The organism is Crossiella sp. S99.2 (assembly GCF_023094165.1).
In the GTDB taxonomy this organism is placed as follows: Bacteria; Actinomycetota; Actinomycetes; order Mycobacteriales; family Pseudonocardiaceae; genus Crossiella.
In genome coordinates, this window is sequence record NZ_JALMDK010000005.1 from 744,597 (window position 1) to 802,267 (window position 57,671).

General features: G+C 69.9%; 50 protein-coding genes (2 of these 50 cut by a window edge). 30 read left to right on the top strand and 20 right to left on the bottom strand.

Annotated features, from left to right (window positions below):
* The 6 genes in view from MZC64_RS22770 to MZC64_RS22795 are tightly spaced (at most 57 nt apart) and all read left to right on the top strand, a layout consistent with a single transcriptional unit that may run on beyond the window.
* Positions 1 to 534 carry the 3' portion of a hypothetical protein gene (locus MZC64_RS22770; protein WP_247758350.1) on the top strand. Its footprint begins 36 nt before the window's first position, so only the last 534 of its 570 coding nucleotides appear in the window; the start codon falls outside the window, past its left edge; its stop codon occupies positions 532 to 534.
* Positions 531 to 1,349 (top strand): hypothetical protein, encoded by an 819-nt coding sequence (locus MZC64_RS22775; RefSeq protein WP_247758349.1) that lies wholly within the window; start codon positions 531 to 533, stop codon positions 1,347 to 1,349. The genes MZC64_RS22770 and MZC64_RS22775 overlap by 4 nt, the downstream gene beginning before the upstream one ends.
* Positions 1,301 to 1,864, top strand: a complete 564-nt coding sequence (locus tag MZC64_RS22780; protein WP_247758348.1) for a hypothetical protein — start codon at positions 1,301 to 1,303, stop codon at positions 1,862 to 1,864. Before MZC64_RS22775 ends, MZC64_RS22780 begins: the two co-directional genes overlap by 49 nt.
* 57 nt (positions 1,865 to 1,921) lie before the next feature.
* On the top strand, positions 1,922 to 2,098 hold the full coding sequence (locus MZC64_RS22785) for a hypothetical protein (RefSeq protein WP_247758347.1): 177 nt from the start codon (positions 1,922 to 1,924) through the stop codon (positions 2,096 to 2,098).
* Positions 2,095 to 2,655, top strand: coding sequence for a hypothetical protein (locus MZC64_RS22790; RefSeq protein WP_247758346.1), 561 nt, complete (start codon positions 2,095 to 2,097; stop codon positions 2,653 to 2,655). The genes MZC64_RS22785 and MZC64_RS22790 overlap by 4 nt, the downstream gene beginning before the upstream one ends.
* A 15-nt stretch (positions 2,656 to 2,670) precedes the next feature.
* Positions 2,671 to 6,441: a serine-rich protein gene (locus tag MZC64_RS22795; RefSeq protein WP_247758345.1), complete on the top strand. Its 3,771-nt coding sequence runs from the start codon at positions 2,671 to 2,673 to the stop codon at positions 6,439 to 6,441.
* A 379-nt stretch (positions 6,442 to 6,820) separates the two neighbouring features.
* On the opposite strand, the gene MZC64_RS22800 is transcribed toward MZC64_RS22795, so the two are convergent.
* From MZC64_RS22800 to MZC64_RS22810, 3 genes are all read right to left on the bottom strand, one after another.
* Positions 6,821 to 7,153 (bottom strand): hypothetical protein, encoded by a 333-nt coding sequence (locus MZC64_RS22800; RefSeq protein ID WP_247758344.1) that lies wholly within the window; start codon positions 7,151 to 7,153, stop codon positions 6,821 to 6,823.
* A 111-nt stretch (positions 7,154 to 7,264) separates the two neighbouring features.
* A complete protein-coding gene (locus MZC64_RS22805; protein ID WP_247797735.1) occupies positions 7,265 to 10,912 on the bottom strand; it encodes a hypothetical protein in 3,648 nt (1,215 codons plus the stop codon).
* 47 nt (positions 10,913 to 10,959) lie between these two features.
* Complete coding sequence (locus tag MZC64_RS22810) at positions 10,960 to 11,994, bottom strand: hypothetical protein (RefSeq protein WP_247758342.1); 1,035 nt, start codon at positions 11,992 to 11,994, stop codon at positions 10,960 to 10,962.
* Between the two features lie 399 nt (positions 11,995 to 12,393).
* Between MZC64_RS22810 and MZC64_RS48775 the strand changes: the two genes are divergently transcribed.
* Positions 12,394 to 13,923: an AbfB domain-containing protein gene (locus MZC64_RS48775; protein ID WP_247758341.1), complete on the top strand. Its 1,530-nt coding sequence runs from the start codon at positions 12,394 to 12,396 to the stop codon at positions 13,921 to 13,923.
* A 418-nt stretch (positions 13,924 to 14,341) separates the two neighbouring features.
* Here MZC64_RS48775 and MZC64_RS22820 read toward each other — a convergent pair whose 3' ends face one another.
* Together MZC64_RS22820 and MZC64_RS22825 are read right to left on the bottom strand one after the other, a co-directional pair.
* Positions 14,342 to 14,902: a hypothetical protein gene (locus tag MZC64_RS22820; RefSeq protein ID WP_247758340.1), complete on the bottom strand. Its 561-nt coding sequence runs from the start codon at positions 14,900 to 14,902 to the stop codon at positions 14,342 to 14,344.
* Positions 14,903 to 14,917: 15 nt separating this feature from the next.
* Entirely contained in the window at positions 14,918 to 15,841 is a 924-nt protein-coding gene (locus MZC64_RS22825; protein WP_247758339.1) for a hypothetical protein, read from the bottom strand.
* Between the two features lie 709 nt (positions 15,842 to 16,550).
* On the opposite strand from MZC64_RS22825, the gene MZC64_RS22830 reads away from it, so the two are divergent.
* Together MZC64_RS22830 and uvrA are read left to right on the top strand one after the other, a co-directional pair.
* Positions 16,551 to 17,045, top strand: coding sequence for a hypothetical protein (locus MZC64_RS22830; RefSeq protein ID WP_247758338.1), 495 nt, complete (start codon positions 16,551 to 16,553; stop codon positions 17,043 to 17,045).
* A gap of 362 nt (positions 17,046 to 17,407) precedes the next feature.
* On the top strand, positions 17,408 to 20,512 hold the full coding sequence (gene uvrA / locus MZC64_RS22835) for an excinuclease ABC subunit UvrA (protein ID WP_247758337.1): 3,105 nt from the start codon (positions 17,408 to 17,410) through the stop codon (positions 20,510 to 20,512).
* Between the two features lie 120 nt (positions 20,513 to 20,632).
* On the opposite strand, the gene MZC64_RS22840 is transcribed toward uvrA, so the two are convergent.
* The 3 genes from MZC64_RS22840 to MZC64_RS22850 are packed head-to-tail and all read right to left on the bottom strand — an operon-like array spanning position 20,633 to position 23,264.
* Positions 20,633 to 21,292, bottom strand: coding sequence for a response regulator transcription factor (locus tag MZC64_RS22840; RefSeq protein WP_247758336.1), 660 nt, complete (start codon positions 21,290 to 21,292; stop codon positions 20,633 to 20,635).
* Entirely contained in the window at positions 21,289 to 22,431 is a 1,143-nt protein-coding gene (locus MZC64_RS22845; RefSeq protein WP_247758335.1) for a sensor histidine kinase, read from the bottom strand. The genes MZC64_RS22840 and MZC64_RS22845 overlap by 4 nt, the downstream gene beginning before the upstream one ends.
* The gene (locus tag MZC64_RS22850) at positions 22,428 to 23,264 is read right to left on the bottom strand and encodes a hypothetical protein (protein WP_247758334.1); all 837 of its coding nucleotides are present in this window, start codon (positions 23,262 to 23,264) and stop codon (positions 22,428 to 22,430) included. The genes MZC64_RS22845 and MZC64_RS22850 overlap by 4 nt, the downstream gene beginning before the upstream one ends.
* Before the next feature lie 199 nt (positions 23,265 to 23,463).
* On the opposite strand from MZC64_RS22850, the gene mdoH reads away from it, so the two are divergent.
* Positions 23,464 to 25,215 (top strand): glucans biosynthesis glucosyltransferase MdoH, encoded by a 1,752-nt coding sequence (gene mdoH / locus MZC64_RS22855; protein ID WP_247797736.1) that lies wholly within the window; start codon positions 23,464 to 23,466, stop codon positions 25,213 to 25,215.
* On the opposite strand, the gene MZC64_RS22860 is transcribed toward mdoH, so the two are convergent.
* From MZC64_RS22860 to MZC64_RS22885, 6 genes are all read right to left on the bottom strand, one after another.
* Positions 25,148 to 26,161 carry an alpha/beta hydrolase gene (locus tag MZC64_RS22860; RefSeq protein WP_247758332.1) on the bottom strand — a complete coding sequence of 338 codons (1,014 nt, stop codon included), beginning with the start codon at positions 26,159 to 26,161 and terminating at the stop codon, positions 25,148 to 25,150. The genes mdoH and MZC64_RS22860 overlap by 68 nt on opposite strands.
* A 133-nt stretch (positions 26,162 to 26,294) precedes the next feature.
* Entirely contained in the window at positions 26,295 to 27,692 is a 1,398-nt protein-coding gene (locus MZC64_RS22865) for a hypothetical protein (RefSeq protein WP_247758331.1), read from the bottom strand.
* Between the two features lie 104 nt (positions 27,693 to 27,796).
* The gene (locus MZC64_RS22870; protein ID WP_247758330.1) at positions 27,797 to 28,468 is read right to left on the bottom strand and encodes a lipoprotein; all 672 of its coding nucleotides are present in this window, start codon (positions 28,466 to 28,468) and stop codon (positions 27,797 to 27,799) included.
* Between the two features lie 53 nt (positions 28,469 to 28,521).
* Positions 28,522 to 29,922, bottom strand: a complete 1,401-nt coding sequence (locus MZC64_RS22875; protein ID WP_247758329.1) for a GntP family permease — start codon at positions 29,920 to 29,922, stop codon at positions 28,522 to 28,524.
* Between the two features lie 29 nt (positions 29,923 to 29,951).
* On the bottom strand, positions 29,952 to 31,556 hold the full coding sequence (locus tag MZC64_RS22880) for an amidohydrolase family protein (RefSeq protein WP_247758328.1): 1,605 nt from the start codon (positions 31,554 to 31,556) through the stop codon (positions 29,952 to 29,954).
* A 20-nt stretch (positions 31,557 to 31,576) separates the two neighbouring features.
* Complete coding sequence (locus MZC64_RS22885; RefSeq protein ID WP_247758327.1) at positions 31,577 to 32,884, bottom strand: alanine racemase; 1,308 nt, start codon at positions 32,882 to 32,884, stop codon at positions 31,577 to 31,579.
* A gap of 123 nt (positions 32,885 to 33,007) precedes the next feature.
* Here MZC64_RS22885 and MZC64_RS22890 point away from each other — a divergent pair, with 123 nt between their 5' ends.
* The 7 genes from MZC64_RS22890 (at position 33,008) to MZC64_RS22920 (ending at position 37,488) form a co-directional block, all read left to right on the top strand.
* Positions 33,008 to 33,994: a sugar kinase gene (locus tag MZC64_RS22890; RefSeq protein ID WP_282105783.1), complete on the top strand. Its 987-nt coding sequence runs from the start codon at positions 33,008 to 33,010 to the stop codon at positions 33,992 to 33,994.
* Entirely contained in the window at positions 33,991 to 34,743 is a 753-nt protein-coding gene (locus MZC64_RS22895) for an IclR family transcriptional regulator (protein ID WP_247758326.1), read from the top strand. The genes MZC64_RS22890 and MZC64_RS22895 overlap by 4 nt, the downstream gene beginning before the upstream one ends.
* A 47-nt stretch (positions 34,744 to 34,790) precedes the next feature.
* Positions 34,791 to 35,177, top strand: coding sequence for a RidA family protein (locus tag MZC64_RS22900; RefSeq protein WP_185003232.1), 387 nt, complete (start codon positions 34,791 to 34,793; stop codon positions 35,175 to 35,177).
* Between the two features lie 163 nt (positions 35,178 to 35,340).
* A complete protein-coding gene (locus MZC64_RS22905) occupies positions 35,341 to 35,607 on the top strand; it encodes a hypothetical protein (protein ID WP_247758325.1) in 267 nt (88 codons plus the stop codon).
* Positions 35,608 to 35,647: 40 nt separating this feature from the next.
* Positions 35,648 to 36,271: a hypothetical protein gene (locus tag MZC64_RS22910; protein ID WP_247758324.1), complete on the top strand. Its 624-nt coding sequence runs from the start codon at positions 35,648 to 35,650 to the stop codon at positions 36,269 to 36,271.
* The gene (locus tag MZC64_RS22915) at positions 36,261 to 36,845 is read left to right on the top strand and encodes a Uma2 family endonuclease (protein WP_247758323.1); all 585 of its coding nucleotides are present in this window, start codon (positions 36,261 to 36,263) and stop codon (positions 36,843 to 36,845) included. Before MZC64_RS22910 ends, MZC64_RS22915 begins: the two co-directional genes overlap by 11 nt.
* A 58-nt stretch (positions 36,846 to 36,903) precedes the next feature.
* Positions 36,904 to 37,488, top strand: a complete 585-nt coding sequence (locus MZC64_RS22920; protein ID WP_247758322.1) for a Uma2 family endonuclease — start codon at positions 36,904 to 36,906, stop codon at positions 37,486 to 37,488.
* Here the strand turns inward: MZC64_RS22920 and MZC64_RS22925 are convergent.
* Complete coding sequence (locus MZC64_RS22925; protein WP_247758321.1) at positions 37,482 to 37,835, bottom strand: DUF1844 domain-containing protein; 354 nt, start codon at positions 37,833 to 37,835, stop codon at positions 37,482 to 37,484. The two genes, MZC64_RS22920 and MZC64_RS22925, sit on opposite strands and share 7 nt — an antisense overlap.
* A gap of 278 nt (positions 37,836 to 38,113) precedes the next feature.
* Here MZC64_RS22925 and infC point away from each other — a divergent pair, with 278 nt between their 5' ends.
* The 5 genes from infC to MZC64_RS22950 all read left to right on the top strand — a co-directional run bounded on the left by infC (position 38,114) and on the right by MZC64_RS22950 (position 40,957).
* Positions 38,114 to 38,683, top strand: coding sequence for a translation initiation factor IF-3 (infC, locus tag MZC64_RS22930; protein WP_308301058.1), 570 nt, complete (start codon positions 38,114 to 38,116; stop codon positions 38,681 to 38,683).
* 123 nt (positions 38,684 to 38,806) lie between these two features.
* Positions 38,807 to 39,001, top strand: coding sequence for a 50S ribosomal protein L35 (gene rpmI / locus MZC64_RS22935; protein ID WP_247758319.1), 195 nt, complete (start codon positions 38,807 to 38,809; stop codon positions 38,999 to 39,001).
* 74 nt (positions 39,002 to 39,075) lie between these two features.
* Positions 39,076 to 39,456: a 50S ribosomal protein L20 gene (rplT, locus tag MZC64_RS22940; RefSeq protein ID WP_247758318.1), complete on the top strand. Its 381-nt coding sequence runs from the start codon at positions 39,076 to 39,078 to the stop codon at positions 39,454 to 39,456.
* Positions 39,453 to 40,319, top strand: coding sequence for an RNA methyltransferase (locus MZC64_RS22945; RefSeq protein WP_247758884.1), 867 nt, complete (start codon positions 39,453 to 39,455; stop codon positions 40,317 to 40,319). Before rplT ends, MZC64_RS22945 begins: the two co-directional genes overlap by 4 nt.
* A 134-nt stretch (positions 40,320 to 40,453) precedes the next feature.
* Positions 40,454 to 40,957, top strand: a complete 504-nt coding sequence (locus tag MZC64_RS22950) for a hypothetical protein (protein ID WP_247758317.1) — start codon at positions 40,454 to 40,456, stop codon at positions 40,955 to 40,957.
* On the opposite strand, the gene MZC64_RS22955 is transcribed toward MZC64_RS22950, so the two are convergent.
* From MZC64_RS22955 to MZC64_RS22965, 3 genes are all read right to left on the bottom strand, one after another.
* A complete protein-coding gene (locus MZC64_RS22955; RefSeq protein ID WP_247758316.1) occupies positions 40,950 to 41,501 on the bottom strand; it encodes a hypothetical protein in 552 nt (183 codons plus the stop codon). The two genes, MZC64_RS22950 and MZC64_RS22955, sit on opposite strands and share 8 nt — an antisense overlap.
* 87 nt (positions 41,502 to 41,588) lie before the next feature.
* The gene (locus MZC64_RS22960) at positions 41,589 to 44,324 is read right to left on the bottom strand and encodes a hypothetical protein (RefSeq protein ID WP_247758315.1); all 2,736 of its coding nucleotides are present in this window, start codon (positions 44,322 to 44,324) and stop codon (positions 41,589 to 41,591) included.
* A 16-nt stretch (positions 44,325 to 44,340) separates the two neighbouring features.
* Positions 44,341 to 46,146: an HSP90 family protein gene (locus MZC64_RS22965; RefSeq protein ID WP_247758314.1), complete on the bottom strand. Its 1,806-nt coding sequence runs from the start codon at positions 46,144 to 46,146 to the stop codon at positions 44,341 to 44,343.
* A gap of 161 nt (positions 46,147 to 46,307) precedes the next feature.
* Between MZC64_RS22965 and pheS the strand changes: the two genes are divergently transcribed.
* From pheS to MZC64_RS22990, 5 genes are all read left to right on the top strand, one after another.
* Positions 46,308 to 47,375, top strand: coding sequence for a phenylalanine--tRNA ligase subunit alpha (pheS, locus tag MZC64_RS22970; protein WP_247758313.1), 1,068 nt, complete (start codon positions 46,308 to 46,310; stop codon positions 47,373 to 47,375).
* 4 nt (positions 47,376 to 47,379) lie between these two features.
* Positions 47,380 to 49,956: a phenylalanine--tRNA ligase subunit beta gene (gene pheT, locus MZC64_RS22975; protein ID WP_247758312.1), complete on the top strand. Its 2,577-nt coding sequence runs from the start codon at positions 47,380 to 47,382 to the stop codon at positions 49,954 to 49,956.
* Between the two features lie 53 nt (positions 49,957 to 50,009).
* A complete protein-coding gene (locus MZC64_RS22980) occupies positions 50,010 to 50,999 on the top strand; it encodes a hypothetical protein (protein ID WP_247758311.1) in 990 nt (329 codons plus the stop codon).
* Entirely contained in the window at positions 50,996 to 51,658 is a 663-nt protein-coding gene (locus MZC64_RS22985; RefSeq protein WP_247758310.1) for a DUF3558 family protein, read from the top strand. Before MZC64_RS22980 ends, MZC64_RS22985 begins: the two co-directional genes overlap by 4 nt.
* 272 nt (positions 51,659 to 51,930) lie before the next feature.
* Positions 51,931 to 53,187 (top strand): histidinol-phosphate transaminase, encoded by a 1,257-nt coding sequence (locus MZC64_RS22990; protein WP_247758309.1) that lies wholly within the window; start codon positions 51,931 to 51,933, stop codon positions 53,185 to 53,187.
* On the opposite strand, the gene MZC64_RS22995 is transcribed toward MZC64_RS22990, so the two are convergent.
* Both MZC64_RS22995 and MZC64_RS23000 read right to left on the bottom strand, forming a co-directional pair.
* Positions 53,188 to 53,712 carry a DUF4240 domain-containing protein gene (locus tag MZC64_RS22995; protein WP_247758308.1) on the bottom strand — a complete coding sequence of 175 codons (525 nt, stop codon included), beginning with the start codon at positions 53,710 to 53,712 and terminating at the stop codon, positions 53,188 to 53,190.
* Between the two features lie 105 nt (positions 53,713 to 53,817).
* Positions 53,818 to 54,843 carry a phosphotransferase gene (locus MZC64_RS23000; RefSeq protein WP_247758307.1) on the bottom strand — a complete coding sequence of 342 codons (1,026 nt, stop codon included), beginning with the start codon at positions 54,841 to 54,843 and terminating at the stop codon, positions 53,818 to 53,820.
* Positions 54,844 to 54,910: 67 nt separating this feature from the next.
* Between MZC64_RS23000 and argC the strand changes: the two genes are divergently transcribed.
* The 3 genes in view from argC to argB are tightly spaced (each overlapping or abutting the next) and all read left to right on the top strand, a layout consistent with a single transcriptional unit that may run on beyond the window.
* Entirely contained in the window at positions 54,911 to 55,942 is a 1,032-nt protein-coding gene (gene argC / locus MZC64_RS23005; protein WP_247758306.1) for an N-acetyl-gamma-glutamyl-phosphate reductase, read from the top strand.
* Entirely contained in the window at positions 55,939 to 57,135 is a 1,197-nt protein-coding gene (gene argJ / locus MZC64_RS23010) for a bifunctional glutamate N-acetyltransferase/amino-acid acetyltransferase ArgJ (RefSeq protein WP_247758305.1), read from the top strand. The genes argC and argJ overlap by 4 nt, the downstream gene beginning before the upstream one ends.
* Positions 57,132 to 57,671 carry the 5' portion of an acetylglutamate kinase gene (gene argB, locus MZC64_RS23015; protein ID WP_247758304.1) on the top strand. It continues 378 nt past the right edge of the window, so only the first 540 of its 918 coding nucleotides appear in the window; its start codon is at positions 57,132 to 57,134; its stop codon lies beyond the right edge, outside the window. The genes argJ and argB overlap by 4 nt, the downstream gene beginning before the upstream one ends.

Below are 57,671 nucleotides of genomic sequence, written 5' to 3' on the forward strand. Positions count from 1 at the left end.
CGCGCCGCCGCCTTCGTCATGGCCATCGCCGCCGCCACCGGCGCGGTGGTCACCCGCGATCTCGACGGCCAGGCACTCGTGCTGATCTCCCCGCAGTCCGGCAGCGCCGACTACGTCAAGCGAATCGACGCCGTCGCCGAGGAGTTGCTGGGCAATGACACCGCGATGCGCGCCGTGCTCGGCCAGAACACCCGCAACCTCACCGCGGACCCGGTTCGCCGGTCGCTGGCTACGATGCGGCAACTGCTCGGCGCGACCAGCTCCGAACTGACCAGGATGCGCGAGGAGAAGCGCGTCCCCGAGCCGTTCGGCGCCAGTCACGGCAAGCTCGCCACCGTCGTGGGCACGCTCAGCCAGCACTACGAGGCGATGCAACGCGCCATCGCCGCCACCAACGCCGCCGACCAGCAACAGGCCCTGCTGGCCGCCCGCACCCTGGACACCCGCTACGCCGAGCTGCTCATGGACTACCTCCGCGACTACCAGCAACGCCTCCACGCCGCCGGGTTCCGCCTGGACAAGGCACCGCGGTGAGTACTGCCTCCGAGCCCGCGCACACCCTCCGCCACAACCCCGAATGCTCCGGGTGCCACGACTACGCCGTGCTGCTGGCCCGCGAGATCGGTGCCCGCCGCGCCTTCTACCAGGCCGGCGTCTCCCACGCTGACGCGCTGGCCGCCTTCCGCCGCGGCGTCATCGGCTACCTCAAGGGCCGTCACCCACTGCGCACCGAACGCCTCAAGAAGGACGGGTTTCCGTTGGGGCCCAACACCACCGAGTCAACACTGCTCGCGGCGATGGCGCAGTGGGACCAGATGCGCGACGGCGAACTCCGGCACAGCGCGGAGAACGCGGTCCGGGACGAACTGCACGCCCTGCGTGCCCGCAACGCCGAACTGGAGGGCGCGCTGGCCAAACACACCGAGCACCGCAACGCCGACCAGGCCGTCTACCTGGAGCGCCTGCACCACTACGAGGAACAGGCGCAGAGGTTGACCAGCCAGCTCAGTGAATGTGCCAACGATCGCCGCGAGCTGTCCCGCGGCGCGGTCCGCCTGGCTGACCACATCGCCGCGGGCGGCGGCACGTTGCCCACGCTGTTCCGGCGCCCGGACTGGTACCGCCGCTGGGCCGAAACCGGCCCGGCCAAGCCGATCAAGAGGCCGACGACCACCCCGCCGGACAAGCCGAAACCAACGTCCGCACCGGGGCCGACCCTTGGCAAGGCATCAGTCGCACCTATCAGAAACGTTGGGGTGAAACGATTCTCCAGGATCTTTGGACTGGCACGCTGTGGACGTTGGGGCAGATCGGCCAGGACGGGACGGCCGCCGAGCGCAGGACGCTGATTGACCAGCTCGCCGACCAGCGACTCCTCGTCCGGCACGACCGCGGGCAGGCCGACGTCCTGATTCCCCAGGACAAGCTGGCCGAGTTCGCCGCCACGGTCAGCGCCCGGCTCGGCGTCCGCCGGCCGTCGGTGGCGAAGAAAGTCCTGGACTGCATGACCACCTTGGATGCCACGACGCAGCGCTCGATCCTCCGCGCTCTGGCCGGTGTGGCCAGGGACAACCACCTGCGGGTCCTCGCCGGCAAACCTGGTCAGGCCCCGCTGATCAGTGTGCGGCCGCTCAGCGGCCCCAAGCTTCCGCCCCGCTGGTTGCTGCCCTGGTTGGTCAACCAGCCCGAGCTGATGCGGAACCTGCTCGAACGCGCCCGAGCCAAGGACGCGACCACCGGCTTGATCGTCGCGGTGCACCGGCAGGACGACGGCGCCGACGATTCGGTGTGGGGACCACTTGTCCAAGCCGCCGGGTACGACCCCGCCGAGGTCAAACGGCTCTGGCTGTCGTCGAGTAGCTGACCCGCCGCGTTACCTGCCTGGTGAACCCAATGGCTCGAACCACGAGGTGAGGCAACGATGCAGGCCGTTCACACCCTCGGTGTGCTCATCGTCAACGGGCTGCTCGCCGCCCTGCTGATGGCGCTCAACCACCTCACCGTGGTGGTGCTGGCCGCCTGCTGCGTGCTGCTGGCCAGACTGGATATTCTGGCCGCGCGCCGGGCGGCAGCCAAGGTCACGGCGAGGCGGACGTGAGCAGCCCGCGCCGCCGCACCGAGCTGCTACTGCGCCTGCTCGGCCGGATGATGCGATCCACCCAGCGCCAACCTGATCGAGTCCGGCCCACCGTCAACGTCATGGCCACGTGGTGCAAGCACATCGTGCTCGGCGCGGCGGTGTGGACGGTCTCCGCGGTCACCCGCTCGCCTGCCGTGCTGCACGTCGCGCTGTACCTGCTGATCACCGGCATCGCCGCCTCCTGCCTGCTGGTCAACGCCGCGGCAGAGGTCAGGCACGAAACCCGTTGCTGGGTAGCCGTGCTGTGCGCCGGAACCACGGCGGTCAAGCTGACCTTGGCCGTGATCGCCGGATCCGGCGCACAGGGCGTGAGCGAGGCGTTCGGCGCGGAGTTCTCCAGCACCGCGCGCAATCTGCTCGGCGGGCACCTGCCGTCGTTGTTCGTCTACGCGGTCATCGCGGTGCCGTTCGGCTGGAGCCTGTGGCTGGTGCAGAAGTGGCGCCTGTACGGGCGCACCCACCGGTACGAGTCGCTCGTCCGGCACGCCCGACGACAAGACCACTTCCAACCCTGACGAACGGAAACCCCTGTGACACAAGCACTCCACGGCGACGGCGCATTGGCCGAGTTCGCCGACATGCGCCTGCACTCCGCGGACGTCGTCCCGGACCCGGGCAACGCGCAGGCAGTGCACAGCCTCGACTACCGGCTCAGCGTTCGCGACCACGGCGACCCCGACTGGCGCCCGCTGGTCAAGTCCGTGCGGTTCCTGCGCATCGTGCGCATGCCGGTCCTCAACCCGATGCTGCGCAAACGCGCCAACGAGTACGACGACCAGCGTGACCTGGTAAGAGCCCTGTGGGCACAAGGAATCCACTACGTGTGCGTGCTCGGCGACACCGGCGCCGAGGGCCTCGGCGTGCTCAACCTCATGGGCGTCCAGGGCCTCGGGAACACCCTCGCCGAAGCCCGTGACCAGGCCGACCGGCACTACGCCATGCTCACCGCCCAACTCACCGGCACCTATCCGCAGATCCGATTCCGCCCCCTGGCGCCACCAGAGGCGGAATGGTTGCTGCACAAGCAACAGCAGTGGTCGCACGTCCTGCCCATCCGCGGCATCCCCATGCCGCGCCGCGATGTGGGCGAGGATCTGCGGATGCCGCTGGCCGGCACCCACGAGTCCGGTGGCGAGTTCGAGGAGGGCATCGAGGAACTGATCCGCGGCCTGCTCGGCGGCCCCGGCTACCTCCTGGTCCTCATGGCCAGCCCCGTTTCCCTCGACCAGGTCACCTCCCGCCTCTCCGCCGCCGCCGAACAGCTCTCCACGGTGGCCTCCCAGGTGCACGGACAGCGCAGCATCTCCGCGGGGGTCGGGTTGCCGATGATGTTCTCCACCGCCACCGGGGACGCCTACGGCAACGCGCACAGCTTCGGCGTCAACTCCGGCAGCACTGACAGCCTCTCCGCCACCCAGGGCACCACCGCCTCCACCACCCAGGGCGTGTCCGAGGCAGTGACCAACACCCGCGGCACCACCCACACCGAGGGCACCGGGCTCACCGACACCCGCGGCACCAGCGAGGGCCTCACTCACAACAAAGGGCTCTCCGGCGGCCAGTCCGACACCCAGGGCGTGTCCACCCAGCAGTCCCAGGGCAGCACCCGCGGCGTCTCCACCGGCACCAGCGACCAGCTCTCCCACAGCCAGAGCAACACCATCGGCCAGTCCCAACAACACAGCGCGGGCAACACCGGAAGCCTGACCGGCACCCGCAGCGACTCCATCGCCATGGGCACCAACGACTCCTACGGCGAATCCACCGGCCACACCACCGGCACCGCCGAATCCCGCGGGAAAACCTGGGGTGAAGGAACCAGCCAACAGGTCAGTTCGGGAATGAGCGCCTCGCACGGCGAGAGTTCGTCCCGAGGACTGGGTGGTTCCTTGATCGTCAGCGTGGACACCAACTCCGGCACGAGCGACCAGATTGGCTACACCGCCGCGCAGAGCCATGGAACCTCGACCAACGTCGGTGGCAGTCAGGGAGTGACCGCGTCGGAATCACAGAACCGCGGCACCAGCACATCCCACGGAACCAACACCTCCTACACCGGCGGAAACTCCCTGGCCGCCAGCCAAGGCTGGAGCACCGGCGTCTCCGAGGGAACCAGCCAGCAGATCGGCAACACCATCGGCCGCGCCCAAGGCACCACCACCGGCCACAGCCTGTCCACCTCCGACACCACCTCGACCGGGCAGAACGCCACCACCGGCACCAACCGAGGCTGGACCGAAGGCCTCGGCCAGAACACCGGCAGCCAGCAGTCCACCGCGGCCTCCCGCACCCACAGCGTGGCCAACCAAGAAGCCACCTCCCACCAGAACGGCCGCAACCACAGCATCGCCAACGGCACCACCGACAGCCTGGGCCGCAGCCTCGGCGACACCTACGGCCGCTCCGACGCCCTCTCCAACTCCGCCGCCCGCAACTCCCAGGTCGCCGGAAGCCTCTCCTTCGTACCCACCCTCGGCATGGGCGCCTCCCGCCAAACCCTCGACGCCATGGCCGATCAGGTCAGCAAGATCTACACCGCCCAACTCCACCGCCTCGCCCTCGGCCTGGAAGAAGGAATGTGGCTCTCCCAGGGCTACATGCTCGTCCCCGACGCGGCCACCGCAGCCGCCGCGGCCGGTCTGCTCACCTCCAGCTTCTGGGGAACAGGCAAGAAAAGCCCCGTCCCCCAACCCTTCTGCGTCTCCACCACGCTCACCCCGGACCAAACAGGCCACCTCATCGAACACGCCCGCGCCTTCTCCCCCTGCGCCCACGCCGACAGCCGCCCCCAAGTCATCGAACCCCACTACTACGGCACCGCCCTGCTCTCCAACGAAGTCGCCGTGCTCACCACCCCACCCCGCATCGACGTGCCCGGCATCGTGGCCGCCTCCGCCACCCGCCTGCCCACCCTGGTCTACCCCCAAGCCCGCAACGGCCCCATCCACCTCGGCCACGTCGTGGACACCCAACGCGCCGTGGTCTCCCGCGAAAAGTTCTCCCTGCTCGTCGACGACGTGCACAACGACCTGCTCCACCCGCTGATCACCGGCTCCACCGGCCGCGGCAAAACCGAAACCGGCCTACGCCTGGCCCACGAATGGCTCCACACCACCCAAAGCATCCGCGACATCGACCACACCACCGGCCTACCCACCCACCACCAAGTCCACCGTGGTGTCCTCGCCCTGGACCGCAAAAGCGACTGGCGCCGCCTCGCCCACAGCCTCCCGCCCGAACAGGCCGGCCGATTCCGCTTCTACGACCTCAGCAGCGAACCCCCACCCGGCCACCGCCCAACCGTCACCGGCGCCGGCCCCTACCTGCGCTACAACCTGCTCCGCATCCCACCCGGCGTGCGCCCCAACGTCTACCGCGACGCCATCTGCGACACCATGGCCAAAGTCGGCTCGCTGGGCCCTCGCGGCCGCGGCATCCTCTGGCAAGCCCTGCACACCCTCTGGTCCGCACCTCGCCCAGACCCCGACCACGGCGACACCGCCACCGTCTACGAACGCCCCGCCCTGTCCCGCTTCGTCGGCATGGCCGACCTCGCCGAATGGGTCGACAACCATTTGGAAGCCATCTCCCGCCGATCCACCACCAGCAAAGAACTGGTCACCGGCTACAACGTCATCCAGAACCGGCTGCAGTTCTTCCACCGCGACGTCTACGGCTCCGGCATCTACCTACCCGACCCGCCCGGCTCCGCCACCAGCGCCACCATCGAGGTCAGCGACCTGATGGGCCGCGGCGACTGCGTCGTCCTGGAAGCCGCCCACCTCGACGCCCAATCCGGCGCCCTGGTGCTGGCCGCGGTGTTCACCGCCGCCTTCGCCTACGCCCGCGACAACATCGGCACACTCTCCGAAACCATGGTGGTGCTGGAGGAAGCCAACGATTACCTGCCGGATGCCCGCGACCAGCAGGACGTCTCCGGCGTCCCCCAGACCGTCTTCGACCAGACCCTGTCCATGGGCCGGTCGTTGCGGCTGGCGCTGATGCTGGTGGTGCAGAGCCCGGAGAAGCTGTCCCAGCAGGCCATCAACTGCGCCGGCCTGGTCGCCGTGCACTCCGCCGACAGCTACGAATCCAAACAACGGATGATGGCCAAACTGGGCAAGGACGGCCGCTACGACCACCGCGACCTGTCCCAGTTTCTGTCTGAGATCCCTACCGGCTGGGCGATCATCAAACCCCGCCCGACCCGGGACTGGATCGACGGCGCACCCGTGCTCATCGCGATCGACCCGGTGGACTTTCCGAGACCCAGCGATGCTGAACTTGGCCTGAGTTACTGAAATTCTGGTATAGGTGTCGTCCAGAGTTGTGGCCAGTGATCGATTTCCAGCATCGGAATCCAAGGAATGCATAATAGTCCTACATCGGGATAAATCCGAGACATGCGGCAGAATATGTTCTTGGTGCATTATCAGTCGAGCACTTGTCTCCATAACGCTGATGAAGGCTACTGCTACGGCTAGACGACTGGCACGCTAATCTCCCACGGAGATGGAAGTGCGGGCCACGCGTCGCGTGGCCCGCACTTCCATCTCACCACTACTGGCACAGTGCAACTTGATTGCGGCTGACAAGTGCCCTCTGTTGCTGCAAGGTCAAATTGCACAAGGTTCTAATGGGCTATCATTAAGGAGTCTGGCAGCCTCCGGGGAAGTGGCGTCACTGATATTCGACCACAATGTCTCCGGCGTGAGATCGGATGATAATCGGGCTCTGTCCGATCGTCATTTCGATCCTGACTAGAGTGTTCCCTTCGTTGGAGAGCATCTCGCCTAGGCGAAGCTCGTCTCCTTCTTGTGCAGAGAGGGCCGAGTCAAGCTCGCTGAAGTGGAATGACTCCGGAGGATAGAAGTAGTCCGGCATCAAGGTATCGCCACGCAACTCAAGCACCAGAGACCAGTCGGCCCATGAGGAACCCACCAGGGAAGACCCGTCTGCAAAGGTCACCTGCAGGCCGACTAGGCTGCCATCGAGGTACTTGATCTCCCGCACACGGTCAACCTTGCGACCAATGAGAGTCTGTGGTTGAATAAATTCAGGTCTACTCATCACAAGGTTCCAATTCGACAGTCATGTCGACACCCGTTGGCGTCGCTCGCAAACTCAGCACCCACAAGCAATTTTGTATGCCTTGTTCCACCAGTTGTTTCCGGATGTTCCCAGCGGGAACATGGTAACAAACGAACCGTCGCCCTTGGTAATCAGAAGGTCGTCGCCCTTGCGGTAGAACCAGTAGTCATCCGAACCGCCCTGACCCGGGTTGTAGGCGCCCGTCCTGGCCTCGTCGTGCGAATTGCGAACTTCGTGAACGCGATCCTTGAACCACTTTCGTGCACCCGGGTCACCCGGGTTTAGGTTGTAGTCCTTGGAGTGCTTTCCCCATTTGCTGCCAAACTGTGCGTCATCCATACTGAAGTCCGGGCCACATTTCGCATTTTGTGCTCGAACTTCCTTGGGCATCTGCCGGGGCCCATCGGCCGCCAGTGCCGGAGCGCTCTTTGGAACGCCGCTCCGTTTTACGCATGGAAGCAGCTTGTGGTAAATTTGGATCGCCTTCTGGCCGAGTTCAATGGACTTCTTCGCCGCCATTGACTCTTCGACAAACTTCCAGACGATCGACCCCAGCTTCAGGAGCCCCTTGCCGACGTCAAAGCCCAGCTCAACCCACTTCAGCGGAGTGAGCGAGAGGACCACGTCGAAGGCAGCCCACAGGCAGCTCTCGATATTCGGGTCCTTGAAACAGCCAACGATGTTGTCGGCTCCCAGGGCCTTGATTAGGATTTCGAGCCCGTTCTCCTTGAGAAACTGGAGCATGTCCTTGGTCAGGAGAGCGCGGGCCTTCTCGTAGTCCTCGACGGACGCCCCGACCGCCTGTAGGGCAAGCTTCTCCGCTGGGGTCAGCTCAGCACCAGCAGCACCGGAGTCGAACGCTGCCTTCTGGCGTGCCTCCTTCTCCTGCCGTTCGGCCTCCTCCACACGGCGCACAGCCTCCTCGGCTGCCTTCGCATGCTCCTTCGCGTTCGTAGCTGCTGCTTCGGCCGACTTCGCCGCGGTCTCGGCCTCGTTCGCGGCATTCCGGGCCGACTTCGCGCTTTCCTCCGCCCGCGACGCCGCACCGCGGGCGGCAGCCGCCTCCTGCTCCGCCGCAGCCGCCGAACGACCAGCAATCGCCGCGTCATTACGTGCGGCCGCGGCAGCGCCCCGGGCTGCCTTCGCGTCGGCTCGCGCCTGAGCATCAGCCTGATCCGCCCGCGCTGCAGCCGCGCGGGCAGCCCCGCCGTCCACGGCGGCTCGGGCCGCCGCGTCCTGGGCTTCGGCGGCCGAGTGCGCCGCATCGGCCGCGGACTTCGCTGCCCTTGCCGCCGCCTGGAACGCCAGCGCGACCTCGGGGCCGGCGCGGTCGGCGGCCTCCTTGGCCTTGGCCGCGGCGTTCTCGGCTTCGGTGGCGGCGCGTTGTGCGGTCTGCACGTGTTCAGCGCCGACGGTCTTGGCGTGGTTGGCGACCAGGATGGCGAAGTCGGCGTCGATATCCGAACCGGCGAACGGGCTCGCGGTGTTGATCGCGGTGTTGGCCGGATCGGCGATGCCCGCTGCCGAGATGCGCGCGGCCTGGGCCGCACGCACGGCCAAGCCGGCCTGGACGGCAGCGGTGGCGGCCTCGGTGGCCGCGGCGGTGGCCTCTTCCTGGGTGTAGTGCGCGGCCTGGAGGGCTGCCAGCGCCTCATCGGCGGCCTGCTGGGCCAGGTTCACCGCCGTGTCGGCGGCGTCGGCGGCCTTGACCTGCTCGGCGGTCGCGGTCGCCGCGGCGGCATCGGCCACCAGTGCCTGATGGTGGGTGACGGCGGCTTCCTGCTGAGCCGTGGCAGCCGCGGCGGTGGCGCGTGCGGCCGCTCCATTGGCCCGGGTGGCAGCGGCCCGGGAACGGGTCGCGGCGTCGGTGGCCTGGTTGGCCGCCGCGCGAGAGGCGCCTGCGTGGTTCTCGGCCCGGCCCGCTTCGGACTTGGCCAGATCCAAAGCTGCTTGTGCCTCACCGGCTTTCGCCCCGGACTTGGCCGCCGCTGCCATGGTCTCCATGGCCTTGGCCTTGGTCAGCGCGGCGTTCTTGGCTCGCTCAGCCGCCTCGAACTCCCGGCGCGCCGCAGCGGCCTTGCCCTCGTGATCCCAGGCTGCGGCATCAGCCTCCTTGGCCTTGGCGCTGAGGTTCTTGGCGTTGGTGTCGGCGCCGGCCGCCGCGCTGGCCTGCTGGTCGGCGCGAACACGGGCGTCACGGGCACTGCGGCGTTCCTGTTCCGCACGGGTTTTGGCCGCCGCGGCGTTGCGCTGCTCGCGTTCGGCGACCAGGCGGGCGTCCCGGGTGCGCTTGGCCGCGGCCGAGGCCTTCTGCTCGGCGCGTTCGGCGTCGGTCCGGGACTTCTTGGTGCGCTCGGCGGCGTCGGTGGCCACCTTGGCCTGGTCCTTGGCGGCCACGGCCAGCGCGGCCGCGGAGTTCGCGCTCTGTTCGGCGTACTCCCGCCACTTCTTGGCCTGCTCGGCGTGCGCCTCGGCCTTGGCCTGGGCGTCCTTGGCCTCCTGGGTGGCGACGATCGCGGTCACCGCGTGCTGGGCGGTGAGCGCGGCGCGGTGGGCGGCATCGGCGGAGTTGGTCAGCGCGGTGGCGACCTGCGCCCACTGGGTGCCGTGCGGGTGACCGGCCTCCACGAGCCGGGTGGCCTCCAGATTCGCCCGGATCGAACCCGCCTTGGCGTACTCGGAGTTCTTGCGGGCCCACTCGGTCTGGCGCACGACCTCGTTGCGCACCGAGTTGTAGGCATCCGGCGCCAGCGTGCCGTGTTTGCCGGTCTGCAGGATCTTCTCGGCCTCCCGCGCGGCGTTGGAGGCCATGATCATCGCGTTGGCGGCCTCTTCCAGGCCCTTGACCGTCTCGCCGTGTGCGACAACCAGGTTGCGGCGTGCTTCGGCGGCCTTGGCCGCGCGCTTGGCCTCCTCGGTCAGCCTGGCCAGTTCCTTGTTGCGTTCCTCCTGCTCGCGGAGTTTGGCCTCGTGCGCGTCGGAGTCCCGCTGTGCGGCAGCCTGGTAGCCGGTCTTGAAGAACTCCTCGACCGCGGTGTCCGAGCCCGCGTCCAGCGCGGCCTGGGCAGCCTTGGCCACCTCCAGGCCCCCGCCCGCGGCGAGGAGGGCGACCTGGTCGCGGCGGCGCTTGGCCAGTTCCTTGGCGTCCTCGGTGTCCTTGGTGTCCCAGCCGATGGCGATGTCCTTGCCCCAGGCCAGGAAGTTCGCCCTGTCATAAGGGGTTCCGGCCAGCGCGCGATCGACGCCTTCCCGCAGCCAGCGGCCGCCGGTGCCGGCCAGCTTCTGGATCTCGGAGCGGTTGCGGTCGTCCTCGGCCTTCTTGCGCTTGGCCGCCTTGGCTTTGACGCCCTCGATCTCGCGGTCGAGGAAGTTGATGACCGCATTGGGGTCTGGGTTGGCCAGGGCCGCCCGCGCGGCTTCGCGGACCTCGACGTCCTCGTGCATCTCGGCGATGTCGGCGACCAGGTTGCGGTCGGGGTCCTCGCTGAGATCCGGATCGGTCGGCGGCTCCGGCACCGCGGCCTTGCGGGCCGCCGCGATCCGGGCGGCCAGTTCGGTCTGTGCCACCGCGGTCTTGGCCGCCGCCTGGGTGGCGGTACTGGCCTGAGCCAGCCCGGCGCCGCCAGCGAACACTCCACAGAGGACGGTCGCGATGACGGCCGCCCTTATTGTGCGCATCACAAGTAGATCCCCCTGTTGCGAACTACACGGAAAAGATCGAAATCAGGTCAGCGGTTCTGTTTGGCCGTCGCCTCGGCGGCCTGCCCGGCCCAGTAGCGGGACTGCTCGCCTGCCCAGCTCTGGTCATCGGTCCAGCCGCGCTGGTTGGCACGCGCCGGGGACGCAAGGGACTTCCAGGTCGGGCTCTCCAGCTGGGCGGCGGCGTGTGCGGCGATGTTCTGCCAGTGCCGGGCCTGCTCGGCGCTGCGCTCGGCTTCGGCCAGCCAGGCCGCCTCGGTCCGCTTGGCGGCCTCGGCCGCCGCACCCCAGGCCCGCTTGGTGACGGCCTTGGCCTGCTCGCGCATCTCCTCCGACGCCGCGGCCTCGGCGGCCTCGGCCGCACGGGCGGCGGTGACCAGCTCGGCGAGCTGCCGGTGGGTTTGTGCGTCCCGCTCGGCGCCGGTGACGCGGTAGGTGTCGCGGTCCAGGGCCGCCGCGCTGATCCAGTCGAAGCGCAGGAACTCCACGATGTCGGCATCCGTGGATCCGGTGCGCAGCGCCCATTCCGCGGCCGCGCGCACCTGCGCGCCCGGATCCGACAGCGCCCGCTGACGGACGAACTCCCGGTCGGCCGCGGTCATCTGCTCGTCCTTGGCGACCTGGTCTCGGTGGCGCCGCTGGTCGAGTTCCTTCGCCGCCGCGTACCCGGTGCGGGCGAAGTGCTCCCGCTCGACATCGCCGCCGTTGACGGCGGTCTTGGCCGCGGCGTGCACGTTGGGCGAGTACTCGGGCAGGTGGGTCTGCATCACCCGGCGGGCGAAGTCGAGGTTGCGCTGCCCGCCCACCTTGGCCCGCTCGATCGCCGCGGCCTTGCCACTGCTCAGGTACTGCACGATCGCGGTATCGCCGTGTTCGCTGATCCAGGCCGCCAGCGCCGAGGTCCGCACCGCCGAACGCGGGTCGTACCTGGAGTCGCGGCGGACCCGGGCGCTGTCGTTGGCCACCTGGGCCGCACTCCGCCCGAACTCCTCCGCCCAGAACCGCGCGGCCGCCGCACCCGGGCCGGCATCAGCCGGTGTCCCGAACGCGGCTCCCGGAAGCACACCAGCACCCAACACCGCCACCAAAGCGCACGCACAGCGCGCCGAGGCACGTTTCACCTCAAGCCCCCCTAATTCAGGACACACCGGTGCCCTGATCCATGAACTTCGATACAGGGCTGCGTCCCCAGCGCACGCCCCGGCACTCCCCACCGCCGGTACCTAAACACACCCGTAGCACCTCGCACCAACCGGGATTTTGTGACGACCCTCACGTAATGGGGCCAAATGGGTGGTGTCGGTCACGGCGAGTTGACGGAGATCCGATTGCCGTGCGAGCGTCCCTGGGCATCACCGGATGAAGCCTGCTGCCCAGGCATAACTGGGCGTGATTTACCCGGCCGCCTCTGCGGTCGAGGGGGGAATTTAATAATGTCGCAATATCGAGCCGTTAATTCGGCCGTGCGCTTCCGGCTGTCCCGGTCCGCGATGACCGTGGCGGTCCTGATGGGCCTTGTCGGCAGCACCGCCGGAATCGCGGTAGCCGCGCCCACACCAAATGTCGCCAACACCAGTTCCACGCGCGCCTCGGTCACCGACCAGGACAAGATCCGCGCCGCGGTGGCCGTGGGCTACCGCGAGGGTGAGCTGCAGGATCTCCTGCTGCACACCGAGCGCGGCTTCGTGGTCGAGCTGTGGAAGCGGGCTATGGGCAAGGAGGTCCGGGCGGCCATCGAACTGGCTCTCCAGGCCGACACCTCGGCCGAGTACACCCGCCTGGTCCTCACCGGCGTGCACGAGGCGAAAAAGCGCGACGACGACAACATGATCCGCGAAGATGCCCAGGCCGCTGCCGAGCGTGAACTCAAGCGCCGGGCTGCCGCAGCCATACAGGTCATCGCCACATCCGACATGCTCGCCCTCAGCGTCAAGGACTTCACCTTCAAGCTGTGGGATATCGCGAAGGGCGCCGAGGTCAAGAAGACAGCCATGGCCGCCTTCAAGGGTTCGGCTGAGGATCAGCGCAAGTTCCTGGAAAGTGGCGTCAGGCTGGCCTTTGAAATCGATCAGGAGACTGCACGGCGAGAGGCCGAGCACCTGACCGAAGTCGAAAAAGAGAAGCAGCGCATTCGTGACACCAAGAAGAACGCGGCCGCGGCAATCGGCATCGTCAGCCACGCGGAAATGGTGGAACTCACCGACGACAACTTTATTCGAGAAATCCGGCGTAAGGCTGAAGAGAGTAGCTGGATCGCGCTGGAAGCAGGCACGGCGCTGAACAACCCGGACCCGAAGGTCTGGCGTGCCTTCATCGAGACCGGCATCTACGTGGCAAAGCAGAAGGACCGCGACCACGAGCAGGCCACCCTCGACAAGACCAACCGGGACAAGATCCTCGCCATGCAGGCCCGCGCGCAGAACAGCGGGATGAACCCCGAGCTGGCCAAGGCCGCCGAGGTCGCGCTCAGGGGCAGCGTGGAGGACCGCAAGCTGTTCCTCAAGACCGGCTGGCTCGACGTGCTGCGCCAGTCCCTCCAGGTCACCACCCCCGGTCTGCCGGGATCGCTGTTCGCTCGCCACGAGTTCGGTTTTGGCACGATCTCGCCGGTCGACGGCAACAGCCCGGCCCTGGCCAAGGAAGACGCCACCTGGATCGTCCGGCCGGGCCTGGCCGACCGCTTCTGCTACTCCCTGGAGTCGGTGAACGTCCCCGGCCGGTACCTGCGCCACCAGGAGCACCGGGTGAAGATCGACGCCAACGATGAGTCGGACGTCTTCGCCAAGGACGCCACCTGGTGCGCTCGCAAGGGTCGCGCGGGCGACGGGGTCTCGCTGGAGTCGTTCAACATGACGGGCCGGTTCATCCGGCACATCGACGGCGGGATCTGGCTGGCCAACAACAGCGGTCAGCACTCCTTCGACAACCCGCACATGTTCGACCAGGACGTGACCTGGCGGGTCACCGCACCCTGGGCAACTCAGCCGAAGTAGCCCGCTCGGCGGTGTGGGGCAGTCGTGGGCAACACGACTGCCCCACACCGAATTTGCCCCGACACCTGCAGCGGGGTACCTGCCCAGGGCGACCTGATTTGGTCTCGCCTACTGACCGCTGACCGGGACCCAATCCAGCAGGTGTGCCTCGGTGACTGATGGAGCGGTAGCCGCGCCATGCCACAGCAGCGGGGCGTTCTCAGTCAGGGACCGGGCATCTCGGCGAGCATGGCCGCACGAACGCGTGTGAGAAGGGGTCGGCGTAGGCGCACGCGATCTCGTTGGCCGGATTGGGTTGTTCCACCGTTGCGTGAGGTCGGCGGGCAGGGTCAGGCTTCCGTGTCCGGCCAGCTCGTCGATCTCGCTCGGGCCGGCCGGTGAGCTTCCCTCGACCCGGCGACGCCGAGCTTGGCCTGACCTACTGAAGCCCGGGGCCAGGGCCGATCGAGGAATCGCGTTGCCTGGCCCACTGCGTGATTTGACTGTGCAGATCGGCGGCCTCGGTAGGCTCTTGCTCAACAGCGGCAGTGGGTCGGCGGCTGGGCCAGAACTGCACGAGAAAGCGCTCCGCATCCTGGATCGAATCATCGCCGGATGCGACCTTATGTGACCTGGTACGAAATGCGCGAACCTGATAGTAGCCAGGTAAGCCGAGTTCGAGCGGGTCGCTGGACGGGTGGCCCGCGGTCACCCCGAACAATTCTACCGTTGCCGAGGTCAGCAGCACTTCTTCTTCGGCTCGATCCCCCCATACTCCTTGTGGCTCGGAGGGTTCAGCGTCCCATGCCTCCAAACGGATTGTTGAGTGCTGACCACTGGTCAATTTGCTTGTCAGGGCAACCGCGTTGTCGACGCAATGCAACATGCTCGGATCGGAGAAGAAAAATCGCGGGGGCTCGGTGAGCCCCCGCGACCAGATCTCAAAGAAGCCGTGCGAGATTCCTATCGTCGCCTCGACGGACCCCTGCATCTTCGCCATGGTTGAACCATAGCACTAGCCGGCTCTCACATAGAAGGCATCAAGGTCTCCATAGAGGATGCGGTCTGCCACGTAGTACAACCTCAGTCCGATTCCCGCGCGGCCATTTTCTGCGGACAGCACGTCCTGAACCGAGAAGTTTCCGTCCCCCTTGCCTGCGCCTTGGGCGGTGCTGGCGAATGGGTACTCATCGCACTGTCGCGTCTCGGTGTCGTATGGCGGGAGCTGGTTCGGTCCGGTATACGGAGGTCGGCGGTTGCATGCCTTGGTCTTCTCGGCCGCGTTCAGATTCCATGTCGGCCCGTCGTATGCGACGCGCTGAAGACCGAGGTCGTTGGGATCGCCGAGATACTTACCGGGAATCTTCTTCTCGGTTCCGTAGTTCGGATAGGTCTGCGCGGGACTGTTCTGGGCTCTGTTGATATGGGCCGTTACCCCGTCGTATCCTTCGTTGTAACGGTATTGAAGATGCGGAATGACATCGGTGAAGATGCACGCCTTCGGGTTGAACCTGAAGTAGTCGGCCGAGTCGCAGCGGATGCCGTGCCTGGCGCCGTAACCAGGCACGGTCACCGCGCCGGTGCTGTCGACAGCCTGGCCGGTGAAGGCCCAGAGGTTGCGCAGCACCTTTTCCGGCTGCTGGGCAGACTGGGTCTCATCGGAGTTGATGACCCAGTCATGCCACTTTCCGTCGTTCCAGTCGCCGATCTGCTTGGTGATCCAGTCGTTGTTGACCGAGCAGCCGACGGTCAGCATCGTGCAGACCACCTTGAGGCGCAGGTGCGAGAACCGGGTGAATGTTCCGGTCACCTTGTAGTCGTCGCCGCGGAACCACACGTGGACCAGGCGATTGAGGGGATTTGCGATACCGGCTGCGGTGTACTTGACCGTTGCCGTGCCCTGCGGTTGACCAGTGCTCGGATCGATGATGGTGGCCACGGCCTCGTGACGTTGACACCACAGGTTTCGGTTGTGAACTCTGCCAGGCTCGCCGTTGACATTGTCACCCCGCAAACACTCATCAATGATGGGCTGAGGAGGGTCCTCGGTGATGCCTGATCCTGGCCGGCCACCGCGCTGATTGAGCAGGTCGCCTACCGTCTGAGTGGAGACGCTGTTGTGTTTATGGCAAATCGCCGGGTGTCCTCGATGGTTCCGGTCCTTGGTTCTGGTTCCGGTGCCACCAGGTTTCCCTGGCTGTTCAGGTAGGGAGCCCCTGTCAGAGATAAGACGCCTCTGGCAGGTCCCTGAAATGGATCGGATTGACCTGCTGCAGCATGGCCTTGCAAGCCCAGTGCGAGGGCCGACGCGCACGCAGCAGCAATGATAGACATTCGTCTAGGTGCGGACGATGTCATATACTTCCCCCCTTATTATGTTGTTGTTCCCCCGGCGCTTTTGAGGCGCCTAGTTGGCACCGTAACGAGTCCACCAAGGGCACTACTCCGCCAAATGGACTATTTTCCGGAGAGTAGGCAGGGTCTCTGCTTAACCTGGTCCAGCGAGATCAACGAAGGACGGATTGCTCACTGAGATGATCACGTCAAGGTCGCCGTTTCGTGGTTGTACCTGGGACTAGACCGCGTTACCTGCGCTGTCATGGCGTTCCACGCCGGAGAGCCACTCGCCTTACGCGGAGGAGAAGGTCATGGACAACCAGCTGTACCCGCCCATGTCGCCGGGATCGATTGCCGCCGTGCTGATCGGCACCATGATCGGCCTGGTCCTGCTCGCCGCCGCGGCGGTGCTGCTCTGGCGGGCCGTGCACACCGATCGAGCTGCTCGCCGAACCCGGGAGCAGATCGACATGCAGGCGGCCCGGGACGCCTACGAGCGGGGACTGGCAACTGGTCGGATGGAGCGCGAACGCCCACACGATGATCACCCGTTCCCCGTCGGCAGGGTCGTGGACGCGATCAACCAGCTGGGACGGCACCTCAGCGATCAGCAACATCGGCTGACGCGCCAGCTCGACGAGATGCAGACCCAGCTGAGCCGGGCGTTGGTTCTGGCCGCAGGCGCCACGGTCCGCACTCCGACGCCGCCGAGGCCCGCCCCGGCACCGCCGCCGCAGGGTCCGGCCGGATCGCCGACCGCGCGGTTGGCGATCCGGCCGGACCGGTCGATGGTTCCCATGCCGTAGAACGTCGTGCACCTGGGCCGCGGTGTGGCCAGCTCGGCCAGGGGAGGGCGCGGGCGAATCGCTCTCGGTCCGTGGGACGGGGAGTCCGGTACCGTGGATGGCGGTGCCAGTGCGGAGATAACGTTTTCAGTCACCGTGGCCGCCTTGCTGAACCACCGGTTCCTCGCCACGGGCGAGGGGCTCACCAGCGGTTACCCGACTGGGTGAGAGCAGGACTGCGGACGACAGATCTGTTGTCTGGGGAGATCTCACCAGTACGGCCAGTCGAACACCTGCGCGAACGAATGTCGGTGGGTCGTCTTAGCATGGTGGCTCCAGCCCTGCCCTAGACCGCAAGACCCTTGTGAAGGGACTCCACCTCAGTGGCCGACCGTCTCGTCGTTCGTGGCGCACGCGAGCACAACCTCCGCGGAGTCGATATCGACCTGCCGCGCGACAGCATGATCGTGTTCACCGGGCTTTCGGGCTCCGGTAAGTCGAGCCTGGCCTTCGACACGATCTTCGCCGAGGGCCAGCGCCGGTACGTCGAGTCGCTCTCGGCCTATGCCCGGCAGTTCCTCGGCCAGATGGACAAGCCGGACGTCGACTTCATCGAGGGCCTCTCGCCCGCGGTGTCCATCGACCAGAAGTCCACCAGCCGCAACCCGCGCTCCACGGTCGGCACCATCACCGAGGTCTACGACTACCTGCGGCTGCTCTACGCGCGCGCGGGCAAGCCGCACTGCCCGGTCTGTGGCGAGCTGATCAGCAAACAGAGTCCGCAGCAGATCGTGGACCAGGTGCTGGCCATGGGCGAGGGCGAGCGGTTCCAGGTGCTGGCGCCGATCGTGCGTGGTCGCAAGGGTGAGTTCGTCGACCTGTTCGAGCAGTTGCAGTCCCAGGGTTACTCGCGGGCCAGGGTGGACGGCACGGTGCACTCGCTGGCCGAGCCGCCGAAGCTGAAGAAGCAGGAGAAGCACGACATCGCGGTGGTCATCGACCGGCTCGCGGTGAAGTCCAACGCCAAGCAGCGGCTCACCGACTCGGTGGAGACCGCGTTGCGGCTGGCTGACGGGCTGGTCGTGCTGGAGTTCGTGGACAAGCCCGAGGACGACCCGCACCGCGAGCGCCGCTTCTCCGAGCACCTGGCCTGTCCGAACGCGCACCCGCTGGCCGTGGACGACCTGGAGCCGCGGTCGTTCTCGTTCAACTCGCCCTACGGCGCCTGCCCGGACTGCACCGGCATCGGCGTGCGCAAGGAGGTTGACCCGGAGCTGGTCGTGCCGGACGACGAGCTGTCCCTGGCCGAGGGCGCGGTGGCGCCGTGGGCCAGCGGGCAGGCCGCCGAGTACTACGGGCGGCTGCTGGAATCGCTGGCCGAGACCATCGGCTTCCGGATCGACGCGCCGTGGAAGCGGCTGTCCTCGGCCGCGCAGAAGGCGGTGCTGCACGGCGTCGACAAGCAGGTGCATGTCCGCTACCGCAACAAGTACGGCCGCGAGCGCTCCTACTACGCCAACTTCGAGGGCGTGATCCCGTTCCTGGAACGGCGGCAGGAGCAGACCGAGTCCGACTACATGCGGGAGAAGTACGAGGGCTACATGCGGGAGGTGCCGTGCCCGGCCTGCCGCGGCACCCGCCTCAAGCCGGAGATCCTCGCGGTCACCCTCGGCCACCGCAGCCAGGGCGACAAGTCCATCGCGGACGTCTGCGCGATGAGCGTGCGCGACTGCGCCGACTTCCTCAACGGGCTGCAGCTGGACCGGCGGCAGAAGATGATCGCCGCCGCGGTGCTCAAGGAGGTGCAGGCCCGGCTCGGGTTCCTGCTCGACGTGGGCCTGGACTACCTGTCGCTGGACCGGGCCTCTGGCACGCTCTCCGGCGGTGAGGCGCAGCGCATCCGGCTGGCCACCCAGATCGGGTCCGGGCTGGTCGGTGTGCTGTACGTGCTGGACGAGCCGTCCATCGGGCTGCACCAGCGGGACAACCACCGGCTGATCGAGACGCTGACCAGGCTGCGCGACCTGGGCAACACGCTGATCGTGGTCGAGCACGACGAGGACACCATCCGCACCTCGGACTGGGTGGTCGACATCGGCCCCGGCGCGGGTGAGCACGGTGGTCAGGTGGTGCACAGCGGGCCGTACGAGCAGCTGCTGACCAACCCGCGCTCGGTCACCGGGCAGTACCTGTCCGGGGCCAGGGAGATCCCGATGCCCGCGCTGCGGCGGCCGGTGGACAACCGGCGGCAGCTGACCGTGGTCGGCGCGCGCGAGCACAACCTGCGCGGCATCGACGTGGACTTCCCGCTGGGCTGCCTGGTCTCGGTCACCGGGGTGTCAGGGTCGGGCAAGTCGACGCTGGTCAACGACATCCTGGCGACCGTGCTGGCGAACAAGCTCAACGGCGCGCGGCAGGTGCCGGGGCGGCACACCCGGGTCACCGGGCTGGAGCACGTGGACAAGCTGGTGCGGGTGGACCAGTCGCCGATCGGGCGCACCCCTCGGTCCAACGCGGCCACCTACACCGGGGTGTTCGACCACGTCCGCAAGCTGTTCGCGGCCACCACCGAGGCGAAGGTGCGCGGCTACCAGCCGGGCCGGTTCTCCTTCAACGTCAAGGGCGGCCGCTGCGAGGCGTGCGCGGGCGACGGCACCATCAAGATCGAGATGAACTTCCTGCCGGACGTGTACGTGCCGTGCGAGGTGTGCAAGGGCGCCCGGTACAACCGGGAGACCCTGGAGGTGCACTACAAGGGCAAGACCATCGCCGAGGTGCTGGACATGCCGATCGAGGAGGCCGCGGGCTTCTTCGAGCCGGTGAACGCGATCTACCGGCACCTGCGCACGCTGGTCGACGTCGGGCTGGGGTACGTGCGGCTGGGGCAGCCCGCGCCGACCCTCTCCGGTGGTGAGGCGCAGCGGGTGAAGCTGGCCAGCGAGCTGCAAAAGCGCTCCACCGGCAAGACGGTCTACATCCTGGACGAGCCGACCACCGGTCTGCACTTCGAGGACATCCGCAAGCTGCTGCTGGTGATCAACGGCCTGGTGGACAAGGGCAACACGGTGATCGTGATCGAGCACAACCTCGACGTGATCAAGACCTCGGACTGGCTGATCGACATGGGTCCGGAAGGCGGTTCGGGCGGCGGCATGGTGGTGGCCACCGGCACGCCGGAGGACGTGGTGGACGTGCCCGAGAGCTACACCGGCCAGTTCCTCGCCACGCTGCTGGCCAAGCAGGCAGGCGAGGTGCGTGCCGAGCCGAGGGCCGCCACCAACGGCAAGGCCAAGACCAACGGCGCCAAGGCGACGACTCCGGCGAAGTCCACCGGCAAGGACGCCGCTCCGGCGAAGTCCTCCGGCAAGGACGCGGCGAAGACGGCGGGCGCCGCCAAGACGGCCGCCGCCAAGAACGGCACGGCGGCAAAGAATGGTGCGGCGGCCAAGAACGGCGCCAAGACGAAGGCCAAGGCCGGCGCACGCTGACGGCATACCCGCCGGGCCGATCCGACCGACCGGCCCGGCGGCTGCCGTCGAGTTGGGCCAAGTGGGATGCCCAGTTGGGCCAACTGGGCGTACGACTTTGGCCAACTCGACGCTGGTGGGTTAGCTGCCGGGGCGGATCAGGCGGTGTTCGTAGGCCCAGATCACCGCGTGCACGCGGTCGCACAGGCCCAGTTTGGCCAGCACGCGGCTGACGTGGATCTTCACCGTGCCCTCGGACAGGAACAGGCCGGCGGCGATCTCCGCGTTGGCGGCGCCGCGGGCCAGCCAGAGCAGCACCTCGCGTTCGCGGCTGGTCAGCGCGGCGGCCGGATCGGCGGTGGCCGGGCCGGGCAGGTCGGGGGCGATGTGGTCGAGCAGCCTGCGGGTGGTGGAGGGGGCGATCACCGCCTCGCCCTGGTGCACGGTGCGGATCGCGGTCAGCATCTCCTCGGCGGTGCCGTCCTTGAGCAGGAAGCCGCTGGCCCCGGCGCGCAGGGCGGCGAAGGCGTGTTCGTCCAGGTCGAAGGTGGTCAGCATGATCACCTTGGGGGCTGGGCCGGGGCGGGCCAGGAGCCGGCGGGTGGCCTCGACGCCGTCCAGGCGGGGCATCCGGACGTCCATCAGCACCACATCGGCCGGGGTGGTGGCGAGGACGTCCAGGGCCTCGAAACCGTCGGCGGCCTCGCCGACCACCCGCAGGTCCGGCTGGGACCGGACCACCAGCACACAGCCGGTGCGGACCAGGTCCTGGTCGTCGACCACCACCACCCGGATGGTCAAGGCCGCACCGGCAGCCAGGCGCTCACCAGGAACCCGCCGTCCGGTCCCGGTCCGGTGGTCAGCCTGCCGCCCACGGCTTCGGTTCGCGCGCGCATCCCGCTCAACCCGTGTCCCTCCGTCCCGTTCGGCCCGGCCCCATCATCGATCACTGTCACGGTGAGGCCGACGGCGGACCAGGTCAGGTAGACCACGGCCGCCTTCGCGCCGGCGTGCCGCAGGGTGTTGGTCAGCGCTTCCTGGACCACCCGGTAGGCGGCGAGTTCGGTGGTGGCGCCCAGCGCGTGGCGGTCCCCGTGCTCGGTGAGGCGGACCGTGAGGCCGGTGGCGCGGACCCTGGTCACCAGGTCCGGCAGGTCGGTGAGCCCGGGTTGCGGCCGCCGGTCCGCCGTCGCGCCGGGGTGGTCCGTGCGCAGCACGCCGAGCAGTCCGCGCATGTCGGTCAGCGCGGCTCGGGCGGTGTCCTCGACCACCTGCAGCGACGCACCGGCCAGCTCCGGCGCGTACCGGCCGCCCTTGGCCTGGCTCACGATCACCGCGAGGGAGTGCGCGATGACGTCGTGCATCTCGGCCGTGATCCGGGCCCGCTCCTCCTGCCGGGAGTGCTCGGCCAGGCTTGCCAGCCGGGTCCGGTGCGCCAGACCCAGGCTCCACGCGGCGAGCACCACCGCGAGCAGCCCGCCGGCCAGCAGCAGGGTCGGCACGGGGGCGTTCGCCGCCTGGATCTGCGGCGATCCGGCGAAGGCCGCGGTTGCCGCCAGGGCCAGCACGACCCCGGCGGCCAGGGCGATGGCCGGGGTGCGGCCGCGGCCGTGCGCGCAGGCCGAGTAGAGCGCGATCGGGAACACCAGTGTGGACGGCAGGAACAGAGCGAAGGCGGAGATCAGCAGCGCCGCGCCGATGGCGAGGCTGACCAGCAGGAACGCGGGTAGCGGCCGGGTGCGGCGGGCGGCCAGGGCGAGGTGGGCGACGAACAGCGCGACCAGCAGTGGGATCGCCGTCGAGTGAGGCTGGGTGATGAGCGCGACCGGAGCGGACAGGCCGCCGAGCACCGCGGACAGCGTCGCGGCGAGCAGCGCGTCGGACACCCCGGGGCGCAGCCGCGCCAATGCCTCGGGACGCCATGTCCGCCGCTGGCTCATGTCAGCACCGTAGAGCGCGGGGTGCGGGTGCGGTCGGTGAAGCCGAGAGTGGCCGCGCCGAGGACGACGCCGAGCAGCACCCAGCTCAGGTAGACCGCCAGCACGATCAGCGCCGCCGGGCTGCCGGTGTCGAAGGGCAGGGCGGGGCCGCCGAGGGCCGTGGACAGGGCGGCGAAGATCGGCATGGAGCCCTGGCTGATCAGGGTGGCGGCGGCCAGGGCGCCGCCGAGCAGCAGCAGGGGGCGGGGGAGGCGGTGGCCCCAGGGCTGGACCAGGGCGTGGCCGAGGGCCGCCGCGGCGGCGAAGGCGAGGACCTCGCCGAGCGGGACGGTGTTGGTGCCGTCGGCGGGCAGGGCGAGGGTGCCGCCCAGAGACCAGTACAGCTTCAGCGCCGGGTAGGGCATGGCCAGGGCGAGCGCGGCGTGGCCGAGCCGACGCTGGTCGCCCGGCTCGGTGCGGCGGGTGCGGAGCAGGGCCAGTAGCAGGGTGCCCAAGGCGAGCAGGGCGGTGCCTCGGCTGAGCACACCCGGCCAGTCGACCAGGGCGAAGTCGCCCGCGGGGATGCCGGTGGCCCAGAAGAACATCCGGAAGCCGTCCAGGGGCAGGCCCGAGCCCGCCCACAGCAGCAGCACGCAGCTGAGTGCGCCGGTGAGGGTGCGGAAGCGGCCGAACAGGGCGAGCGCGCCGAGCGCCGCGGCGGCCGGGACCAGCCAGCCGGGCACAAAGACCTGTTGGTAGGACTGGCTTCCGGGTAGCAGGGGCCGGAGCAGCGACCCGGTGAGCGCGAGCGCGAGGGCCGCGAGGGCCGGGCGGGTGAGTGGGCTGGGTGTCATGGGACCGACCCTGGCGGCGGGCATGGTGACGGCGCGTCTGGCGGGTGGCCAGTCCGGGTCGGTCGCGCGGCCTATTCGGGCGGAACCGGCACGCTGCGCGATCGGAGAATGTCCCCGCATTGGTGGTTTGGATCTGGGCCGGGTGAACCCGGGTTGCGCCGGGGCGCGGGCGTCCGGCCGCCGTTCGACGATGGTGGTCATGATCCTTGGCCTGCCCGCTGCCCAGGCACGTTCGCGTTCGGTCCCGGCGATCCGCCGCGCGGCGCGGGCCAGGGGGAGTGTGCCGGTGGCGGCGCTGGTGCTGGCGCTGGCGGGTACCGGGGTGTTCTGGTGGCAGCTCGGCTCCAGTGTCCACAGTGGACTTCGGGTGGGGCTGGCGCTGGTGTTCCTGGTGTTGTGCCTGAACGTCTCGCTGTTCGTGGTGACCGGGGTGCTCGGGTTCTGCGCGTTGCTGCGCGGCCGGCCGCCGTCGGCGCTCGCGCCCGCCAGGGTCGAGCCGGGGCGGGGGAGCCGGACGGCGGTGTTGTTCCCGGTGTGCGATGAGGAGCCGGGGCTGGTGTTCGGGAATCTGCGGGCGGTGGCCGAATCGGCGGCGGGGGAGCTGGTCGCGGACTTCTTCGTGATCAGCAACTCGCGGGATCCGGCCCAGCTGGCGGCGGAACGGCAGGCCTGGCACCGGGTCGGGGACTGGGTGCGGTACCGGGTGCGCGGCGGGCCGGGGCGCAAGGCGGCGAACGTGCAGGAGTTCTGCGCGGTGTGGGGCGATGACTACGACTACCTGGTGGTGCTGGACGCGGACAGCGTGATGTCCGGGGCGACCCTGCGGCAGCTGGTCGGCCTGATGGACGCCAACCCGGCGGCCGGACTGATCGAGGTGCCGGGCGCGCCGGTGGGCGGGCGGACCGTGTTCGCGCGGCTGCAGCAGTTCGCGGCCGCGGTGTACGGGCCGATCTGCGCCTGGGGCAACCGGGTCTGGCAGCGCGGGAACGCGAACTACCACGGGCACAACGCGATCATCCGGATCGCGCCGTTCCGGGCGCACTGCCGGTTGCCGGAGTTGCCGGGCGGGCCGCCGTTCGGCGGCGAGATCCTCAGCCACGATTTCGTGGAGGCCGCGCTGTTGCGGCGGGCGGGCTGGGAGGTGTGGTCGGCGCCGGAACTGGGTGGCAGCTACGAGTCCGCGCCGCCGACGATCGTGGAGTACGCGCGCCGGGATCGCCGGTGGTGCCAGGGAAATCTGCAGCACCTGCGGGTGATCTGCTGGCCTGGCCTCACGCTCACCAGCCGGTTGCACCTGGCGCGGGGTGTGTTGCAGTACCTGGCCGCGCCGCTGTGGCTGCTGTTCGTGGCCGCGCACCTGTTCGCCGCGCCACCGCGGGCCGGCGCGCTGGTGCTCGGGTTTGTCGCGGTGTGGCTGGTGATGCGGCTGCTCGGGGTGCTCGGCGTGCTGCTGACCCGGCGGCGCGGCAGCTGGCCGGCGGGGCGGTTGCTGCTGGGCGCGCTGACCGAACTGGTGACCTCGGTGCTGGTGTGGCCGGTATTGGTGTTGCTGCACACCAGGTTCATCGTGGCGTTGCTGGCCGGGCGGGACACCGGATGGCCGCAGCCGGACCGGGACGGGGCGCCGATCCCGTTCCGCCGCCTGCTGTGGTTCCACCGGGTGGAGCTGGGCACGGGGGCCGGGGTCGCCGCACTGTGCGCGGTGTACCCGGCGTTGCTGACCGGGTGGCTGGTGCCGGTGCTGGCCGCGTGGCTGGGCGCGGCCGGATTGTCGGCGATGACCGGACGGCGGAGCAGGCGGACTTTCTTGCTGGGCACCGAATTGGAGCGGCGGCCCGGCCCGGTGTTGCGCCGGGCCGCCGTGCTCCGCGTGGGTTACCGGGTCAGACGTGCGTGCTCAACCAGTTCAGCACCGCCTGCTGGAGCTGTGGCGCCGAGGGGTGCAGGTTGAGGTCGTGGCCCACGCCTGGCGCGACGTAGGCCGACACGGTGGGCGCATGCGAGTAGTAAGCGCTTTCCGTGTTGAGCACGGTGGTCGCGCTGGCGCAGTTGGTGGCGCCGGTGCCGCAGAACAGCTTGTCCGAGCCGCCGACGGCCAGCAGCACCGGCGCGTTGATCAGCGCCGAGTACGGCGGGATGATGCCGACGCCGAGGGAATCGGCCGTTTCCAGTGCGCTGAGCACGTCCTTGGTCTGTTCGTCCACCGCCAGCATGCCGGGATCGACCACCCCGGGATCGTGGAAGAGCAGCCCGCGCTTGTTGGGTTTGCTGGTCAGGTAGGTCGGGTCGTAGCCGCCGCCGGAGAGCTGCGGGTCGAGCATGGCCGGGTGGATCTCGGCGAGCGCGGTGGCCAGGTTGAGCAGGTTCGGCTGGTGCGTCATGCCGGTGAGCACCACCCCGTCCACGTCCCGGTGGGTGCCCGCCTCCAGCACTGAGATCGCCGAGCCGATCGAGTGTCCGATGAGGACGACCTTGGCGAAGGAACCGCGCAGGGTCTGGATCACCTTGTGCACGGCCTGGGCCTGCATCAGCGCGGTGACCAGGATGCTCGGCGGCCGCGAGCTGTCCCCGCTGCCCAGCCGGTCCACCACCGCGGTGGCGTAGCCGGCGGCGTTCATCGCCTTGCGGAAGTTGTAGGTGCCCTCCTGGTACGGGAAGTCCCAGTAGGCGTGGTTGTAGGTGCCGCCGGGCACCATCACCAGCACCTTGGTGGCGCCGGCCGGGGTGCACAGGGTGCCGCGCATGTGGTGCTGGGTAAGCAGCACCGTGACGCTCTGGTCGATGGGCTGACAGACCGGATCGGTTGTGGCGGACGCGGTTGAGGGGACGAGGAGCTGGGCCAGCAGAACGGTGAAAACCAGACCCAGCAAGCGGGTCAGGACCGACCGTTGACGCATGGGACCTCCGGGTCTCGACAAACGGGAACGACTTGCGCGCAGCCATGGTCGAGGGGTCGCCGGAGGGCTGGGTTCGGCCGAACGGGTGCTGACCCGGTCCGACACCACGATGTGATCGTTTCGCGTCCGGGGCTCAGCGGGCGCGGCGCTGCTCCACGATTCCCCGGTGCAGCAACAGGAATCCGGCCAGGCCCATCAGCACGCCGGCCAGCAAGATGGGTTGCGGGCCGTAGAGGAAGCCGAGCACGGTCGAGCCGGAGCTGTTCATTCCGCTGAAGTACATGAGTTCCTGCCCGGCCAGCGCGAGCCCGGTGAACAGCGGACCCAGCGCCAGCGGCAGCGCGCCCCGGTCGGCCAGCAGCGGGGCCACCGCGCCCGCGGCCAGGATCACCGCGACGATCACCAGGATCATGATCAGCCCGGCCGGCAGGCGTTCGGCCATGATGAGCAGGGCACGCACACTGCCACCCGCCAGTTCGTGCGCGAGCACCGTGCCGGTGGCCAGCAGCAGGCAGATCACCGCGCCGCTGAACAGTCTGCGGCGCACGGTGGCGGCCGCGATGCCCAGCACCAGTCCGGTGGCCGCGATCGGCAGGATCGGGGTGGCCGCCATGGTCATCGCGGAGTAGGCCCCGACCAGTGGCGCGCTGGAGGCCAGCGAGGCCGCGGTGACCAGGATCGCGATGCCCAGCACACCGATTCCGGCCGCCACGCCCACCGCGATGGTGGCCGCCAGGGTGATCGAGGCGGCCACGCCGACCTCGGCCATCGACTTCGGTCCGGCCGGGAAGAACGAGCTGATCAGCTTGGGCAGCAACGGAAGCGGGCTGGCGTAGAGGCCGAGTCTGAGCATCCGGCGGTCCGGTGGGTACTCGGCGGGCTCGCGCAGCCGCCCGGTGGTCACCGCCAGCACCGCGAGCACCGCGCCGATCAGGCCGAGCGCGGTCAGCAGCGCCACCGCGCCATCCGGCGGCGGTGGGCCGGGCACCGGGGCCGGGCGGCCGAACAGGATCCGGCTGAACAGCTCCGCGCCGATCATCGCCGAGACCACCGCGGCCGCCGCGGCCCGCGCGCCGGAGCGGGCCAGGTGCTGGGCCGCGCCCAGGATGCCCGCGATCAGCAGTGAGCCGCCCATGGTGCCGCTGGCGGTGAGCGTGTCGATCAGCCCGACCTGGCCTGCCGCGTACTGGTCCGGCCAGCTGGTCTCGTGCAGCAGGGTCGGCCAGATCCGCACCACCGCGGCGGGCAGCCCGGCCAGCACCCCGGCCAGCAGCAGCCAGGGCCAGCGCCGGATCAGGCAGAGTCCGGCGGCGATGCCGATCACCCCGGCCACCGTGGTGACCAGCTGGCTGAAGTGCAGCTCCAGCGTGGGCCGGGTGGACAGGTCGGTCAGGTGCCGGGCTTCCGGGCCGATCAGGCCGATCAGCCCGGCGATGCTGGCCAGTACCACCGCGGTGATGACCCGGGGACCGAGTTGCCTGGGCCGCCGGTCCGGGTCGGCGATGCGGAGGGTGGCGGCCCCGGGGGTCATACGCAGCACGCTAGCGGCACCCCCGGCGGCCACCGGAAGAGCGGGATCGGAAACTTTGGGGTGCCCTGACCTTCGAGTTCCCGATCAGCCCTTCGTCGTCAGCATCAGCCCTTCGCCGTCAGCGAGGACCTGGCCAGCACGTAGGCCGGCAGCATCTGCTTGTGCTCGTCGGTGTCGATGCCGCCGAGGTGCAGGATCACCGCGCCCTTGGGCGTGGACACCGCCAGCGCGCGCTGGAACCGCTCGCCGCCGTTGATCGGGTCGGGCAGCCGGTAGCTCACCTCGGCCGCGGCCAGCGAACCCGCCGCGGTGGTGCGGATCTCCGGCTTGACGGCCTTCTTCTCCCCGGTCATGAAGTTCTCCAGGGCCTTGCTCGCGTCCAGGGTGGACTTGCTGGTCCAGACCCGCAGGAAGCCGATGTTGCCCGCCGGCTTGGCGTCGACCTCGCAGGCCACCAGGAAGTCGCCCTGCTTGCCCATCACGGTGGAGGTGGACTCGGCCACGGTCTTGGCCACCCAGAGCTTGCCCAGCTCGAAATCGACCGGCAGCTGGCAGGCCGCGGAGACCTTGCCGCCGGACCCGGCCACCTTCACATCGTCGAACCAGGGTTCACCCGGTTTGCCGAGGGCGGAAGTAGGGGCGGCGGCCGAGGAGGTCGCGGCCGAGGTGCCCGCCGAGGAGGTCGGGGCACCCGGACCGGCGCCCTGCCCGCCACAGCCAGTGAGCAGCAGGGCGAGCAGGGCAGCGGTCGCGGGCGCGCGGAAACGCACGTTCATGATCAGGTTCCCCCAGGTCAAAGGTGCTTGCTGAGGGTGACCCTAACCCGCGATCAACCGATGAGCACACTCAGAATCGCGGCCACCCCGAAGCCGACCAGGGACAAGATCGTCTCCAACACGGTCCAGGTCTGCAGCGTCTCCTTGGTGGGGATGCCGAAGTACTTGGAGACGATCCAGAACCCGCCGTCGTTGACGTGCGAGGCGATGATCGACCCGGCCGCGATGGCCGCGCCGATCAGCGCCAGCTGCGGCTGGGAGTACCCGGCGTCCTTGAGCAGCGGCGCCACGATCCCGGCGGTGGTGACGATCGCGACCGTGGCCGAGCCCTGGGCGATCCGCAGCCCGCAGGCGATCACGTAGGACAGCACGATGAACGGCAGTCCCGCGTCGGAGAGCGTGCCGGCCAGGGCCTTGCCCACGCCGGTGGCCGAGAGCACCGCGCCGAAGAACCCGCCGGCGCCGATCACCAGCAGGATCATGCCGACCGGGCGCAGCGCGGCCCCGGTCATGTCGCCGATCTCCTTGCCGGTCATGCCCCGCCGGGTGCCCAGCAGCCACAGTGCCAGCAGCAGCGCGATGGTCAGCGCGATCGCCGGGTTGCCGAAGAAGGTGAGCACGTTGAGCACCTGGTTGCCCTTGGGTAGCAACACGCTGCCGAAGGTGGCGCCCAGGATCAGCACCAGCGGCAGGCCGATGATGAAGCACACCAGGGCGAGCGAGGGTTCGCGGCGGTCCTTGTTCTTGTCCGCGAACGCCGCGCCCGCGGCCACCAGCTCCTCGGCCACCGGGATGTGGATCCGCTTGCCGATCCAGCTGGAGTAGAGCACGCCACCGATCAGCCAGGCCGGGATCGCGCAGGCCAGACCCATGATGATCAGCCAGCCCAGGTCCACCTTGAGCAGTCCGGCCAGTGCGACCGGGCCGGGGTGCGGCGGCAGGAAGGCGTGCATCACGGACAGGCCAGCCAGCAGCGGCATCGCGTAGAGCACGATGGACTTGCCGCTCTGCTTGGCCGCCACGTAGACCAGCGGGGCGAGCACGAAGATGCCGATGTCGAAGAACACCGGGATGCCGAAGATCAACCCGGCCAGGCCCATGGCCAGCGGCGCGCGGTTCTCGCCGAAGAGCCCGAGCAGCTTCCGGGTGAGCACCTCGGCCCCGCCGGAGGCCTCCAGGATCGCGCCGAGCAGCGTGCCGAGGCCGATGATCGCGGCGACGTGCCCGAGCACGCCGCCGAATCCGGTCTCGATCAGCGACTCCTTGGCGGCCTGCGCCGAGCCGACCAGCCTCTCGATCGACACCCCGGCCGCGAGCGCGACCAGCACGCCCGCGATCAGCAGGGCGATGAACGGCTCCACCTTGAACTTGATGATCATGGTGAGCAGCACGGCGATGCCGACCGCGGACAGCAGCAGCAGTCCTGGTGTCGACGTTTGCAGCCAGGTGAGCAAAGGGTTCTCCCCAGTGGCGGGTGGGATTTCTAACGCGTTCCGGTTGGTGTGTTGCGCACGGAACGACCGGCCAGTGCGCCGGTGTGCGTGCCGTCGTCGATCACCGGGACCCCGTTGACCACGACATGCAGAATGCCCTCGGGGCGGGTCCTCGGCGACTCGAAGGTGGCGGTGTCGCGCACCGCCGCCGCGTCGAAGAGCACCAGGTCCGCCGCGAAGCCCTCGCGGACCAGGCCGCGGTCGGTCAGCCGCAGCCGCCGGGCGGCGCGACCGGTCATGTGCGCCACGCAGTCGGCCAGCCCCAGCACCCCGAGGTCGCGGACGTAGCGGGCCAGGTAGCGCGGGAAGGTGCCCCAGGCACGCGGGTGCGGGCGGTCGCCGACCAGCAGGCCGTCGCTGCCCACGGTGTGCGCCGGGTGCCGCATGATCGCCTGCACGTTCTCCTCGTGCCCCACGTGCATCAAGCACGAGGTGCCAAGGGATTCGGCGACCAGGGTGTCGAAGTACAGCTCGGACGGGGCGATCCCGGCCTTGGCCGCGCTGTCCCGCACCGAGCGCCCGACCAGGTGGCCGTGCAGGTCGGGTTTGCGCACCCCGTTGATCTCGATGGCGGACCAGTCCACCGGCACGCCGTGGCAGCCGTCGGAGCCGATCTCCTCCAGCTCCACCCTGATCCGCTCCCGGGTGTCCACATCGGACAGTCGACCGAGGGCCGCGTCCAGACCGCCCGCGGTGGCCCAGCTGGGCAGCAGCGCGGACAGGTAGGTGGCGCCGGGCAGGTACGGGTAGGTGTCCAGGGTGATGTCGCAGCCGTCCGCGATCGCACTGTCCACCATGGACAGCAGCTCACCGGCGCGGCCCTTGTTGACCGGGAAGTTCATCGTGGCGTGCGCCAGGTGCAGCGGGCAGCCGGAGCGGACCGAGACGTCGATCATCTCCGCGTACGCCTCGACCGCGCCCGCGCCGTAACTGCGGTGGTGCGGGCTGTAATAGCCGCCGTGCTGCCCGGTCACCGCGCACAATTCCACGAGTTCCTCGGTGCCCGCGTACATGCCGGGGGTGTAGGTGAGCCCGGAGGACATGCCCACCGCGCCCTGCGCGAGTCCCTCGGCCAGCACGGTCTTCATCCGGTCCATCTCGGCCGCGGTGGCCGGGCGGTCGTCCCAGCCCACGCACAGCATCCGCAGCGTGCCCTGCGGCACCAGGTAGGCCGCGTTGACCGCGATCCCGGTGTCCAGGCGGTCCAGGTACTCCCCGACGCTGCGCCAGTTCCAGTCGAATCCGGCCGGGTCGTCGTTCCAGCCCGCCAGCTGCTGCCGGAGCTGACCGAGCACCGCATCGTCAACGGGGGCATAGGAAAGCCCGTCCTGGCCGAGCACCTCCAGGGTCACGCCCTGGCACACCTTGGCCTCGTGGTCGGGCTTGGCCAGGATCTGCAGGTCGGAGTGCGAGTGCATGTCGATGAAGCCGGGGGTGAGCACCAGGCCGTCGGCCTCGACGACCGTGCGGCCGCCCAGCGTGCCCGGGTCGCCGATCTCGGCGATCCGGCCCTCGGCAACGGAAACATCGGCCAGGCGGGGGTGCCCGCCGGTGCCGTCCACCAGTAACGCGCCGCGGTAGACCAGTTCGGCCATGGCGGAGCCGTCCTCTCAGATCAGAAGTAGGTGCGCACGAAGTCGATTACGGTCTCGCCATCGGCCGCTACCACGGGCAGCAGCTGCCACTTGTCGAAAACCGTGCACGGGTGGGACAGCCCCAGCCGTACCCAGTCACCGACCTGCACCTGGTCTTCCGCCCGGAGTTCCAGGAACGCGTGCTGGTCGTTGAGCTTGGTGATGGTCGCACCCGTCAACTCGGTGTTTTCCTGACCTCGGCGGCGCAACTGCGGTTCGGGCAGGCCCTCGTCGAAGGAAAAGTCCCGTTTGCCCGAAGTGAGCAGGGCCAGCAGCGGTTCCGGCTTGGAGGTGACCTGGGCCCAGCCGTGCAGCGCGGGCTTGAGCGCGGTGGTCCCGGCGAGCCTGGCGTCAGGGCCGAACGGCGTAATGCCGCGGTAGATGCCGTCGTCGTGGGTGAGGTAGGCGCCGCTGCGCAGCACCGCGAGCAGCTCCGGTCCGGTCCACTGCGGCGCGAACGCGGTGAACGCCTCGGCGACCAGATCCGGCCAGGCGCTGCCGCCCGCGGTCAGCACCACGCGCTCGGTGTCGGCGAACAATCCGTCCGACTGGAGTTCGGCGAGCAGTCCGCACATATCGCGTAGGTAGCCGCGCACGGTCGCCGAGGCGGTGGCCACGTCGCCGTGCGCCACCGCACCTTCGTAGCCGCCGGCCCCGGCCAGTCGCAGCACCGGGCTGGCGCTGATCGCCTCGGCCACCGCGCGGGCGGCGGCCCGGTCCCTGGCGCCGGTGCGGCCGCCGGGCGCGCCCAGCTCCACCAGCACCTCGATCGGGCGGGACAGGCCGGCCAGGCCCTCGGTCAGCAGCTCGACGCCGCGCACCGTGTCGGCCCAGCACAGGAACTCGAAGCCGGGATCGCCGTTGACCTGCTCGGTCAGCCAGGCCAGCGCGGCGGGGTCGACGAGCTGGTTGGCGAGCAGGATCCGGCTGACCCCGAAGGCCCGGTAGACCCGGAGCTGGCTGGCGTTGGCGGCGGTGATCGCCCAGGCGCCCGCGGCCAGCTGGCGCTGGTAGAACTGCGGCGCCATCGGGGTTTTGCCGTGCGGGGCGAGCAGCAGGCCCTGCCCGGCCACCCAGTCGGCCATGGTGCGCAGGTTGTGTTCCAGGGCCTCTTCGTCGATCACCACGAGCGGCGGCAGGAAGCCGTCCCGGAACAGGTTGGGGCGGGTCGCCGCGGCCTCGGCGAGCGTCTTGCCCGCCAGCGCGTCCGGCAGGCCCTTGAACCGCCAGTCGATGCGTTCGGCGCCGATCGCGGCCACCGCGTCCTCGTCCAGCCGAGCCGGTTCCACGGCTGTCCACCTTTCGTTGCGAATTATGCAACTTGGATTGCGCTATGTGATGCGTGGCTGTGTAGCATTCCGCTGAGCTGGTCGTCAACGTTGGCCGGGCCGGAGGGAACCTGAGTGGATGAGCTGAAACCCCCCGTTGATCGTGGGGCGGCCGATGTGGTGTGCCTTGGCGAGTCGATGGCCCTGTTCGTGCCAGCGGAACCGGGACCGACGCACGAGGTCACCTCCTGGACCAGGACGGTGGGCGGCGCCGAGTCCAATGTGGCCTGTCACCTGGCCCGGTTCGGCTGGCACAGCCGCTGGGTCAGCGCGCTCGGCCGAGACGCCTTCGGCCGGGCCATCCTGGACCGGCTGACCTCCTTCGGCGTGGACGTCGCCGACGTGGCCCGCGACGAGCACCGGCCGACCGGGCTCTACGTCAAGGAGGCCGACGCCAACGGCAGCACTGTGCGCTACTTCCGGCGCGGTTCGGCCGCCTCCGGCATGGGCCCGGAGTTACTCGACGGCCTTGGCCTGGACCGCACCGCGCTGATCCACCTCTCCGGCATCACCGCCGCGCTCTCGGAGAGCTGCCAGGCCCTGGTGACCGCGATCCTGGACCCGTGGCGGGGCGACCGGCTGGTCTCCTTCGACCTCAACTGGCGCCCGGCGTTGTGGCGCAACAAGGACACCTCGGTGCTGGCCGAACTGGCCAACAAGGCCGACATCGTGCTGGTCGGCTCGGATGAGGCCGAGGCGCTGTGGGGGATCGGCGATCCCCTCGCCCTGCGCGAACTCCTGCCCGAGCCGCGCACGCTGGTGGTCAAGCAGGCCGAGCACGGCGCGACCATGGTGGAGAACGGGCAGAGCTGGTTCCAGCCCGCGCTCAAGGTCGACGTGGTCGAACCGGTCGGCGCGGGCGACGCCTTCGCCGCCGGCTTCCTGTCGTCCACTTTGGACGGTGAGGATCCGGTGACCCGGTTGCGGCGCGGGCATCTCTGCGCGGTCGGCTCCCTGCTCACCCGGGACGACGTGGGCGAGCCGGTGGCCGCCGAGCTGGTCGAGCGCCTGCTCGCCGCCGACGACGAGACCTGGGCGGGCACCCACTTCAGCGCTGGGACGAAACCATGAGCCAGAGCCTGGACCGCGCGCTGACCATCCTCACCGAACTGGCAGGCGGGCACCGCACCCTGGACGAGCTGGCCGCCGTGCTGGACGTGCACAAGTCCACCGCGCTGCGCCTGCTGCGCACCCTGGAGGCGCGGCGGTTCGTGCAGCGCGAGGACGTGCGGCACTACCGGCTGGGCACCACGTTGTTCGACCTGGCCAACCGCGCGCTGGAGGAACGCGATGTGCGGCGCACCGTCGAGCCCGCGCTGCGCGAGCTGAACGCGAGCACCGGGCACACCGTGCACCTGGCCAGCTACGAGGGCGGCGAGGTGATCTACATTGACAAGTACGACAGCCGCCACCAGGTCCGGATGTACTCCAGGGTCGGCAAGAGCGCGCCGCTGCACTGCACCGCGGTGGCCAAGCTGCTGCTGTCCGCGCTGCCTGAACGGGAGCAGCGCCGGATCGTGGAGGGCATGAGTTTTCCCCGGCTCACCGCGAACACCATCACCGATCCCACCGCGTACCAGGCCGAACTGCGCAAGGTCCGGGCCCAGGGCTACGCGGTGGACCGCTCCGAGCACGAGGACTTCATCCACTGCATCGGCGCGCCGATCCTGGGCGCCCGCGGCGAGGTGCTGGCCGCGGTATCGATGTCGGTGCCGAAGATGTTGCTTGATTACGAGGGCCTGATGGCGCTGCTGCCCGAGCTGCGCGCCGCGGCCAGGACCGCCTCGGTGGCCTGCGGCTGGCGGCCCGAGAACACCTGAACCACCTGAATTTCCGGCAGACACGAGCAGAAGAGGTAAGCACGGCGATGGCGAAGACCGAGATCCGCACCGCGAACGCGCCCACCCCGGTGGCCAACTTCTCCCAGGGGGTCCGCAAGGGCAACATCCTCCAGGTCGCGGGCCAGGTCGCGTTCGACCCGGCCACCGGCGCGATCGTCGGCGACACCGTGGCCGAGCAGACCCGGCAGACGCTGAAGAACGTGGCCGCGGTGCTGGAGGCCGGCGGCGCGAGCTTCGACGACGTGGTGATGTTCCGGGTGTTCCTCACCGACACCGGCCACTTCGGCGAGATGAACGCGGTCTACAACGAGATCATCAACTCCGGCCCGTTCTCCGGCCGCACCACCGTCTACGTCGGCCTGCCCGCCGGCCTGCTGGTGGAGATCGACGCGCTGGCCGTGCTCGGGGACTGATCACCGACGGTGACTGAACCTCGCGCCACTGCTCCAAGGGATACCGCGTCCGTTACCAACGCGTGACATCCGTCCCCTGGTGGAGTGGCGCGGGATTGAGTCCCCGGCGGAACTGGGATTGGTTGGAAGAGCAGGCGTTCCACCAGCTCAGGAGGTTCACGTCATGGCACAGCGATCCCGCGTCGCCGGGTTCCTGACCGCCCTTGTGTTCGCTACCGCGCTTCCGGTCGCGCTCGCCGCCCCGGCCAGTGCGGACAGCGGCGACTGCTACCTGTACCTCAAGGACAACTACTTCGGTATCCGCTCCGTGCATCGGGACGCCTGCGTCGACGGCGAGCGCGGCTACTTCGATGACTGCGTGGACACGCTTCGCGATTTCGGCATCCGCCATCGGCACGCCGTCCGGGCCTGCGAATGGGCCGAGCGCTGACCTCTTTCTGAACTCACCCGATCCGGGATACAAGGAGGGAGTGAAGCTCTACGCCGACCACCAGGCCCGCCGCGCGGCCCAGCTGCTGGTCGACCTCGGCGCCCTGTTGATCATCGCAGTCAGCAGCTGGCTGGCCCTGGATCTCTACGACCTGGTCAGCAAACTACGAGCGCCCGGCGTCGAGCTGGTCGAGGCGGGCGGTTCGCTCCGCGAGCTGTCCGCCTTGGCCGCGGCTCAGGCCGGGCGGCTGCCGCTGGTGGGGGATGAGCTGGCGGCGGCGCTGGGCCGGGGCTCGGCGGTGGCCGACCGGCTGGTGGACGCGGGCAACAAGCAGATGTCCGCGGTCGACTCCACCGCCCTGTGGCTGAGCCTGCTGCTGGTTCTGGTGCCGGTGTCGCTGTTGTTGGTGTCCTGGTTGCCGTTGCGGGCGAGGTTCGTCCGGCAGGCCACGGCGGCCCGGCGGCTGACCAGGCTGGGGGAGGCGCACGTGGACCTGCTGGCGTTGCGCGGGCTGGCGAACCTGCCGCTGCACACGCTGGCCAAGCCGGGGGTGGACCTGGTGGGGGCGTGGCGGTCGGGGGACCGGGAGGCGACCGAACTGCTGGCCCGCGCGGAGCTGCGCCGGCTGGGATTACGACTGGAGACGGGAAAAGTTGGACCTTGACGACCTGAACACCCTGCCGGACTGGATGCGTCCGCCGCGTGCCGAGGGCTGGTACGCCGACGACCTGGACCACCTGCCGGACGCGCCCGAACACATCGAACTGATCGACGGCGCGCTGGTGTTCCGCCTGGTGCCCCAGACCGTCTGGCACAGCGCGGTGGTCTCCGGGCTCACGCTCGCCCTCGCGACGCAGGCACCGCCCAGCATCGCGGCTCTGTCCGGCATGACCATCCGGCTGGACCGGCACAACCGCCCGGAAGCCGACATCCTCGTGCACGCCACACCGCCCGAGCCGGACCGCACCTGGTTCCGGCCGGCGGACGTGCTGCTCGTGGTCGAGGTCGTGTTGCCGGAGTCCGCGCACCGGGACCGGACGGTCAAACTCCGCAAGTACGCCGCGGCGGGGATCCCGCACTACTGGATCGTTGACCGGGAAGACGCCGCGCCGGTCGTGCATGCGTACGAGCTGGACAGGCCGACCGGTGCCTACGTCCCAGCCGGCATCTTCCGCGGCACCCTGGAGCGGCCGGTGCCCTTCCTGATCGCCGTGGATCTGAACGAACTGCTCGCGTAGCTCGACCGGATGAAAATCAAGTGGCGCCATCTGAGATTACGACTGGAGACCGGAAAAGTTGGACCTTGACGACCTGAACACCCTGCCGGACTGGATGCGTCCGCCGCGTGCCGAGGGCTGGTACGCCGATGACCTCGACCATCTCCCCGAGGCGCCCGCGCACACCGAACTGATCGACGGGGTCCTGGTGTTCCGCCTGGTGCCCCAGACCATCTGGCACAGCCGGATGATCTCCGGACTCAGGGAGGCCCTCGACGCACAGGCACCGCCCGGCATCGAGGTCGACAGCGGTATGACCATCCGGCTGGACCGGCGCAACCGCCCAGAAGCCGACCTCGTGGTGAACACCGCGCCGTTCGACCCCGACCTCAGCTGGTTCGCGCCGGCGGACGTGCTGCTCGTGGTCGAGGTCGTGTTGCCGGAGTCCGCGCACCGGGACCGCACGGTCAAACTCCGCAAGTACGCCGCGGCGGGGATCCCGCACTACTGGATCGTCGACAAGGAGGGTTCCGCGCCGGTCGTGCACGTGTACGAGTTGGACAAGCCGACCGGCGCCTACGCCCCGGCCGGCATCTTCCGCGGCACCCTGAATCGCCCGGTGCCCTTCCCGATCACCCTCGATCTGGACAGCCTGCGTCAGTAAACCGGCCCCGTGTACTTCTCGCCCGGCCCCTGCCCCGGCTCGTCCGGCACCACCGAAGCCTCCCGGAACGCCTTCTGCAACGCCTGCAGCCCGTCCCGCAGCGGCGCCGCGTGCACCCCCAGGTACTCCACCGACGCCGTGATCAACCCGGCCAGCGCGGTGATCAGCCGCCGCGCCTCGTCCAGGTCGAGCCGGTCGCTCTCGGCGGGGTCGGGGTCGGCCAGGCCGAGTTTCTCGGCGGCGGCGGACATCAGCATCACTGCCGCGCGGCTGATGACCTCGATGCTGGGGACATCGGACAGGTCGCGGACGGGGTCGGGCCCCTCGATTGGGTGGGACGTGCTCACCCCTGGTACGATTCCACGAGCGACCAGCCCCTGCGCACGTGGGGGCGGCAAGTGGAGCCCCGCTCCCACCCGAGTCACCGCTTGAGGTGTCCGGGTCCGGTCAGGTAGTCGACCCAGGTCAGACTACCCGTGCGCGATCCTCGCCGGTGACGGCGGGTGATCGCGAGATCGGAGTTGAGCGGGCCCCGCGCGCGGAACATTGCGCCGGGGCCTCGTTGTTGTAACGGGGTTCTTCCTGTCGCGGTGCGCGAGAGCTACCGCCAAACCGAGGAGGCCCCATCAGCTCCGAAACACGCATCAACGACCGCATCCGGGTGCCCGAGGTCCGTCTGGTCGGACCCGCGGGTGAGCAGGTCGGCATCGTCCGCATCGAGGACGCGCTGCGACTTGCCGAGGAAGCGGACCTTGACCTCGTCGAGGTCGCCCCACAGGCACGACCGCCGGTCTGCAAGCTCATGGACTACGGCAAGTTCAAGTACGAGAGCGCGCAGAAGGCCCGCGAGTCCCGTCGCAACCAGCAGATGACGGTCATCAAGGAGCAGAAGCTCCGGCCGAAGATCGACTCTCACGATTACGACACGAAGAAGGGACACATCGTCCGCTTCCTCAACCAGGGACACAAGGTCAAGGTGACCATCATGTTCCGTGGTCGTGAGCAGTCCCGGCCTGAGCTGGGCTACCGCCTGCTGCAGCGCCTCGCGGAGGACGTCGCCGATCTGGGTGTCGTTGAGTCCAGCCCCAAGCAGGACGGCCGGAACATGATCATGGTTCTGGCTCCGCACAAGAACGTGAAGCCGCGTACCGCAACCAAGGACGCGGAGACCGAGCAGGACGTGGCGGCGGAGTAACTCCCCGCGTACTGCGAGCAGTGCGGGCACCCTCGCCCGCGCCGCGGGCCGGTTCCCCCGGTGGGAACCGGCTGACCCCGCGCCGCCCCTGCGGTGGCGCAAGCACCCCAAACGAGGACGGACATGCCCAAGCAGAAGACCCACAAAGGGACCTCGAAGCGCATCAAGGTGACCGGCAGCGGCAAGCTGATGCGGGAGAAGACGGGTCGCCGCCACAAGCTGGAGCGCAAGAGCTCCACGCTGACCCGCCGTCTTGAGGGCGCCGAGGTCGTCTCCAAGAAGGACGCTCCGCGCCTCAAGCGCCTGCTCGGCATCTGAGCTGGCCACCCCAGACCGACTTTTCCACCTGAGACCGACCCACTCCGGTCTCACTTGATTGACAGGATGTACCCGTGGCACGCGTCAAGCGGGCAGTGAACGCCCAGAAGAAGCGCCGTACGATTCTGGAGCAGGCCAGCGGCTACCGCGGCCAGCGCTCGCGGATGTACCGCAAGGCGAAGGAGCAGGTGCTCCACTCGCTCAACTACGCCTACCGGGACCGCCGTGCCCGCAAGGGTGACTTCCGCAAGCTGTGGATCACGCGCATCAACGCGGCCGCCCGCGCGAACGGGATCACCTACAACCGCTTCATCCAGGGCCTGAACCTGGCTGGCGTCGAGGTGGACCGCAAGATCCTGGCCGAGCTGGCCGTCAGCGACGCGGCGGCCTTCGAGGCCCTCGTCGAGGTCGCGCGCGAGGCTCTGCCCGCCGACCGGAACGCGGCGGCCTCCTGAGCCGCCAGCAGGCGAACAGCACCAGCAGCACCCGGCCCGGGGCCGTCCTGACCGAACGGACGCCCCGGGTCGCTGCTGCTCGCCAGCTGACCCGCCGCCAGGGCCGGGACCGGGCCGACCGGTTCCTCGCCGAGGGCGCGCAGGCCGTGCGCGAGGCACTGGCCTGGGCGGCCGACGGACGTGGCCAGGTGCACGAGCTGTTCGTCACCGAGGTTGCGGCCGGCCGCAACCAGGATCTCCTGCACGCCGCGGGCGCGGCCGGGATCCGGGTCAGCGAGATCACCGAACGGGCCGCCGAGGGCCTGTCCGAAACCGTCACCCCGCAGGGCGTCATCGCCGTCTGCGACCGGGTCGAGGTGTCGCTGGCCGACGCCCTGGCCAGTAGCCCGAAGCTGGTCGCGGTGCTCGTCGGCATCGCCGACCCCGGCAACGCGGGCACCGTGGTCCGGGTCGCCGACGCGGCGGGCGCGGACGCGGTGATCTTCGCGGGCGACACCGTGGACGTGCACAACGGCAAGTGCGTGCGCGCCTCCACCGGCAGTGTCTTCCACCTGCCCATCGCCCGATCCCGGGACACCGCAACGGTTCTCCAGGCATGCGCGGCCGCGGAGCTGCGCCTGGTCGCCGCCGACGGCAACACCGATTCGGACCTGGACGCCGCCGAGGACCGCGGCGAGCTGGCCGCACCCACCGCCTGGCTGTTCGGCAGCGAGGCGCACGGCGTGCCCGCCGACGTGCTGGCCGCCGCCGACACCGCGCTCAAGGTGCCCATCCACGGCGCCGCGGAAAGCCTCAACCTGGCCACCGCCGCCGCGGTCTGCCTCTACGCCAGCGCCCGCGCCCAGCGCCGTACCGCCCGGTAGTCGAGCGCAGACCGGGAACCGCTGGGCGACCGTTTGCCGCCGATCGGTAGTTCTGCCCCCGAGATCACTGTTCGCGCCCGGTGTTTTCGGGAGTATGAAACGGGAAACCCTGCCCCCGACTGGAGGCCGTCCCGATGCCGGTGCCCCTCGGCGACCTGTCCGACTTGCCCGCCACCACCCGGATGCTGCTCGCCGCCGACGGCTCGACCACCGCACTGCTGGAAGCCCTGCTCCGCGCGCCGCTGACCGCGGTGGTGGACCGGCAGGAGACGCACACCGCGAACTCGGTTCCGGCGCCACTGCGGGAGAAGCTGCGCACCGCGCGCGGCGGCGGGTATGTGCACCGGCACAGCAGGCTGCTCACGCCGGCCGAGCAGGTGGTCAGCATCAACCTGGTGCTGTTGCCGCGGCAGGAGGCGGACGCGTTGATCCCGCCGGGGGAGCGGCCGCTGGGGCGGCACCTCACCGGGAACCGGCTGGCCGCCGGGCGGGAGGCGCTGGGCCGGTTCACCGCGCACTGGCCGCCGCGGTCGGGGCTGGAACCTTGTGTGGGCAAGGACTATCTCATCCACCTGCGTTCCGGCGCGCGGATCTACGTGCGCGAGCTGTTCAACCCGTGCCTGGTCGCGCCTAGGTGAGCGAGCACCGCGCCACCGAGCTGTCGTGCCACCGCCACACGCCCGGACTGTCCTGGCGCATGCTGTGCCAGTACCGGTAGTTGTGCGTGATCCAGTAAGGGGTGCCGCCCAGCGTGTACTTGGTGACGCTGGTCTTGGCGCCGATCAGCTGGCGGTCCACGATCTTGCCGTCGACGATCTCGGCGTAGTTCCCCGGCGAGGTGCAGCGCGGCTGACCATCGGCCTGCACCGGGGTCAGGGTGGTGGGGATCGGTGTGACGAAGGGGTTGCAGATGATCTGGAAGGCGGAATCGAACCGGTATTCGACGCTGCTGGTGCCCGCGTGGATCTTTTCCATCAGCCAGTAGTGCACCGAGGTGCCGGTGGCACTCTTGCCGATGAAGCCGTGGCCCCAGCCGGTGCCCCCGGTCACGGGCGGCGGTGAGCTGAAACTCCGCTGCTCACAACGCCAGTCCGGGGCGGCCTGCGCGGCCGGGGCCGGCGCCGCGGCGAGCGCGGTGAACGTCAGGGCGACGGCCATGGCCAGGTTGAGGAAACGTGTCATCTGCGGCCCCCTCGGAGGAATTCCCTGAATTCAGGGTAGGCCGTGATCATGAATTCCGGATTGGTGCGTTCGGTCGCAGCATCGCGGTCAAAGGCGGGAAAGCAGTTCCTGTGCCAGCGGATCCCGTTCCACCGTGCGGTGCTGTTCGGTGAGCGCGTCGCTGAGGGCCTTGAGCACCCCGGCCACATCGGCGTGCGGGGCGTCCTCGGGCAGCAGCGCGGCCGCCCGCCTGGCCTCGCTCTCGCTGAGCCGCGGATCGCCTTGCAGCAGGTGGATCTGGGCGGCGCGGTTGACCAGGTAGACCTGCCACAGCACATCGCCGAGCCGGACCGCGAGCCGTTCCGCCTCGGCGTTGTCGGTCAGCGATTCGGCGTAGCGGCCGTGCAGGGCCAGCACGAAGGCGCGACCGGCGATGAGTTCGGCGTTCAGCTCCTCATCGGCGTCCACCGCCAGTTCGGTGGCCCGGGTCAGCGCGGCCAGGGCGGCTTCCTGGTCCTGGGCGCCGATGGAATTGGCCAGCCGCAACAACATCCGGGCCGCGGGCTCGGCCCGGCCCGCGGTGCACAGGATCTCCGCGGACTCCCAGTAGGCGGCGCGGGTGGGTTCGACCCGCTCCAGGTTGGTGTAGGCGGCGGCCAGGTTGGCCAGCACCTGGGCCCGGTGCAGGCGGTTCTCCGGCGGCACCAGATCCAGCGCGGCGAGCAGGTGCTCCTCGGCGGCCTCGTGTTCGCCGAGCACGCCGCAGACCGCGCCGAGCCGGTGCCGCACCGGCAATTCGGTGCTGCGCTGGTCCTTGCCCTCCACCAGCCGCAGCGCCTCCTCCAGGGTCTCCGCGGCCTCCACGTAGCGGTCCAGTTCCAGGTAGGCGCCGCTGAGCAGGAAGCAGGCCTGCGCGGTGGCGGTGGCGCCCAGGTGGCGGCGGCAGGCGGCGACCGCGTCCACCAGATCGGGCAGCCGGTCCACCTCCAGGTCCAGTTCGACCAGCATCGCGGCCTGTTCCAGGAGCGCCTCGGCGGTCCACGGGCCGTCCGCGGCGGTGGCGAAGGCGGCCAGTTCGCCGTAGGCGGTCACGGTGTCCTCGTGCTCGCCCAGGTCCTTGCACAGCCGGGCGCGGGCCACCAGCGCGCTGAACCGGTCCGCGGGCGCGCTGTCGATGGTCAGCGTGGTGGTCAGGGCGTCCAGGGCGGCCCGCTGGTCCCCGGCGAGCATGAATTGTTCGGCCTCGCGCACCGCGAGCCGGGTGGCCAGTCGCCGGGCCCGCCCGGTGACCAGGTCCCTGGCCGCGTCGAGCTGGGCGGCGGCCGGTTCGCTCAGCCCGCGTTCCTGGCAGACCTCGGCCAGCACCAGCCGGGCGCCGACTTCCAGTTCCGGATCGCCCAGCAGCACCGCGTCCCGCACCGCCTGCTCGGCCACCGCGCCGGCCCGGTGGTCGGCGTGCGCGCGCAGTTCCAGCATGGCCAGCCCGCACCGGTGCCGCACCGCCAGCTCGTGCTCGCCCAGCTTGGCGAAGGCGTCCACCGCCTCGGCGAAGACCGTGCGGGCCTCGGTCGGTTGCGGCCGGGTCTCGAACATCCGCCGGGCGCGCACCCGCAGCGCCAGCACTCCTGGCAGCTCGACCGCGCGCGGTAACGAGGTCAGCAGCCGGTGCCCGGTGACGAAGTCGCCCGCGTCGAAGGCGTCCACCGCGGCCGCCGCCACCGTGCGCGGATCCTCCGGTGGCACAACGGGTTCGGCCACCTCGGCCGGCGGTAGCGCGAGGGTCACCCTCGGCCCGTCGGGTTGTTCCAGGAACTCGGCCAGCCTGCGCATCAGCCACACCGCGCCGTTGCGCCGGTCGAATGCCTCGGCCAGGCCACCGGCCTCGGCCACCAGTTCGGCCCGCAGCACACCCGCGGTCACCCGGCGCGGTCCGGCCGACACCGGGCGGGCCGGGTCGATCCGGTCGAGGACCAGCGCCACCGCGCCGAGGAAACCCAGGCGCGCCAACGGGTTCGGTAACTCGGTGAGCAAGCTCGCGTGCCGTTCGACCAGCTCCAGGCCGCGTTCGGCGTTGCCGGTGACGGCCAGGAACTCCAGGTTCGCGGCCAGCGCCGCGCCGTCGCCGGGCCGGTCCCGCAACCGGCGGTAGGCCATCAGGTGCGCCTGCCGCGCCCTGGCCGGTTCGCCCGCCCGCAGGAACGCGCCGAGCAGGCTGCTGAGCACCCCGGCCGGTTGCATCGAGCAGGCGCTTTCCTGACGCAGCACCGGATCGGCGTGCGCCAGCGCCTCGGCGAACCGCCCGTGCCCGACCAGGAACTCCACCTGCGCGCCGACCACACAGGCCGCGCAGTCGCTGAGCTGGTCGCCGGGCGCGCCCAGCCAGGCCGGGAACAGCTCCTCGGCCTCGGCGTGCCCGCGCTGGTCGGCCAGCCGCACCCGCAGGCCGAGCACCGGCTGCGGCGAGGCGCCCTCCCGCTGGAACCGGGCGGCCAGCTCGTCCAGTGCCGCCCGCACCTGGTCCAGGCTGAACCGGGGGTCGCCGATGAGCCCGTTGACCACCCACTTGTGCATCCACCGCAGCTGGTGCAGCGCGGCCGCGTCGAAGGCGGCGGGTTCGCGCCGTTCGGCGGCCACCGCCCAGGCGAAGGGGGCCAGCATCAGGTCGGAGCGGCGCAGTTCGTGGCAGAGCCGGATCATCGCCAGCCGCACCCGCAGCCCCAGCCGCACATCGCGGGCCGCGTCGGCCCCGCGCGCGGCCCGTTCCAGGGCCTCGTAGCGCGGTAATCCGGCCGGCATGTGCTCGGCGGTGGCCAGCATCCGGGCCGGCGCCTGCTCCTCGGTCACCCCAGTCCTCTCACTGTCAGATATCGCTGTGCACGGCGCGGTCGAGCAGGTCCAGGAAGGACCGGTTCAGCGCGGCGGTGTCCTTGGGGCGCAACGGCCTGCGGGACTGGAGCAGCGCGTGCACGTACAACGATTCGATGGCCAGCCGGGCCAGGTCCGGTCCGACCGTGCCGATCCGCCGCACCAGGGGGTTGCGGCAGTTGAGCACCAGCCGGTGGGTGGCGCCGGAGGCCGTGCCGGACAACTGTCCCAGCAGGTCGGCCCACAGCGGATCGGCCTCGGCGCGCAGCTGCTCGGTCTCGGCCTCCCGGCTCAGCTCCGGGTCGGTGATCAGCAGCGCGGGCAGCGAGATCGGGTCGAAATCGCAGAGCACCGGCTCGCAGTCGTGCCGGGCGAGCACCGCGTCCGCCCGGTCCACCGCGGCCAGCAGTTCCTGTTCCACCTCGGGATCGGGCGCGCCCAGGCTGGCCAGCAGCTCGCTGGGCAGCACCCGGCGGGCGGCCACCCGGCCCTCGGTCTCCACCAGCCTGCGCATCAGGTCGGTGTCGTAGGCGTAGCCCGCGTTGACCAGGCCAAGACCTTGCGCCTCGGCGACCGCGGCGAGCTGGCGGAACTCGTCCACGTCCGGGGTGAACAGCACAGTGCCGTACTTGCGGCGGAACTGGCGCAGGCTGACCACGCCCTCGGTGGTCTCGAACGGCAGCCAGCGCTCCACCAGCCGGAGCAGGTCGTCGTCGGTGAGCGCCATCGCCTTGATGCCCAGCTGGTGCGCGGACAGCAGCGCGCCTGCCCTGGCCGGTTCGGTGGCGCCCAGCCGGATCACCCAGTCCCGCAGCTGCTTGCCCAGCGCCTCGCGCACCGCCAGCAGCGTCTCGTCCTCGTACAGCGCCTCGCGGCTGGCGGTGGGCCGCAGCGCGGTGGTGTTGACCACGCAGCGCACGAAGTAGGCCCACTCCGGCAGCAGCCCCTCCACCCCGTCGCCGACCAGCATCCGGCGCAGGTACACCCGATGGGCTTGGCGCACCCCCGGATGGGTGCCCGCGGGCAGCACAAAAGCCGCGCCGGTGAGCCCGGCGGCGGGCACATCGAGTGGCAGCACGTCGAATGGGGTGAAACCCAGGGTTTGTCCGCAGTAGTCGAGCAGCCGCTCCCGGTGCTCGGTCGCGGTCTCACCCGGCCGCGGCGTCCAGGGCAGCGCCTCCCGGCTGATCCGGCCGTCCCCCGGCGCTCCCGCCACGGTCACCGGCACCGGCAGCAGTTCGCCGAACTCGCGGGCCAGCGCCCGGACCAGGTCCCCGTCCAGCCAGTGCGCGGCGTCCGGGCCGGGCTCCAGCTCCAGCACGGTGCCGATGCCGATGGTCGGCTCGGCCACCGTCTCCACCCGGTAGTCGCCGCTGGCCTCGGCCGTCCACACCACCTGCGCGCCGCCGCGGGCGGACCGGGAGATCACCCGGATTCGCCGGGCCACCATGAAGCAGGACAAAAGCCCCACGCCGAACTGGCCGAGCAGCCCGGTGCGGACGAAGCCCAGCTCATCGCGTTTGGAGGTGCGCCCGAGGGTGGCCAGCAGGCTGTGCACCTCCTGCTCGGTCAGCCCGATGCCGTTGTCGGTGATCCGGAGCACGCCGCCCTCGACCGCGGGCTCCAGGTGCACCGATGGGGTGAAGCCATGGCCGAGCGCGGCGCGGGCGGTGATCGCATCCACCGCGTTCTGCAACAGTTCCCGCAGGTAGACGCGGGGGCTGCGGTAGAGGTGGTGGCTCAGCAGGTCGATGACGCCGCGCAGGTCGACACCGAAGGTGTGCGTCAAGTGGGCCCTCATGGGGAGTCGGCAGCAGCGAGGTGGGTCTGGCGCTCGCACTCGAAACAGCGCGTCAAGGCCCTCGGATGTTACGCGTTGCGCGATATGCGTGCGCCCCGGATCCGGCCATCGCCTAGGATCGCCCTGCTAACCGTACGGACTCTAGGAGCTGTTCTTCACCCATGTCCGCAGCAAACGACCCCTATGACCCGAAGGGGGTCGCCGCCCTCGCGCCGGAGACCCTCGCCGCTGCCGTCGTGCAGGCCGAGAAGGCTTTCGCCGAGGCCGGCGACCTGGAGGCACTGGCGGCGGCGAAGCCTGCGCACCTCGGTGAGCGCTCCCCGTTGCTGACCGCGCGCCGGGAGATCGGCGCCCTGCCCCCCGCCGCCAAGGCCGATGCAGGCAAGCGGGTCAACGAGGCCCGCACCGCGATCCAGACCGCCTTCGACGAGCGCCGCGAACAGCTCCTGCGCGAGCGGGACGAGCGGGTGCTGCGGGAGGAGACGGTCGACGTCACCCTGCCCTGGGACCGGGTCGCGCCCGGCGCCCGGCACCCGATCACCACCCTCGGCGAGTACGTGGCCGATGTGTTCGTGAGCATGGGCTACGAGGTCGCGCAGGGCCCCGAGGTCGAATCCGAGTGGTTCAACTTCGACGCGCTGAACTTCCTCAAGGACCACCCGGCCCGCACCATGCAGGACACCTTCTACGTCGGGCCCGCCGACTCGGGGCTGGTGCTGCGCACGCACACCTCCCCGGTGCAGCTGCGCACCCTGCTCGACCGCGAGTTGCCGGTGTACGTGGTCAGCCCCGGCCGGGTGTACCGCACCGACGAGCCGGACGCGACCCACCTGGCCGCCTTCCACCAGGTCGAGGGCCTGGTGGTGGACAAGGGCATCACCATGGGCCACCTCAAGGGCACCCTGGACGCCTTCGCCCGCGCCATCATCGGCGAGGAGTCCACGGTCCGGCTGCGGCCCTCCTACTTCCCGTTCGTCGAGCCCGGCGCCGAGGTCGACGTCTGGTTCCCGCAGAAGAAGGGCGGGCCCGGCTGGGTCGAGTGGGGCGGCTGCGGCATGGTCAACCCGAACGTGCTGCGCGCGGCGGGCATCGACCCCGACGTCTACTCGGGCTTCGCCTTCGGCATGGGCCTTGAGCGCACGCTCCAGTTCCGCAACGGGATCTCCGACCTGCGGGACATGGCCGACGGCGATGTCCGCTTCACCCTGCCCTTCGGAACGGAGTCCTGAGCCCGTGCGTATCCCGGTGTCCTGGCTGTCCCAGCACCTCGAGCTGCCAGAGGGGACCACGCCGCAGCAGCTCGCCGACGCCTTCGTCCGGGTCGGCCTGGAGGTGGAGGAGGTCCACCCGCTCGCCACCGTGACCGGTCCGCTGGTCATCGGCCGGGTGGCCCAGATCGAGGAACTCACCGAGTTCAAGAAGCCGATCCGCTACTGCAAGGTCGAGATCGCCGGCCCCGGCGTGGTCGGCGCGGCCGCGGTCGCCGCGGCCGAAGAGGCCCCCGACGGCTCGCAGGAAGAAGCCGCCGAGCAGGCCGCGGTGGCCGCCGCGCTCACCGAGCCGCCCGGCATCGTCTGTGGCGCCAGCAACTTCCGCGAGGGCGACCTCGTGGTGGTCGCGCTGCCCGGCGCGGTGCTGCCCGGCGACTTCCAGATCGCCGCGCGCAAGACCTACGGCCGGGTCAGCAACGGCATGATCTGCTCGGTCAAGGAACTGGGCATCGGCGAGGACCACGCCGGCATCCTGGTGCTGCCGCCCGGTTCGGCCAGCCCCGGCGACGACGCGGCCACCGTGCTCGGCCTGCACGACTCGGTGATCGAACTGGCCGTCACCCCCGACCGCGGCTACGCGCTGTCCGTGCGCGGCCTGGCCAGGGAGCTCGCCAACGCCTTCGACGTGCCCTACGGCGACCCGGCGGGCAACGAGCCGCCGGAGGCCGAGGGCGAGGCGTGGCCGGTGCACATCGAGGACCGCACCGGGTGCCGCCGGTTCGTGGCCCGCCGGGTCACCGGCCTGGACCCGACCGCGCCGACCCCGTGGTGGATGCGCCGCACGCTGATGCTCTGCGGCATCCGCCCGATCTCGCTCGCGGTGGACGTCACCAACTACGTGATGCTGGAAATGGGCCAGCCGCTGCACGCCTTCGACGTGGCCGCGCTGCAGGGCGGTATCACCGTCCGGCGGGCCGCCGAAGGCGAGAAGCTGACCACCCTGGACAGCGTCGAACGGCCGCTGAGCACCGACGACCTGGTGGTCTGCGACACCTCCGGCCCGATCAGCCTGGCCGGGACCATGGGCGGGGAGAGCACCGAGGTCAGGGACAGCACCACCGATGTGCTGATCGAGGCCGCGAACTGGCAGCCGGCCACCATCGCGCGCATGGTGCGCAGGCACAAGCTGCCCAGCGAGGCGTCCAAGCGGTTCGAGCGGTTCGTGGACCCGGCGCTGCCCGCGGTGGCCGCCGAACGCGCCGCGCAGCTGCTCGCCCGCTACGGCGACGCCCAGATCCACCGCGGCCGCACCGATGTGGGCAGCCCCGCGCTGCCCGAGCCGATCACCATGCCGCTGGCGCTGCCGGACCGGGTGGCCGGGGTGCGTTACGCCCGCGGCGTCACCGCGCACCGGCTCACCCAGATCGGCTGCCGGATCGAGATCGGCTCGGCCGACGACGGCACCGCCGTGGTGGTGGCCTACCCGCCGACCTGGCGCAACGACCTCAACCAGCAGGCCGACCTGGTGGAGGAGGTGCTGCGGCTGGAGGGGTACCACACCATCCCCACCACGCTGCCCGCCGTCACCGCCGGTCGCGGCCTGACCCCGGTCCAGCGCCGCCGCCGCACGGTCTCCCGCGCACTGGCCGCCGCCGGGTTCGTGGAGATCATCCCGAGCCCGTTCACCGGCCCGGCCATGTGGGACGCGCTCGGCCTGGCCGAGGACGACGTCCGGCGGAACACGGTCAAGCTGCTCAACCCGCTGGAGGCGGACAAGCCGGAGCTGGCCAGCACGCTGCTGGCCGGACTGCTGGACGCGGTGCAGCGCAACATCTCCCGCGGTTTCAAGGACCTCGCCGTGTACGGCATCGGCCAGGTCGTGCTCCAGCGCGCCGAGCAGCCCGCGATGCCCGAGGTCGGGGTCGCCGGTCGTCCGAGCGATGACGAGCTGGCCGCGCTGAACGCGGCCATCCCGCACCAGCCGGTGCACGTGGCCGCGGTGCTCACCGGGTCCCGTGAACGCGCGGGCTGGTGGGGCAAGGGCCGCGAGGCGGACTGGGCGGACGCGGTGGGCGCGGTCCGCGAGATCGGCCGGGCCGCAGGGGTGGAGCTGGAGGTCGTGGCCGGCACCCAGCCGCCGTGGCACCCGGGCCGTTGTGCCGAGTTCCGGGTCGGCGGCATCCCGGTCGGCCACGCCGGCGAACTGCACCCCAAGGTGGTGGAGGCGCTCGGCCTGCCCAAGCGGGCCTGCGCGCTGGAGATCGACCTGGACGCGCTGCCGTTGCTGACCTCCCGGCCCGCGCCGGTGGTCTCCCCGTACCCGCCGGTGCTGCTGGACCTGGCCCTGGTGGTGGACGAGGCGGTGCCCGCGGCCAAGGTCACCGAGGCCGTCCGGGACGGCGGCGGCGAGCTGCTGGAGGACGTGCGCCTGTTCGACGTGTACGCGGGCGAGCAGGTCGGCGCGGGCAAGCGGTCGCTGGCCTTCGCGCTGCGGCTGCGCGCCGCGGACCGCACGCTCACCGTCGAGGAGGCCACCGCGGCCAGGGACGCGGCGGTGGCCACCGCCACCGAACGGGTTGGCGCGACCCTGCGCGCCTGACGTTCTGGGGGTTCGGCCCGCACGGCTGTCCGAAGTGGACTAGCTTTTGGCCCGTGCGCAGCGTCATAGGCCTGATCGTGGTGGGGCTGCTGGTCTCCGGGTGCACCGGGACCAGCGCCCCGCCCACGCCAACCAAACCCACCTCCACCGCGCAGTCCGGGCCGGTCGACATGGACCAGAGCACCCGGCAGCGACTGGCGGAGAACTCGGTGTACCGCACCTGGGACACCTGTGCCCTGCACGATCCCGAGGCGATCAAGAAGGTTTTCGGCGGCGAGTTCGAGCTGCTGGAGCCGGAGACCCTTGACCAGTGCGTGGCCCGGGTGAAACGGCCCGACCTGGGCACTTTCGCGGTCTACACCTACGTCGGCGCCCCGTTCTTCCCGCAGGACGAGGCGAAGGCGGAGATCGGTGGCAAGACCTTCCTCAGCGACTCCAAGGACAACACCAGCTGCAGCTGGCACTACCTGACCAGCAAGCAGTCCGCGATCACGCTGCGGATCACCTACAGCGGCGGCGTGGACAGCAAGCAGCCACCCAAGCCGGCCTGCGAGTTCGGCAAGGACTACCTGGCCACCCTCGCGCCAATCTGGTCGAACCCGCCGCTGCGCAGCGAGGGCGCCACCGAACCGGCGATCGCGCTGGCCGGCAAGGACCCGTGCGCGACGTATGAGGAGCTGGCCAAGCTGCTCCCGCAGGGCGGCGACAAGCCACAGCTGATGGTGCCCAGCCCGTACGCCTGCGTGGTCCGGCTGCCGGTGCGGTCCAAGACGGGCAGCTCCGGCTTCGACGTCCGGTTCCTCTTCGCCGACGACCCGGTCGCCGCGGCCCAGCGCACCCCAGGCCAGTACAAGCCGGTGCAGATCGAGGGCAAGCCAGGGACCGTGCAGCAGCGGAAGGGCGAGTGCACGATCAACGTGCAGGCCGAGGAAACCTCGATCCCCGGCCTCAACGAGGAGGTCCCGGTGATCCGGCTGACCGCCCCCGACTGCCAGCAGGCCGAGACCGCGGCCAAGATCGTCACCAAGGCGGCCCTGTCATGAAGAAACTCCTGCCCCTGCTGGCCGCGCTGGCCGTGCTGACCGCCTGCACCCAGTCGATTCCCGGCACCCCCACCGCGGCCGGCCAGAACGCCGCCGAGTCCGGCGTGACCCCGCCTTCTGGCGAGAAGGTCAAGCGCCAGCCGATCCGCCTGGGTCTGCAGAACCCGCCCAAGGACTGGCAGGCCGCGGGCGCCCCGTTCGATCCGTGCACGGTGCTGGGCTGGCCGGATATCCCTGAGGCGCAACGGGATCCGAAGAACCGCCCGCCGAAACTGATGGCGCTGAAGAAGGACGACGCCATCGAGACCGGCTGCATGTTCTACAACGACGAGATGGTCAGCATCGTCATCCCCAGCTCCGGCCAGCCGGTTCCCTCGGCCGCGCCGGTCACCAAGAGCCCGTACTTCCGGGTCAGCGTGGTCTGGGGCTCGACGATCGACCCGTCCCGCTTCGGCGGCGAGAAGCTCACCCTCGGCGGCAAACCCGCCGCGGTCGTCCCCGACAAGATCGGCTCCCTGAACGACCCGATCTGCCTGGTCGCGATGAAGTTCGCCAAGGGCGGCGGCGGCGTCGACGTCCGCAACGGCCGCTTCCCCGGCCTCGACCCCTGCCCCCTCGCCAAGGCCCTAGCCGAAAAACTGGCCACCAAGGTCCCCTAACCCCTCCCGAGTGTTGGCCGTTCTCGTACGCCCACTTGGCCAAACTCGTACGCCACGTTGGCCCAACCGGTACGCCGAGTTCGCCCAACTCGTCCAACCGCCCACTTGGGCACACCGGGCGTACGACTTGGCCCAACTCGACGTACGACTTGGGCCAAACCGGCGTACCAGTTGGGCCAACTCGGTGTACGAGAACGGCCAACACTCCGGGTGGGTGGGTGAACCGGTTTCTTCGGCGGCACGTGTTATCCGTGACGGCGAAGGGAGTTTCCGTGCGGCATGGTGTGGACACCGGGTTGCTCCGGCAGGGGGCGCACAGTCCGTCCTACTTCGCGTTGCAGCGGGGGATGGGTGGGCGGGAGCTGGTGGACTTCTGCATTCCCTGCAACCCGTACTTCCCGACGCCCCGCATGTTCGACGAGCTGGCCGAGAACCTGGAGCGGATCCTCAAGTTCTACCCCAGCGACGCGGCCACCATCACCGCGCAGCTCTGCAAGGTGCTCGGGCTCAACCCGGCGACGGTGGCGATGGCCAACGGGTCCACCGAGCTGATCACCTGGATCGACCGGCTGCTGATCCGGGAGAGCATCGCGGTGCCCATCCCCACCTTCGGGCGGTGGACCGACCAGCCCCTGGAAACGGGGAAGCGGGTGGACATGTTCCTGTTGCACGAGGCGGACAAGTTCGCCCTGGACGTGGACGCCTACCTGCGTTTCATCGCCGCCCGTGGCTCTCGGGTCGCGGTGCTGTGCAATCCGAACAATCCCGACGGGGGCTACCTGCCCAAGCGGGAGGTGATCCGGTTCCTGGACGAGCTGGCGCACCTGGACCTGATCATCGTGGATGAGTCCTTCATCGACTTCGTCGAGGTGGAGAAGGACGCCTCGGTGGCCATGGAGGCGATGATCCGGCCCAACGTGGTGGTGCTGAAGAGCCTGGGCAAGAACTTCGGGCTGCACGGCATCCGGTTCGGCTACCTCATCGCCAACCCGGCGCTGGTCCGGCGGATCGGCGGCGCACTGCCGATGTGGAACCTCAACTCGCTGGCCGAGGCGGTCATCTTCATGCTCGCCGAGCACCAGGACGAGTACCGGGACAGTCTGCGCTTGCTCGCGCGGGACCGGTTCCTGATGACCGCCTCGCTCGGCCGGTTCCCCGAGTTGACCATCTTTTCCTCGCAGGCCAACTTCCTGCTGGTCAAGCTGCCCAGTGGGGTGCATGGCGCGGAACTGCGCGACTACCTGCTGACCAAGCACGGGGTCTTCGTCCGGGAGTGCGGCAACAAGCTCGGCATGACCAGCGACTTCCTCCGGCTGGTGGTCCGGCCGGAGTCCGATGTGGACCGGCTGGTGGAGGGGCTGCGTGGGTTCGCCCGCGCCCGCACCGGGGAACTGCCGTCCGAACCGCGGATCCCGGCCCCTGCTCGGGCCGAACCGCGTACCCGGCCCACCGGCGAGGTCGTGGTGGACCTGGACGCGCCGACGATCGCCGGTCCGCGGCCGCCCCGGGGCCGCTCGCGCTCGGCCTAGCTACAGCGCGCTGCCCTCATAGCGTTTGGCAATCCGCGGAAAGTGAGTCCGGAGCTGTTCGAGGCCGCCGGTCACCCGGATCCCGGCCGGGGCCTCGAACAGCTCCGGCGATTCCAGGGTGGTGGCCAGGCCGGGCGCGCCGCGTTCGATCAGCAGCTCACCGGCCAGGGTGCTCAGCGTGCCCGCGGTGTCCAGGTCCTCCGGGTCGTCGGGGCACAGGGCCGCCAGCTCGTCGGGGTCGGCGATCACCCGGTCGAAGTCGGTGCGGCCGTGCAGGATCAGCCAGTTGCGGGCCGCGGTGAACTCCTGATCGGACAGTCCACCCCGGACCAGGTCGAAGGCCGCCCACAGGTCCCAGCGGTAGGCCTGCCGGTGGGCGCGTACCAGCTCCCGGTGGAAGCCGGTCAGCCCGTCGGCGCGCAGGTCGGCCAGCCGCCCGCGCAGCCCGGCCAGCCGAGCTTCCACTGTGCCCGCGGGGACCGCGACCACCGTCCAGAACTCCAGCACGTGCCCGCCTTTCCGCACCCGCCTCCCACCGCACGGTACGTCCGGGCACGTCCTACCCGCAGCAATCGCAACACAACTGGCAGGCTCCGGCCACAAAAATGCGCACCGGATCGCAAATTTGCGCTACCAGCAGAGTCTTTGCGTGCTGAGCCGGGCCAGCTGCTGCGCCGCGGACAGCTTGTTCGGCAGCGCGGCGATCAGTCCGGGCAGGATCTCCCGGCATCGGGCCACGTCATCGGCGCCGTGCGCGCCGTCGCCGAGCGCGCGCCGGGCCACCGAGGCCACCCAGTCCACCTCCACGCCCAGATCCCCGGCCGCGTCCACCGCGGTCAGCGGCTCGGGGAAATCGCCGTGGTTGCGCCGGTAACCGTCGATGACCGCCCGCGCGGTGGCCTCCACCATCCCTTGTGGCCGGTTCCAGCCGGCCAGGGACAGCGCGCAGCCCGCCAGTTCCTCCCTGGGCACCCTGGCGCAGGCCAGATCCCAGTCGACCAGCACCGGGCCGTCCACAGCGAGCAGGATGTTCTTGGCCCGCAGATCTGCATGCCCGATCACCTCGGGCAGGCCGCGCGGGGCCTCCACCGTGACGAGGCGGTAGATCTCCTTGACCGTGGCGGACAACCCGGCCAGATCCTCGGTCCACGGCGCGTGCGCGACCTTGGCCTGTTCCACCAGTAATGGCCACAATTCTGCCTGTTCGCCGGAACCGGCCGGGAACGCCCAGCGAGGCTGCGGCGCCATGGTCAGCCGGTGCAGTTCGGCCATGGTCTCCCCGGCCCAGTGACCCACCTCCGGCCGCACTGGCTGCGAGGTCGGTTCGGCCACCACCCACCGGTGCACGCGCACCGTCGCCGCAGGTCCACCGGCCACCGGCACCTCGGTCACCACATCGCCGCCGGGCGCGATCACCGGTTCCGGCATCCGCACGCCTGCCGACCAGGCGGCCCGCTCGAACCGCCAGGCGGCCCGCAGCCAGGGCAGCCACTCAGGAGAGTCGAGCCGGTTCATCTCCTTGACGGCATAAGACCCGAGTTCGGTGTCCAGTCGCCACATCCGATGGCTGTGACCACCAGGAACGGGTGTCAACGGTCCCAGTGGACGACCGAGGTCGAACACGGCCGCGACTGCGCCAGCCTCCAGCCCGCTCATGGCGAACCTCCTTCGACGTGCCTGAACTAACTAGCATGACCTTGCGAGCGTGTGCATAATTATTCGTATGACGGTTCGGGTAGCGGTCGCCGGTGCCAGCGGCTACGCGGGCGGAGAAATCCTCCGTCTGTTGCTCGCACACCCCCAGGTCGAGATCGGCGCACTGACTGCGAGCAGTAGTGCGGGTACCCGTTTGGGAGCTCATCACCCCCACCTCGTGCCCCTTGCCGATCGGGTTCTGCTGGACACCACGCTAGAACAGCTTCGGGGCCATGACGTGGTGTTTTTGGCTCTACCGCACGGTCATTCGGCGGAGGTGGCCAACGGAGTCGACGAACGGCAGACCGTCGTCATCGACTGCGGGGCTGACTTTCGTCTCACAGATCCGACCGCTTGGCGACGGTGGTACGGCACCGAGTTTGCCGGGACCTGGCCTTATGGCCTGCCGGAGCTGCCCGGTCACCGGGAGCGACTGCAAGGCGCCACCCGCATCGCCGTCCCTGGTTGTTATCCGACCGCCGCGTCCGTCGCGCTCGCGCCGGCCTTTGTGGACGGACTGGTCAAGCCGGATGTCGTGGTGGTCGCCGCGTCCGGCACCTCCGGCGCGGGCAAGGCCCCCAAGGCGCACCTGCTCGGCTCCGAGGTGATGGGCTCGGCCAGCGCCTACGGCGTCGGCGGCGCGCACCGGCACACCCCCGAGATCAGCCAGAACCTCTCCGCCATCGCGGGGGAGACGGTCGCGGTCTCCTTCACCCCGGTGCTGGTGCCGATGGCGCGCGGCATCCTGGCCACCTGCACCGCCCCGCTGGCCGAGGGCGTGACCGCCGAGCAGGTCCGGGAAAGCTACGTCAAGGCCTACGACGCCGAGCCCTTCATCCACCTACTGCCCGAGGGCCAGTGGCCGGTCACCGCGGCCACCCTCGGCGCGAACGCGGTGCACCTGCAGGTCACCGTGGACGCCGACGCCGGGCGGCTGGTCGCGGTCGCCGCGGTGGACAACCTCACCAAGGGCACCGCGGGCGCCGCGGTGCAGTGCATGAACCTCGCTCTGGGCCTGCCGGAAACCACCGGCCTGTCAACCGTGGGAGTAGCACCGTGACCTCTTCTGAGGATCTTGTCCCGGATATCTCGGCGGGCGTGACCACGCCCGCTGGCTTCCGAGCCGCAGGGCTGCACGTCGGCGTCAAAGCCAGCGGCAACCCGGACCTGACCCTGGTGGTGAACGACGGACCGGCCGATGTCGCGGCCGGCGTGTTCACCACCAACCAGGTCAAGGCAGCGCCCGTGCTCTGGTCGCAGGAGGTGCTCAAGCAGCGCCGACTGCGCGCGGTCGTGTTGAACTCCGGTGGCGCGAACGCGTGCACCGGCCCCGAGGGCTTCCAGGACAGCCACGCCACCGCGGAGAAGGTCGCCGCGGTACTCGGCGCCGGCGCGGTCGAGATCGGCGTCTGCTCCACCGGCCTGATCGGTGAGCGACTGCCCATGGACAAGATCATCCCCGGCGTGGACGCGGTGCACGCCGCGCTCGGGCGCGGCGCCGAGGCGAGCCTGGCCGCCGCGACCGCGGTGATGACCACCGACTCCAAACCCAAACAGGCCGCGCTGACCCACGCCGACGGCTGGAGCGTGGGCGGATTCGCCAAGGGCGCCGGCATGTGCGCGCCCACCATGGCCACCATGCTCGCGGTCATGACCACCGACGCGGTGGTGGACGCGGACTCGCTGGACAAGGCGCTGCGCGCGGCCGTGGACGTCACCTTCAACAGCCTCGACGTCGACGGCGGCACCTCCACCAACGACACCCTGCTGCTGCTCTCCTCCGGCGCCTCCGGCAGCACGCCGGACCCGGCCGAGTTCGTCGCCGTGCTCACCGCGGTGGCCCGCAGCCTCACCCGCCAGCTCCAGCGCGACGCCGAGGGCGCGACCAAGTACGTCGAGGTCACCGTGGTCGGCGCGGTCGACGACGAGCAGGCCAAGCAGACCGCGCGAGTGGTCGCCGAGGACAACCTGGTCAAGACCGCGCTGTTCGGCTCCGACCCCAACTGGGGCCGGATCGCGATGGCCGTGGGCCGCAGCGGGATCACCATGGACCAGTCCAAGATGGACATCACCGTCAATGGCATCACGGTGTGCCGCAACGGGATGCGCGGCGACGACCGGTCACTGGCCGACCTGTCCGGCACCGACATCGACGTGCACATCAGCCTCGGCATGGGCGCGGGCCGGTCCACCGTCTACACCACGGACCTCTCGCACGACTACGTCGAAGAGAACTCGGCGTACTCCTCATGACCACCATCCCCACCGCGGTCGCCCAGGACCGCAGCGCGGCCGCCGCGGCGAAGGCCGAAGTCCTCGTTGAGGCGCTGCCCTGGCTGCAGCGCTTCCACGGCGCGCTGGTCGTGATCAAGTACGGCGGCAACGCCATGATCGACGAGACGCTGAAGAAGGCGTTCGCCGAGGACATGGTGTTCCTGCGGCTGTGCGGCCTGCGCCCGGTCGTGGTGCACGGCGGCGGCCCGCAGATCTCGGCCATGCTCAACCGGCTCGGCATCGAGGGCGAGTTCCGCGGTGGCCTGCGGGTCACCAGTCCGGAGACCATGGACGTGGTGCGCATGGTGCTCACCGGCCAGGTCAGCCGCGAACTGGTCGGGCTGATCAACGCGCACGGCCCGTACGCGGTCGGCATCTCCGGCGAGGACGCCCAGCTGTTCACCGCCGAACGCCGCGGCACCGTCATCGACGGCGAGCATGTGGACCTCGGCCTGGTCGGCGATGTGGTCTCGGTCAACCCGGACGCGGTGCTCGACATCGTGGCCGCGGGCCGG

Bases quoted from the DNA above. Each gene is read 5' to 3' on its own strand.
- MZC64_RS22860 (WP_247758332.1), bottom strand. From the start codon at position 26,161: ATGCGTCAACGGTCGGTCCTGACCCGCTTGCTGGGTCTGGTTTTCACC.
- MZC64_RS22820 (WP_247758340.1), bottom strand. From the start codon at position 14,902: ATGGCGAAGATGCAGGGGTCCGTCGAGGCGACGATAGGAATCTCGCAC.
- MZC64_RS22850 (WP_247758334.1), bottom strand. From the start codon at position 23,264: ATGACACCCAGCCCACTCACCCGCCCGGCCCTCGCGGCCCTCGCGCTC.
- MZC64_RS22785 (WP_247758347.1), top strand. From the start codon at position 1,922: ATGCAGGCCGTTCACACCCTCGGTGTGCTCATCGTCAACGGGCTGCTC.
- MZC64_RS22830 (WP_247758338.1), top strand. From the start codon at position 16,551: ATGGACAACCAGCTGTACCCGCCCATGTCGCCGGGATCGATTGCCGCC.
- MZC64_RS22900 (WP_185003232.1), top strand. From the start codon at position 34,791: ATGGCGAAGACCGAGATCCGCACCGCGAACGCGCCCACCCCGGTGGCC.
- MZC64_RS22950 (WP_247758317.1), top strand. From the start codon at position 40,454: ATGCCGGTGCCCCTCGGCGACCTGTCCGACTTGCCCGCCACCACCCGG.
- MZC64_RS22955 (WP_247758316.1), bottom strand. From the start codon at position 41,501: ATGACACGTTTCCTCAACCTGGCCATGGCCGTCGCCCTGACGTTCACC.
- MZC64_RS23000 (WP_247758307.1), bottom strand. From the start codon at position 54,843: ATGAGCGGGCTGGAGGCTGGCGCAGTCGCGGCCGTGTTCGACCTCGGT.
- MZC64_RS22895 (WP_247758326.1), top strand. From the start codon at position 33,991: ATGAGCCAGAGCCTGGACCGCGCGCTGACCATCCTCACCGAACTGGCA.
- MZC64_RS22880 (WP_247758328.1), bottom strand. From the start codon at position 31,556: ATGGCCGAACTGGTCTACCGCGGCGCGTTACTGGTGGACGGCACCGGC.
- mdoH (WP_247797736.1), top strand. From the start codon at position 23,464: ATGATCCTTGGCCTGCCCGCTGCCCAGGCACGTTCGCGTTCGGTCCCG.
- MZC64_RS22865 (WP_247758331.1), bottom strand. From the start codon at position 27,692: ATGACCCCCGGGGCCGCCACCCTCCGCATCGCCGACCCGGACCGGCGG.
- pheS (WP_247758313.1), top strand. From the start codon at position 46,308: ATGTCCGCAGCAAACGACCCCTATGACCCGAAGGGGGTCGCCGCCCTC.
- rpmI (WP_247758319.1), top strand. From the start codon at position 38,807: ATGCCCAAGCAGAAGACCCACAAAGGGACCTCGAAGCGCATCAAGGTG.
- MZC64_RS22965 (WP_247758314.1), bottom strand. From the start codon at position 46,146: ATGAGGGCCCACTTGACGCACACCTTCGGTGTCGACCTGCGCGGCGTC.
- argC (WP_247758306.1), top strand. From the start codon at position 54,911: ATGACGGTTCGGGTAGCGGTCGCCGGTGCCAGCGGCTACGCGGGCGGA.
- MZC64_RS22845 (WP_247758335.1), bottom strand. From the start codon at position 22,431: ATGAGCCAGCGGCGGACATGGCGTCCCGAGGCATTGGCGCGGCTGCGC.
- MZC64_RS22870 (WP_247758330.1), bottom strand. From the start codon at position 28,468: ATGAACGTGCGTTTCCGCGCGCCCGCGACCGCTGCCCTGCTCGCCCTG.
- MZC64_RS22905 (WP_247758325.1), top strand. From the start codon at position 35,341: ATGGCACAGCGATCCCGCGTCGCCGGGTTCCTGACCGCCCTTGTGTTC.
- MZC64_RS22985 (WP_247758310.1), top strand. From the start codon at position 50,996: ATGAAGAAACTCCTGCCCCTGCTGGCCGCGCTGGCCGTGCTGACCGCC.